Origin of the sequence: Streptomyces sp. NPDC020917 (assembly GCF_044333795.1) — a bacterium.
GTDB lineage: Bacteria > Actinomycetota > Actinomycetes > Streptomycetales > Streptomycetaceae > Actinacidiphila.
The window spans coordinates 113,444-168,821 of sequence record NZ_JBIRRR010000018.1 but is presented as its reverse complement, the minus strand read 5'-3'; the positions used below and the strand labels follow the sequence as shown (position 1 = coordinate 168,821).

Annotated in this window: 53 protein-coding genes (2 of these 53 cut by a window edge); 34 read left to right on the top strand and 19 right to left on the bottom strand. The window is 74.2% G+C overall.

All coding sequences use genetic code 11. The features are described 5' to 3' along the window. On the top strand, window positions 1-895 hold the 3' portion of the coding sequence (gene ychF / locus ACH4TG_RS30995) for a redox-regulated ATPase YchF (protein WP_398245906.1). The gene continues 194 nt to the left of window position 1, outside the view; only the last 895 of its 1,089 coding nucleotides appear in the window; its start codon lies off the left edge, out of view; the stop codon is at window positions 893-895. 232 nt (window positions 896-1,127) lie between these two features. Then, complete coding sequence (locus tag ACH4TG_RS30990; RefSeq protein WP_398245905.1) at window positions 1,128-2,546, top strand: ATP-binding protein; 1,419 nt, start codon at window positions 1,128-1,130, stop codon at window positions 2,544-2,546. A 221-nt stretch (window positions 2,547-2,767) separates the two neighbouring features. Here the strand turns inward: ACH4TG_RS30990 and ACH4TG_RS30985 are convergent, their stop codons facing one another. After that, a complete protein-coding gene (locus tag ACH4TG_RS30985; RefSeq protein WP_398245904.1) occupies window positions 2,768-3,058 on the bottom strand; it encodes a hypothetical protein in 291 nt (96 codons plus the stop codon). A gap of 222 nt (window positions 3,059-3,280) precedes the next feature. Between ACH4TG_RS30985 and ACH4TG_RS30980 the strand changes: the two genes are divergently transcribed. From ACH4TG_RS30980 to ACH4TG_RS30965, 4 genes are all read left to right on the top strand, one after another. After that, window positions 3,281-3,460, top strand: a complete 180-nt coding sequence (locus tag ACH4TG_RS30980) for a hypothetical protein (RefSeq protein ID WP_398245903.1) — start codon at window positions 3,281-3,283, stop codon at window positions 3,458-3,460. Beyond that, window positions 3,457-4,428 carry a HesA/MoeB/ThiF family protein gene (locus tag ACH4TG_RS30975; protein ID WP_398245902.1) on the top strand — a complete coding sequence of 324 codons (972 nt, stop codon included), beginning with the start codon at window positions 3,457-3,459 and terminating at the stop codon, window positions 4,426-4,428. The genes ACH4TG_RS30980 and ACH4TG_RS30975 overlap by 4 nt, the downstream gene beginning before the upstream one ends. A 165-nt stretch (window positions 4,429-4,593) precedes the next feature. Next, window positions 4,594-5,907: a hypothetical protein gene (locus tag ACH4TG_RS30970; protein ID WP_398245901.1), complete on the top strand. Its 1,314-nt coding sequence runs from the start codon at window positions 4,594-4,596 to the stop codon at window positions 5,905-5,907. A 58-nt stretch (window positions 5,908-5,965) separates the two neighbouring features. Further along, the gene (locus tag ACH4TG_RS30965) at window positions 5,966-6,928 is read left to right on the top strand and encodes a teichoic acid biosynthesis protein C (protein WP_398245900.1); all 963 of its coding nucleotides are present in this window, start codon (window positions 5,966-5,968) and stop codon (window positions 6,926-6,928) included. A gap of 38 nt (window positions 6,929-6,966) precedes the next feature. Here the strand turns inward: ACH4TG_RS30965 and ACH4TG_RS30960 are convergent, their stop codons facing one another. Then, window positions 6,967-7,497, bottom strand: coding sequence for a MarR family winged helix-turn-helix transcriptional regulator (locus ACH4TG_RS30960; RefSeq protein ID WP_398245899.1), 531 nt, complete (start codon window positions 7,495-7,497; stop codon window positions 6,967-6,969). A gap of 52 nt (window positions 7,498-7,549) precedes the next feature. Between ACH4TG_RS30960 and ACH4TG_RS30955 the strand changes: the two genes are divergently transcribed. Next, on the top strand, window positions 7,550-8,509 hold the full coding sequence (locus tag ACH4TG_RS30955) for an EamA family transporter (RefSeq protein WP_398245936.1): 960 nt from the start codon (window positions 7,550-7,552) through the stop codon (window positions 8,507-8,509). Between the two features lie 326 nt (window positions 8,510-8,835). Here the strand turns inward: ACH4TG_RS30955 and ACH4TG_RS30950 are convergent, their stop codons facing one another. Then, window positions 8,836-9,519, bottom strand: a complete 684-nt coding sequence (locus tag ACH4TG_RS30950; RefSeq protein WP_398245898.1) for a class I SAM-dependent methyltransferase — start codon at window positions 9,517-9,519, stop codon at window positions 8,836-8,838. A gap of 158 nt (window positions 9,520-9,677) precedes the next feature. On the opposite strand from ACH4TG_RS30950, the gene ACH4TG_RS30945 reads away from it, so the two are divergent. Both ACH4TG_RS30945 and ACH4TG_RS30940 read left to right on the top strand, forming a co-directional pair. Next, window positions 9,678-10,217 (top strand): hypothetical protein, encoded by a 540-nt coding sequence (locus ACH4TG_RS30945; protein ID WP_398245897.1) that lies wholly within the window; start codon window positions 9,678-9,680, stop codon window positions 10,215-10,217. A 56-nt stretch (window positions 10,218-10,273) separates the two neighbouring features. Further along, the gene (locus tag ACH4TG_RS30940; RefSeq protein WP_398245896.1) at window positions 10,274-12,592 is read left to right on the top strand and encodes a bifunctional polysaccharide deacetylase/glycosyltransferase family 2 protein; all 2,319 of its coding nucleotides are present in this window, start codon (window positions 10,274-10,276) and stop codon (window positions 12,590-12,592) included. Window positions 12,593-12,730: 138 nt separating this feature from the next. On the opposite strand, the gene ACH4TG_RS30935 is transcribed toward ACH4TG_RS30940, so the two are convergent. Further along, a complete protein-coding gene (locus ACH4TG_RS30935; protein WP_398245895.1) occupies window positions 12,731-13,927 on the bottom strand; it encodes a hypothetical protein in 1,197 nt (398 codons plus the stop codon). 353 nt (window positions 13,928-14,280) lie between these two features. Here ACH4TG_RS30935 and ACH4TG_RS30930 point away from each other — a divergent pair, with 353 nt between their 5' ends. Both ACH4TG_RS30930 and ACH4TG_RS30925 read left to right on the top strand, forming a co-directional pair. Then, complete coding sequence (locus ACH4TG_RS30930) at window positions 14,281-14,601, top strand: hypothetical protein (protein ID WP_398245935.1); 321 nt, start codon at window positions 14,281-14,283, stop codon at window positions 14,599-14,601. A 104-nt stretch (window positions 14,602-14,705) separates the two neighbouring features. Then, window positions 14,706-15,197 (top strand): hypothetical protein, encoded by a 492-nt coding sequence (locus ACH4TG_RS30925; RefSeq protein WP_398245894.1) that lies wholly within the window; start codon window positions 14,706-14,708, stop codon window positions 15,195-15,197. A 114-nt stretch (window positions 15,198-15,311) separates the two neighbouring features. Here ACH4TG_RS30925 and ACH4TG_RS30920 read toward each other — a convergent pair whose 3' ends face one another. Beyond that, window positions 15,312-16,586 carry a sialidase family protein gene (locus tag ACH4TG_RS30920; protein ID WP_398245893.1) on the bottom strand — a complete coding sequence of 425 codons (1,275 nt, stop codon included), beginning with the start codon at window positions 16,584-16,586 and terminating at the stop codon, window positions 15,312-15,314. A gap of 443 nt (window positions 16,587-17,029) precedes the next feature. Between ACH4TG_RS30920 and ACH4TG_RS30915 the strand changes: the two genes are divergently transcribed. Next, the gene (locus ACH4TG_RS30915; RefSeq protein WP_398245892.1) at window positions 17,030-17,869 is read left to right on the top strand and encodes a hypothetical protein; all 840 of its coding nucleotides are present in this window, start codon (window positions 17,030-17,032) and stop codon (window positions 17,867-17,869) included. Window positions 17,870-17,977: 108 nt separating this feature from the next. Then, the gene (locus ACH4TG_RS30910) at window positions 17,978-18,658 is read left to right on the top strand and encodes a CBS domain-containing protein (RefSeq protein WP_398245891.1); all 681 of its coding nucleotides are present in this window, start codon (window positions 17,978-17,980) and stop codon (window positions 18,656-18,658) included. 35 nt (window positions 18,659-18,693) lie between these two features. Here ACH4TG_RS30910 and ACH4TG_RS30905 read toward each other — a convergent pair whose 3' ends face one another. The 5 genes from ACH4TG_RS30905 to ACH4TG_RS30885 form a co-directional block, all read right to left on the bottom strand. Continuing rightward, entirely contained in the window at window positions 18,694-19,209 is a 516-nt protein-coding gene (locus tag ACH4TG_RS30905) for a flavodoxin domain-containing protein (RefSeq protein ID WP_398245890.1), read from the bottom strand. 133 nt (window positions 19,210-19,342) lie between these two features. Beyond that, a complete protein-coding gene (locus ACH4TG_RS30900) occupies window positions 19,343-20,044 on the bottom strand; it encodes a CBS domain-containing protein (RefSeq protein WP_398245889.1) in 702 nt (233 codons plus the stop codon). 183 nt (window positions 20,045-20,227) lie between these two features. After that, window positions 20,228-21,100: a universal stress protein gene (locus ACH4TG_RS30895; RefSeq protein WP_398245888.1), complete on the bottom strand. Its 873-nt coding sequence runs from the start codon at window positions 21,098-21,100 to the stop codon at window positions 20,228-20,230. Next, window positions 21,097-21,969, bottom strand: a complete 873-nt coding sequence (locus tag ACH4TG_RS30890) for a universal stress protein (protein WP_398245887.1) — start codon at window positions 21,967-21,969, stop codon at window positions 21,097-21,099. The genes ACH4TG_RS30895 and ACH4TG_RS30890 overlap by 4 nt, the downstream gene beginning before the upstream one ends. Window positions 21,970-22,147: 178 nt before the next feature. Next, the gene (locus tag ACH4TG_RS30885; RefSeq protein WP_398245886.1) at window positions 22,148-22,726 is read right to left on the bottom strand and encodes a hypothetical protein; all 579 of its coding nucleotides are present in this window, start codon (window positions 22,724-22,726) and stop codon (window positions 22,148-22,150) included. A gap of 298 nt (window positions 22,727-23,024) precedes the next feature. Here ACH4TG_RS30885 and ACH4TG_RS30880 point away from each other — a divergent pair, with 298 nt between their 5' ends. Beyond that, complete coding sequence (locus ACH4TG_RS30880) at window positions 23,025-24,761, top strand: GAF domain-containing protein (RefSeq protein ID WP_398245885.1); 1,737 nt, start codon at window positions 23,025-23,027, stop codon at window positions 24,759-24,761. A gap of 27 nt (window positions 24,762-24,788) precedes the next feature. Here the strand turns inward: ACH4TG_RS30880 and ACH4TG_RS30875 are convergent, their stop codons facing one another. Together ACH4TG_RS30875 and ACH4TG_RS30870 are read right to left on the bottom strand one after the other, a co-directional pair. Beyond that, a complete protein-coding gene (locus ACH4TG_RS30875; RefSeq protein WP_398245884.1) occupies window positions 24,789-25,793 on the bottom strand; it encodes an Acg family FMN-binding oxidoreductase in 1,005 nt (334 codons plus the stop codon). 320 nt (window positions 25,794-26,113) lie between these two features. Continuing rightward, on the bottom strand, window positions 26,114-26,842 hold the full coding sequence (locus ACH4TG_RS30870) for a response regulator (RefSeq protein ID WP_398245883.1): 729 nt from the start codon (window positions 26,840-26,842) through the stop codon (window positions 26,114-26,116). A gap of 309 nt (window positions 26,843-27,151) precedes the next feature. Here ACH4TG_RS30870 and ACH4TG_RS30865 point away from each other — a divergent pair, with 309 nt between their 5' ends. The 8 genes from ACH4TG_RS30865 (at window position 27,152) to ACH4TG_RS30830 (ending at window position 36,609) form a co-directional block, all read left to right on the top strand. After that, a complete protein-coding gene (locus tag ACH4TG_RS30865; protein WP_398245882.1) occupies window positions 27,152-27,826 on the top strand; it encodes a helix-turn-helix domain-containing protein in 675 nt (224 codons plus the stop codon). 116 nt (window positions 27,827-27,942) lie between these two features. Beyond that, the gene (locus ACH4TG_RS30860) at window positions 27,943-28,536 is read left to right on the top strand and encodes an ArsR family transcriptional regulator (protein WP_398245881.1); all 594 of its coding nucleotides are present in this window, start codon (window positions 27,943-27,945) and stop codon (window positions 28,534-28,536) included. Continuing rightward, window positions 28,533-29,000 carry a hypothetical protein gene (locus ACH4TG_RS30855; protein WP_398245880.1) on the top strand — a complete coding sequence of 156 codons (468 nt, stop codon included), beginning with the start codon at window positions 28,533-28,535 and terminating at the stop codon, window positions 28,998-29,000. Before ACH4TG_RS30860 ends, ACH4TG_RS30855 begins: the two co-directional genes overlap by 4 nt. 71 nt (window positions 29,001-29,071) lie before the next feature. Continuing rightward, on the top strand, window positions 29,072-29,980 hold the full coding sequence (locus tag ACH4TG_RS30850) for a GNAT family N-acetyltransferase (RefSeq protein ID WP_398245879.1): 909 nt from the start codon (window positions 29,072-29,074) through the stop codon (window positions 29,978-29,980). Window positions 29,981-30,021: 41 nt separating this feature from the next. After that, complete coding sequence (locus ACH4TG_RS30845) at window positions 30,022-30,999, top strand: class I SAM-dependent methyltransferase (RefSeq protein ID WP_398245878.1); 978 nt, start codon at window positions 30,022-30,024, stop codon at window positions 30,997-30,999. 403 nt (window positions 31,000-31,402) lie between these two features. Continuing rightward, window positions 31,403-32,485: an ABC transporter ATP-binding protein gene (locus ACH4TG_RS30840; RefSeq protein WP_398245877.1), complete on the top strand. Its 1,083-nt coding sequence runs from the start codon at window positions 31,403-31,405 to the stop codon at window positions 32,483-32,485. Then, window positions 32,482-33,852: an ABC transporter permease gene (locus tag ACH4TG_RS30835; RefSeq protein ID WP_398245876.1), complete on the top strand. Its 1,371-nt coding sequence runs from the start codon at window positions 32,482-32,484 to the stop codon at window positions 33,850-33,852. The genes ACH4TG_RS30840 and ACH4TG_RS30835 overlap by 4 nt, the downstream gene beginning before the upstream one ends. A gap of 3 nt (window positions 33,853-33,855) precedes the next feature. After that, window positions 33,856-36,609 carry a bifunctional YncE family protein/alkaline phosphatase family protein gene (locus ACH4TG_RS30830; RefSeq protein ID WP_398245875.1) on the top strand — a complete coding sequence of 918 codons (2,754 nt, stop codon included), beginning with the start codon at window positions 33,856-33,858 and terminating at the stop codon, window positions 36,607-36,609. On the opposite strand, the gene ACH4TG_RS30825 is transcribed toward ACH4TG_RS30830, so the two are convergent. Both ACH4TG_RS30825 and ACH4TG_RS30820 read right to left on the bottom strand, forming a co-directional pair. Continuing rightward, the gene (locus tag ACH4TG_RS30825; RefSeq protein ID WP_398245874.1) at window positions 36,579-37,691 is read right to left on the bottom strand and encodes a DUF3592 domain-containing protein; all 1,113 of its coding nucleotides are present in this window, start codon (window positions 37,689-37,691) and stop codon (window positions 36,579-36,581) included. The genes ACH4TG_RS30830 and ACH4TG_RS30825 overlap by 31 nt on opposite strands. 157 nt (window positions 37,692-37,848) lie before the next feature. Beyond that, on the bottom strand, window positions 37,849-38,406 hold the full coding sequence (locus ACH4TG_RS30820; RefSeq protein ID WP_398245873.1) for a hypothetical protein: 558 nt from the start codon (window positions 38,404-38,406) through the stop codon (window positions 37,849-37,851). 159 nt (window positions 38,407-38,565) lie between these two features. Between ACH4TG_RS30820 and ACH4TG_RS30815 the strand changes: the two genes are divergently transcribed. After that, window positions 38,566-39,603, top strand: coding sequence for a hypothetical protein (locus ACH4TG_RS30815; protein ID WP_398245872.1), 1,038 nt, complete (start codon window positions 38,566-38,568; stop codon window positions 39,601-39,603). A 30-nt stretch (window positions 39,604-39,633) separates the two neighbouring features. Here the strand turns inward: ACH4TG_RS30815 and ACH4TG_RS30810 are convergent, their stop codons facing one another. After that, complete coding sequence (locus ACH4TG_RS30810) at window positions 39,634-40,032, bottom strand: DUF5997 family protein (protein ID WP_398245871.1); 399 nt, start codon at window positions 40,030-40,032, stop codon at window positions 39,634-39,636. 58 nt (window positions 40,033-40,090) lie between these two features. On the opposite strand from ACH4TG_RS30810, the gene ACH4TG_RS30805 reads away from it, so the two are divergent. The 3 genes from ACH4TG_RS30805 (at window position 40,091) to ACH4TG_RS30795 (ending at window position 43,993) form a co-directional block, all read left to right on the top strand. Next, window positions 40,091-40,870 carry a LysR family substrate-binding domain-containing protein gene (locus tag ACH4TG_RS30805; RefSeq protein WP_398245870.1) on the top strand — a complete coding sequence of 260 codons (780 nt, stop codon included), beginning with the start codon at window positions 40,091-40,093 and terminating at the stop codon, window positions 40,868-40,870. Between the two features lie 214 nt (window positions 40,871-41,084). After that, window positions 41,085-43,598, top strand: a complete 2,514-nt coding sequence (locus ACH4TG_RS30800) for a DUF4132 domain-containing protein (RefSeq protein WP_398245869.1) — start codon at window positions 41,085-41,087, stop codon at window positions 43,596-43,598. Further along, complete coding sequence (locus tag ACH4TG_RS30795) at window positions 43,598-43,993, top strand: hypothetical protein (protein WP_398245868.1); 396 nt, start codon at window positions 43,598-43,600, stop codon at window positions 43,991-43,993. Before ACH4TG_RS30800 ends, ACH4TG_RS30795 begins: the two co-directional genes overlap by 1 nt. 21 nt (window positions 43,994-44,014) lie before the next feature. Here ACH4TG_RS30795 and ACH4TG_RS30790 read toward each other — a convergent pair whose 3' ends face one another. Together ACH4TG_RS30790 and ACH4TG_RS30785 are read right to left on the bottom strand one after the other, a co-directional pair. Beyond that, window positions 44,015-44,866: an alpha/beta fold hydrolase gene (locus ACH4TG_RS30790; RefSeq protein WP_398245867.1), complete on the bottom strand. Its 852-nt coding sequence runs from the start codon at window positions 44,864-44,866 to the stop codon at window positions 44,015-44,017. Between the two features lie 41 nt (window positions 44,867-44,907). After that, window positions 44,908-45,738, bottom strand: coding sequence for an oxidoreductase (locus ACH4TG_RS30785; RefSeq protein ID WP_398245866.1), 831 nt, complete (start codon window positions 45,736-45,738; stop codon window positions 44,908-44,910). Window positions 45,739-45,837: 99 nt separating this feature from the next. Between ACH4TG_RS30785 and ACH4TG_RS30780 the strand changes: the two genes are divergently transcribed. Continuing rightward, entirely contained in the window at window positions 45,838-46,770 is a 933-nt protein-coding gene (locus tag ACH4TG_RS30780) for a LysR family transcriptional regulator (RefSeq protein ID WP_398245865.1), read from the top strand. A gap of 152 nt (window positions 46,771-46,922) precedes the next feature. Here ACH4TG_RS30780 and ACH4TG_RS30775 read toward each other — a convergent pair whose 3' ends face one another. Further along, window positions 46,923-48,293, bottom strand: a complete 1,371-nt coding sequence (locus tag ACH4TG_RS30775; RefSeq protein ID WP_398245864.1) for a glycoside hydrolase family 18 protein — start codon at window positions 48,291-48,293, stop codon at window positions 46,923-46,925. A 205-nt stretch (window positions 48,294-48,498) separates the two neighbouring features. Between ACH4TG_RS30775 and ACH4TG_RS30770 the strand changes: the two genes are divergently transcribed. From ACH4TG_RS30770 to ACH4TG_RS30755, 4 genes are all read left to right on the top strand, one after another. Next, window positions 48,499-49,605, top strand: a complete 1,107-nt coding sequence (locus tag ACH4TG_RS30770) for a DUF4190 domain-containing protein (RefSeq protein WP_398245863.1) — start codon at window positions 48,499-48,501, stop codon at window positions 49,603-49,605. A gap of 144 nt (window positions 49,606-49,749) precedes the next feature. Next, window positions 49,750-50,502: a GntR family transcriptional regulator gene (locus tag ACH4TG_RS30765; protein ID WP_398245862.1), complete on the top strand. Its 753-nt coding sequence runs from the start codon at window positions 49,750-49,752 to the stop codon at window positions 50,500-50,502. Window positions 50,503-50,663: 161 nt separating this feature from the next. Then, entirely contained in the window at window positions 50,664-51,113 is a 450-nt protein-coding gene (locus ACH4TG_RS30760; protein ID WP_398245861.1) for an RpiB/LacA/LacB family sugar-phosphate isomerase, read from the top strand. After that, window positions 51,110-51,283, top strand: a complete 174-nt coding sequence (locus ACH4TG_RS30755; RefSeq protein WP_398245860.1) for an SPOR domain-containing protein — start codon at window positions 51,110-51,112, stop codon at window positions 51,281-51,283. The genes ACH4TG_RS30760 and ACH4TG_RS30755 overlap by 4 nt, the downstream gene beginning before the upstream one ends. 107 nt (window positions 51,284-51,390) lie before the next feature. Here the strand turns inward: ACH4TG_RS30755 and ACH4TG_RS30750 are convergent, their stop codons facing one another. After that, complete coding sequence (locus tag ACH4TG_RS30750; protein WP_398245859.1) at window positions 51,391-52,782, bottom strand: MATE family efflux transporter; 1,392 nt, start codon at window positions 52,780-52,782, stop codon at window positions 51,391-51,393. A gap of 112 nt (window positions 52,783-52,894) precedes the next feature. Here ACH4TG_RS30750 and ACH4TG_RS30745 point away from each other — a divergent pair, with 112 nt between their 5' ends. The 3 genes from ACH4TG_RS30745 to ACH4TG_RS30735 form a co-directional block, all read left to right on the top strand. Next, window positions 52,895-53,419: a PadR family transcriptional regulator gene (locus ACH4TG_RS30745; protein ID WP_398245858.1), complete on the top strand. Its 525-nt coding sequence runs from the start codon at window positions 52,895-52,897 to the stop codon at window positions 53,417-53,419. 69 nt (window positions 53,420-53,488) lie between these two features. After that, window positions 53,489-53,890, top strand: coding sequence for an NUDIX domain-containing protein (locus ACH4TG_RS30740; RefSeq protein WP_398245857.1), 402 nt, complete (start codon window positions 53,489-53,491; stop codon window positions 53,888-53,890). 235 nt (window positions 53,891-54,125) lie between these two features. Then, window positions 54,126-55,378, top strand: the start of a protein-coding gene (locus ACH4TG_RS30735) for a SpoIIE family protein phosphatase (protein ID WP_398245856.1). The gene runs 1,276 nt beyond the window's last position; the window shows 1,253 of its 2,529 coding nt (coding positions 1-1,253); it begins with the start codon at window positions 54,126-54,128; its stop codon lies beyond the right edge, outside the window.

The following is a 55,378-nucleotide window of genomic DNA, read 5'->3' as shown; positions in this document are numbered from 1 at the left end:
CGCCACCGTCGACTTCGTGGACATCGCCGGCATCGTCCGCGGCGCCTCCGAGGGCGAGGGCCTGGGCAACAAGTTCCTCGCGAACATCCGCGAGTCCGACGCGATCTGCCAGGTCATCCGGGCCTTCCGGGACGAGAACGTGGTCCACGTGGACGGCAAGGTGTCGCCCAAGGACGACATCGAGACGATCAACACCGAGCTGATCCTCGCCGACCTGCAGACCATCGAGAAGGTCCTGCCGCGGCTCCAGAAGGAGTCCCGGATCAAGAAGGACGTCGCCCCGAAGGTCGCGGCGGTCGAGGAGGCCCAGGCGATCCTGGAGCGCGGCGACACCCTCTTCTCGCAGGGCATCGTCCAGGGCACCGAGCGCAACGCCCTGCTGCACGACCTGCACCTGCTCACCACCAAGCCCTTCCTCTACGTCTTCAACGTGGACGAGGAGGAGCTGACCGACGAGGAGTTCAAGGCCGAGCAGCGCGCGCTGGTCGCCCCGGCCGAGGCCATCTTCCTCAACGCCAAGCTGGAGGCGGACCTCGCGGAGCTGGACGAGGCCGACGCCCTCGAACTCCTGGAGTCGGTCGGCGCCACCGAGCCGGGCCTGGCCACCCTCGCCCGCGTCGGCTTCGAGACCCTGGGCCTGCAGACCTATCTGACCGCCGGCCCCAAGGAGTCCCGCGCCTGGACCATCAAGCGCGGCGCCACCGCCCCCGAGGCCGCCGGTGTCATCCACACCGACTTCCAGAAGGGCTTCATCAAGGCCGAGGTCATCTCCTTCGACGACCTCGTCGCCACCGGCTCCGTCGCCGAGGCCCGCGCCAAGGGCAAGGCCCGCATGGAGGGCAAGGAGTACGTCATGCAGGACGGCGACGTGGTGGAGTTCCGCTTCAACGTGTGACCCTGCGCTCGGCAGCGGCCTGACCTGCACAAGAAGCGATTTGTGCTGCCCTGTGGTCCGCAGCGGTCCGCAGAATCTCGGATCCGCCTGGCGTCTTGGGTGCGGACCGTTGCGCAGTGAGGCTGCCTGCACTGCTACCGGCTGCGAGTGCGCGATGGGCGCCCTATGTTGCTAACGTGAATGTTACTGACATGTCTGTTAGTGGCATGCGCTGCGGTGCGGAGGACTGTCCATGGTGGATTTCGTCGGTCGCCGGCATGAGCTGGCCACGCTGGCGCGCGAGCTGCAGAAGGTCGCCGCGGGGGTCGGGGGTGAACGGCCGGGTCGGTGTGTGATGTTGCGCGGGCGGCGGCGAGTAGGAAAGTCGCGGCTGGTCGAGCAGTTCGTGGAGCGCTCCGGAGCGCCGTTCTTGTTCTACGCGGCGACGGGTTCGTCTCCCGGGGATGATGTGGCACGGTTGGCCCGGGACGCCCAGGCGTCGACGCTGCCCATGGCGCACCTGGTAGCCGCCGCGCGGCCTGAGAACTGGGATGCGGCGTTCGATGTGCTGGCCGCGGTGCTGCCCGCCGACCGGGCGAGCGTGCTCGTCATCGACGAGGTGCCCTACCTGATGGATGCCGACGGCGCCTTCGAGGGGATGCTGCAACGAGCATGGGACAGGGCTCTGGAGGCAAAACCGGTGCTGCTGGTCCTCATCGGCTCGGATCTGTCGATGATGGAGGCGCTGAACAGCTACGGTCGGCCCTTCCACCAGCGCGGCCGCGAGATGGTGCTCGGGCCGCTGAACCCCGCCGACGTGGGACGGATGCTGGGGCTGGATCCGGCGCAGGCCTTCGACGCGGCGTTGGTCACCGGTGGGCTGCCGCTGATCTGTGCGGAATGGCCGCGGGGCGTGGGGCTGTGGGACTTCCTCGCCGAGGAGCTGGATGATCCGGTCTCGGCGCTGCTGGTGTCAGCCGAGCGCTCGCTGGCCGCGGAGTTCCCCCCGCAGGCCCAAGCCCGTGCGGTGCTGACGGCGATCGGCAGTGGCGAGCGGACTTTCACCAACATCGCCCGCGCGGCCGGCGGAATCGGGGCCACGCCGCTGCAGCGAGCACTGGAGTCGCTTACGGACAAGCGGATCGTCGCCGCAGAGCTGCCCGTTTCGCTGAGGCCGTCGAAGGATCGCCGCTACCGGGTGACCGATCCCTACCTGCGGTTCTGGTTGTACCTGCTCGGCCCGTACATGGGGGAGATCGAGCGCGGGCGGGGCGATCTGACCTTGGCGCGGATCCGGGAGAGCTGGACGAGCTGGCGCGGCCGGGCCGTTGAGCCGCTCATCCGCGAGGCGCTTGGCCGGATCCTGCCCGACGACCGGCTGCCCGCGGCTCCAGCGATGGGGGGCTACTGGACCCGTACCAATGACGTCGAGATCGACATCGTCGGGGCGGACCGTGCCCCCATCGCCAAGGAGCTGCTCTTCGTCGGCTCCATAAAGTGGCTGGAGCAGTCGCCCTTCGACCGGCACGACCTGGCGGCTCTTCACCGACACCGGGCCGCCCTCACCGACGAACCGGTTCCGGTCGTAGCGGTCTCGCGCGGCGGAGTCGCCTGTCCGGGGCTCGATGCCGCCTACGGTCCGGAGGACTTGCTGACCGCCTGGCCGCTGTGAGCGGCGAATTGCAGGCGAGGCAAGACCGGCGGCACGGACGACCGCGATAGAGCAGTCCGCAAACTGTCCGCAGGACACTCGAACGCAACCGGCGAACGCCAACGCCTGCCAACACCGGAATGCCTGGTCAAAGCCATGATCGGCGCTCCGCCGCAGGTCAGGTCCGGCCCGGATACGTTCCGCTTCAACGTCTAGCGGTATCACCGTGTGGCGGGCGCCCGTCAGCCGGAGGGCGAGGGCGAAGGGGTGCCGCTGCCGGTGCCGGGGTCCGGGGCCGGGACGAGGTAGCGCGAGATGTCGTCCGCCTCGGTGCTCGTCGGCGTGGGGGTGGGATCCGACGGGTACGCGAACGGGCCCGCGTGGTTGTGCATGAGCAGCAGCATGACTCCCGCGAAGACGACCGTGATGACGATCAGGGCGAGGCCGATGGGGTTGCGCGGGTTGTACTCGTAGCGGTTCGTGCCCAACGGGCTCCGCTTGAACACCGGTTCGTCGTCGTCGAGGTAGGGCACCCCTCGACCCTAAGCGGCCGCGCACGGCACGGGAAGGCGGGCAGGACGCGGTGGCGTCCGCTCCCCGGATGCGGTGCGGCTACCGATGCGTAACGTGGAAGGGGAGAGCGGGCCCGCCGCTCGGGTCGGCCGGTCGTGGGCGTCCCCGGGGAGGCGGGCCGGACGCGGCGACCCTGGGGCTTTCGCGCCGGCGGCGCGGGACCCGGGAGGAGAGGTGTCCTGATGGGTGCAGCACCGCAGACCGTGCAGAAGGCGGAACTGTCGCCGCAGGAGGCACACGACGCCGAGCGCCAGTGGTTCCTCGACGCCGACACCGGGGAGCTGAAACCGGACGGGCACGACGACGTCGAACCGGAGGACCAGCCGAAGGCGGTCCGCGTGGCCCGCTGGATCTTTGATTGACCGAGCGGCGGGCCGACGCCCGGTGGCCCGAGGAGCGCGTCTGGGCGCGGCACGGCCGGCGCACCGGTTCGGCCCTCATCATCGGCGCGGGCGCGGTGGGCGGTTTCCTCGCCGAGGAACTGGCCAGGATCGGGTTCAGCCCCCTGCTGCTGGTGGACCCCGACACCCTCGCGGTGGAGAACCTGGTCCGCCACCCGCTGGGTGCCCAGGCCGTGGGGCAGCCGAAGGCCACGGGCCTGGCGGAGAAGATCCGGCGTGACTTCCCGCCCTGCCACGCCACCGGCCTGCAACGCGACTTCCTCGAGATGTCCGAGGCCGAGCAGCGGGCGCTGCTGCTGTCGGCCGACGTGGTGGTGGCCGCCACCGACTCCATCGCGTGCCAGCGGCACGTCAACCGCGTCGCGCTCGCGGTCGGCGCCCCCGCGGTGTACCCGGCGGTCTGGGTCGACCACCGGATCCGCGACGCCGAGGTCGGCGAGATCCTCTGGGTGCTGCCGGGCGGGCGCACGCCGTGCTACGAGTGCGCGGCGGCGTTCCGGCAGTCGGCGTCCGACGCCCAGGCCGCCCGCGGCGCCCGGGTGGACATCCAGCTCGTCGTGCTGGCCACGGCCCAGATCGTGTCCGCGCTGGCGCACCCCGAGGACGAGCGCTCGGTGAGCCTGGACCCGGACAGCAACGCCGTCTACCTCCACGGCCTCGCCCCCACCTCGCCCGCCGTCCGCGACGCGTTCCCCACCTCGGGCCTGAGCAGCCGCACCGTCCGGGTCTCGTTCCCCGCGCAGCCCTGCCCCGCCTGTCACGGCCAGCGCCACACGCTCTCACCCGGCGCGCTGCGGGCCCTTGAGGCGGGGCTCCCGTACGACGGCGAGCCCGAGGCCGAGCGGCCGCCGCTCACCGTGTTCGCGGTGATCGCCCTGATCGTCGTGGCGTTCTTCGTCGCGTCCATCATCCACACCGCGCACGGCTGACCGCCCGTACCGCAACCCGGCCGGCAGGCCGAGGGCGACACCGTTCCGGCCGCGACGCCCGAAGTGCGCGGTTCCCGGCTTCTGTCTATATTTCCGGTGAATCCGCCGGTCGCTGCCCGCTGGGCGCCCGCCCGGCGTGTCGGTACGAGACAGCGTGAGGGCACGGTGAGCACACCGAGCAGCGCGCCCAGCGGTGGGCGGCTGACAGAGCGCGGCCGGCCGCGGCGCCGCCAGGCGTCCGAGGGCACGGGCGGGTCCGTCCTGAGGTCGCTGCGGGCGGCCCGCCCCGCGCTGCTGCTCTTCCTCGCCTCGCGGCTCGTCATGCTGGTCACCCTGGTCGTGCTCAACGGCGGCCACCCCGTCCATGTGCTGCAGCGCCTGGCCGTCCACTGGGATGGCGGCTGGTACCTGGACGTGGCCCGCCACGGCTACGACCACACCCTCGCCGCCACGCACGCGCACGGGCACCTCCACTTCCCCAACACGGCCTTCTTCCCGCTGTATCCGGCACTGATCCGGATCACCCACGCGGTGCTGGGCGGCCTCGTCCCGTGGGGGGCGTGCGGGCTGCTGGTCGCGGGCTGCAGCGCGCTGGCCGCCGTGTGGGGCATCCATGCCGCGACGGCCCACCGGTACGGCCCCCGGATCGGGACGCTGACGGCCGTGCTGTGGGGGATCGGGCCGGCGGCCGTCGTGCAGACCGCCGGCTACAGCGAGTCCACGTTCACCGCGCTCGCGGCCTGGGCGCTGCACGCCACCTTGAGGAGGCGCTGGCTGTGGGCGGGCGCCCTGTCGGTGCTGGCGGGACTGACCCGGCCGACGGGTATCGCACTCGCCCTGGCCGTGATGGTCCCGGCCGTCCTGGAGATCCGCGACCGGCTGCGCGCGCCGCGCGCCGAGCGCCCCGACCGCGGCGAACGTCCGCCGGACCGCCGCGGCCGCACAAGAAGCGCACCACCCGCCCGGCCCGCCGGCCTGTTGCGGCCGGCGGCCGCCGTGGTCCTCGCCCCGCTCGGCTGGCTCGGATTTGTGGTCTGGACGGCCTGGCGCCTCCATCGCTGGAACGCCTACTTCCGCGTCCAGGACGAATGGCACTCGCGCTTCGACTTCGGCCACTCCACGTTTCTGCGCTTCAAGACGCTGTTCACCCGCGGTGCCCCGGTCCACCTCTACGTGCCGGTCGTCGCCGCCGTCCTGGCGGCGGCGGTGGTGCTGCTGGTCGTCGCCGTGCTGCAGCGGCAGCCGCTGCCCTTCCTGATCTTCAGCTTCGTGACGGTCGTGATCGCGCTCGGCGACGCGGCGTACTTCGCGGCGCGCGCCCGCTTCCTGCTGCCGGCCTTCCCCCTGCTGATGCCGGTCGCGACGATGCTCGCCCGCCTGCGCAACCACGCCACTCTGGTCCCGCTGCTCGCCTCGGCCGCCCTGGCCTCCGCCGCGTACGGCACCTATCTGATGCTGTACTCGTCCGCCGCGCCCTGACACACCGGGCGGACCCGGCGTCTAGCGGGGCCCCGGCGCGCGGTGCCAGGATGACAAAATGTTGAATCCACTCTCCCGTCGTGCGGCGTTAAGGATGACCGGTGCCGGCCTGCTCGGGCTCGGCGCGACCGTCGTACTGCCCGGCTCGCCGGCGTCGGCCAGCGTCCCGACCGCCCAGCGGTTCGACCTGTCGCAACCGTCGTACGAGCGGTTCCGCAGTGTCTCGCTGCACGAGACGCACCACGCGATGCAGGGCATGGCCTACGACAACGTCAACCGGCGCCTGTACATCGCGCAGATCCAGAACGGCAGCGACGGCGACGACCTGTGCATCAACCAGCTGACCATCGAGGGCGTGCTGACCGGCCACATGCACGTCAGCAACGCCGGGCACGGGGTGTCGATCGGCGTGGAGCCGGTCGGCACCTCGTCCTACATCTGGATGGAGTGCGACTCCGACGCGCACAGCGACGCCGGCCGCGGCACCGCGCTCGCCCGGTTCAAGTTCGTCAACGGGGCGGCCCCGTCGTCGGTGAAGAAGTTCCTCACCGGCAGCAGGACGATCACCTGCGCGACCGACCCGGTCAACAAGCGGCTGCTGGTCCGGCGCAGCGAGAGCGGCAGCATGCACTACAGCCTGTTCTCGCTCGCCGACGCGGCCGCCGGCCGGTTCACCAGCCCGCTGGCGCACTTCGCGCAGCCAGCCCTGGGCAGCGGCTCGGTGACCTTCCAGGGCTACACGTTCCTCGGCAACATCCTCTACACCCTGGACGGCACCGGGCACGAGGACCCCGCGGCCATCAACTCCTATGTCACGGCCATCGACATGAACACCGGAAAGGTCGTGCAGCGCTCCCTCACCAAGGCCGGCAAGACGCTGTTCTTCCGCGAGCCCGAGGGGATGATGGTCTACAAGACCGTCAACGGGAACCCGCGCCTGTGCTTCGGGTTCGCCTCCCGGCCCAGCATGTCGAGCCTGAGCCGCTACGCGAGCGTGTACTACAAGGACGTGCTGATCTGACGTCCCCGGCCCGGCGGCGCCCCGCCCGCGGGTGCGGGTCAGGCGCCGCCGCGAGCGGGCGGGCCCTCCATGCGGGAGAGCCAAGCGGTGAGCAGCGCCTCGAGTGACGCGGCCTCGGCGGGCGTCAGCGCGTCCAGCAGCCGGCGCTCGTTGCGCATGTGGTCGGTGAACGCCCGGTCGATCAGCTCGCGTCCGGGTGCGGTGAGGGCGACGATCCGGCCGCGCTGGTCGTCGTCGGACCGGCGGCGGGTGACGAGTCCGGCCCGCTCCAGGCGGTCGATCCGCTTCGTCATCGCGCCGGTGGTGACCATGGTGTGCGCGGCGAGCTCGCCGGGGGCCCGTTCGTACGGCTCGCCGGCCCGCCGCAGCGCGCACAGGACGTCGAACTCGCCCTCGCCGAGGCCGTAGTGGCCGTAGACGAGGCACAGCTCCTCGGTGAGCCGGCCGGCCAGCCGGTGCAGCCGGCCGATCACTCCTTGCGGGGCGACGTCGACGTCGGGGCGCTCGCGGCGCCAGTCGGCCTGGATGCGGGCCACGCGGTCCGGGGACTCACCATGCTCCTGTGCCATGCCCGCCAATATAACTTCTCGGGAAGCTATATTCGCTTCCATGGAAGCGAATATGCGCCTGGTGGCCCTGACCGCGGTCGCGCCGGTGGCCTGGGGGACCAACTACTACGTCACGCACGCGTTCCTGCCGGCCGACCGCCCGCTCTACGGAGCCGCCCTGCGGGCACTGCCCGCCGGCCTCGTCCTGCTCGCCCTGCGCAGGCAGCGCCCGCGCGGCGCGTGGTGGTGGCGGTCCGCGGTGCTCGGGCTGATCAACATGAGCGTGTTCTTCGTCCTCGTCTACGCCGCCTCCCAGTTGCTGCCGACGAGCGTCGCCTCGACCGTCATGGCGGTGTCACCGCTGACGATGATGCTCATCGCGTGGCCGCTGGTGTCCGAACGGCCCCGGGCCGCCCACCTGGCCGGCGCCGCGATCGGGCTCGGCGGGGTGTGCCTGATGCTGCTCACCGGGGTGGACGGGGTGAGCGCGCGGGGCGTCCTCGCCTCGGCCGCCGCCATGCTCGTGTCGTCCTTCGGGCACATCCTGGCCAAACGGTGGGGCGCCGGTGCCGACGTGCTCGCCTCGACCGCGTGGCAGCTCATGGCCGGGGGCCTGTTCCTGCTCCCGGTCGCCGCGGCCGTGGAGGGCCCGCCGCCCGCGCTCTCCGCGCCGACGCTCCTCGCCTTCGGCTACGTCAGCGTGGTCGCCACCGCGCTCGCCTTCGCCGCATGGTTCAACGGGCTGCGGCACCTGCCCGCGGGAACGGTCGGCCTGATCGGACTGCTCAACCCGGTGACCGGCGTGCTGCTCGGCCTCGTGGCCGCCGGAGAGGTGCTGACCGGCCGCCAACTGTGCGGCCTGGCAATGGTCCTGGCCGGAGTCGTCCTGGGCCGGCCCCGGCGCACGACCGGCCGCGCCGCCGACACGCCACCTCCGCACGGGAGTCCGGCGACCGTCCCCCGCGATCGCCTTCCCGGCGACACGCCCCGGAAGGACCGGCGATGCGGGCAGACCGCCGGCCCGGACCTGTAGGCGACGTGCCGAAGTCCCCCCGCCGCCAGGCGCCTTGCACCGTCAGCCGGTGAACTCGACCACCGGTCGCCCACATCGGCACTCACGGGAGGTCCCGGACGAGAGCCCGCTTCGACCGGCGGTTCGGCCTACCGTTGCGTTTCGCGCCGAGGTCGTACGTGCGCCGGCCCAGCAGCAGCGCGCCCATCCCCTCGGCCTGGTCGAAGAACTGCCCGCCGGCCTCCTCGTCCGGAACGCCTCCGGAACGTTTCCGGAGCGCCCGTGGAGCGTTCGGCGAACGCTCTCGTCCTGGAGGCGGCCCGGCGGACCCGGACTCGTCGGTGGCCTCAGCCGGCGCCGGCGGGCGGCTCCGCGACGCCGATGTAGTTCCCGCCCAGGGCGCGGATGCCGACCGACCACCCCCGCGCGGTGAGGTCGCCGGCGAGGGTCCGAGGATCGTGGAACACCTTCACGATGCGGTACCGGCTCCCGTCGTCGAGCCGGCGCAGCGCCGACGGGACCGGCTGGTCCGCGAGCACCTCCTCGTACGCGGCCGCGCCGGGACCGTCGTCGACGAAGACCGCCCGGCCGCCCGGCCGGAGTGCGGCGGCGACCGTGTCCCAGAAGGCGGGCAGCCGCGCGGGCGGCACATGGGACAGCCAGAAGGCGAAGAACACGGTGTCGTAGCGGCATGGCGGCTGCCACGCGAACAGGTCGGCCTCGACGAACCGGACGGCGTGGGGCGCGGTGCGCGCCCGGGCGAGCGCCAGCACTTCGGCCGAGGCGTCGACGGCCGTCACCGAGCGCGCCCGTCCCGCCAGCTTCGCCGTCCACTGGCCCGTTCCGCAGGCCAGCTCCAGCACGTCCCCGGCGATCGGGAGGCCGTCGGCCGCGGCCAGCAGGTCCTGCAGGTTCCGGTACCGCGCGTAGGGCCGGTCGTACTGGGCGGCGCCGTCCCGGTAGTACGCCCGCTGCTCGGCCAGGAGGGCGTCGTCGTCCCTGCGGGTGCTGCCCCTGCGAGTGCTGTCCATGCGGGTTCCCCTTATCCATGGGCCTGTTGCCGCAGAACACCCTCGTCCTTCCCCTTCGGGCAAGGTCAAGGGCCGTGCGGCGAGCCCGCGTCAGGGTGAAACGCCCGTTATCTGTGGACCGTCGCCAACGCGGCGCCGGTCTTGTAAGGTGCGCCGCTGTGCAAAACCAGACGGTGCCGCCACCCTCCGGCGCGGGTCGTGCACCCGGGGCGACCGAGCAGGGGCCGGGGCACTCCCGCGCGGCCGACCGGCCGGTCTTCGTCGACCCCTCGGGGCGGCGGCAGCGCCGGGTCAGGCGGCTCGGCCGCCTCCTGGCGATCCCCGCGGCGGCCTATGTCGCGCTGCTGCTGAGCACGGCCCTGGGCGGCCCCTCGGTGAACTCGCCGTACCTGCCGCTGCCGGCCGCGGGCGACCACCGCACCGGGCCGGCCGGGCCGGGAGCCGGCGACCGCACCCCCGCGACGTCGCCGAAGGGCTCCTCGCCGGCGGCCGGTTCGCACGCGGCACGGCCCACGGCGGGCAGCGGGACCGGGGGAGCGTCGCCGCGTCCGTCCGCTGCCGGGACCGCCTCCCCCTCGGCGCACCCGACGGCGAAGGGCTCCGCGAAGCCGTCCGCGACGGCCGTGCCGACCGTCACCCACGGCAAGAGCCAGGTGACGCACCCGGCCCCCACGCACACCGGGCGCGGCCACGGATGAGACCGCGACAGGAAGCGCCGTCCGGGCGCCGCGGCGGCCGCGGCCGCCGCGGAGTGGTGCCCAACGCACCACTGCGCACCCACTGGCTGCTGCTGACCGTCCTGGTCCTCACCCTGGCCGGGACACTCCTCATCCAGGGCTACACGCAGCACATGTTCGGCGTCGGCGACGACGCCGCGGGATCCGGCCAGGGCCCGGCGGACCGCGTGCCGGCCGCCGTCGCCCACGGCGGCCCGGTGATCGACACGGCCGTCACTCCCACCCGCACCGCCCGCCCGGGACCGCACACCATCGCCCTCACCTTCGACGACGGTCCCGATCCCCGCTGGACCCCGCAGATCCTCGCCGTGCTGCGCCGACACCACGTGCACGCCACGTTCTTCGTGGTCGGCACCGAGGTCGCCGCCCACCCCGCGCTGGCGCGGCAGATCCTCGCCGACGGCAACCAGATCGGCATCCACACCTTCACCCACGCCAACCTCGGCACGATCCCCGCCTGGCAGCGCTCGCTGGAGCTGCGCGAGGCGCAACTGGCCCTGGCCGGCGCCACCGGGCAGACCAGTTCCCTGCTGCGCCCCCCGTACTCCTCCGTCAACGACGCCCTGTCCGACCGCGACTGGGACGCCGTCGAGACGGCCGGGAAGCACGGCTACCTGACCGTGCTGACCACGCTGGACAGCGAGGACTGGCAGCGCCCGGGCGTCGGCGCGATCGTCGCGAACGCCACCCCGCACGGCAGCGCGGGCCAGATCCTCCTGATGCACGACGGCGGCGGCGACCGCGCGCAGACCGTCGCCGCCCTCGACCGGCTGCTGCCGCAGCTCACCGCGCGCGGCTACCGGTTCGCCACCGTCTCGGACGCCGTCGGCGTCGCGCGGGTCGTGCGCCCGGCCGGCGCCGCCGACCACCGGCTCGGGCTCGCCCTGATCGGCACCCTCGACGCCAGCGGATGGGTCCTGCGGATCCTGGGCGGGCTGCTGCTCGCCGCCGGCGTGCTCGCGGTGCTGCGCGCCGCCGCCGTGGTGGTCGCCGCACGCCGGCACTTCCGGCGCCGCGGCAGGGCATGGGGGCCGCCCGTCGTCGAGCCGGTCAGCGTGATCGTCCCGGCCTTCAACGAGAGCGCCGGGATCGAGGCCGCGGTCCGCTCGCTGCTGGCCTCCGACCATCCGGTCGAGGTCATCGTGGTCGACGACGGTTCCACCGACGGCACCGCCGACCTGGTCGAGTCGCTGCGCCTGCCGTACGTGCGGGTGATCCGGCAGGCCAACGCGGGCAAGCCCGCCGCGCTCAACACCGGCATCGCGGCGGCGTCGTTCGAGCTGCTGGTCATGGTCGACGGCGACACCGTCTTCGAGCCGGACGCGGTGCGCGCGCTGGTGCAGCCGTTCGCCGACCCGCGGGTCGGGGCCGTGTCCGGCAACGCCAAGGTCGCCAACCGCCGCGGGCTGCTCGGCCGCTGGCAGCACATCGAGTACGTCGTCGGCTTCAACCTCGACCGGCGGCTGTTCGACCTCGGGCAGTGCATGCCGACCGTGCCCGGCGCGGTGGGTGCCTTCCGGCGCGGCGCGCTGCTGCGGGTCGGCGGCGTCAGCGACGAGACGCTCGCCGAGGACACCGACCTGACCATGGCGCTGTGCCGGGACGGCTGGCGCGTCGTCTACGAGGGGGGCGCGGTCGCCTGGACCGAGGCCCCGGCCTCGCTCGGCGCCCTGTGGCGGCAGCGCTACCGCTGGTGCTACGGCACGCTGCAGGCGATGTGGAAGCACCGCCGCGCGGTGGCCGCCACCGGGCAGGCCGGCAAACTGGGCCGCCGCGGCCTGCTGTACCTGCTGCTCTTCCAGGTCCTGCTACCGCTGGTCGCCCCGGTCGTCGACGTCTTCGCGGTGTACGGCCTGGTCTTCCTCGACCCGGTGCGGATCGTCGGCCTCTGGCTGGGCTTCCTGCTGCTCCAGGCGGTGATCAGCGCCTACGCCTTCCGGCTGGACGGCGAGCGCACCGGGCCGCTGTGGACGCTGCCGCTCCAGCAGTTCCTCTACCGGCAGTTGATGTACCTGGTCGTCATCCAGTCCGTGGCGACCGCGCTGGCCGGCACCCGGCTCCGCTGGCAGCGCATGGAGCGCTACGGCAGCCTCACCGTGCCGCCGGGGCCCGCCGGGCCCGCACCGTATGTCCCGTCGAACGGTCCCGCGCCGTACGTCCCGCCCGCCGGGCCGGCCCCCCACCAGGACCTGTCGGACAGCTGGCTGGACGAGGTGCGGGGCGCGGCGGGCACCGGCGACGTCACGTATCTGCGCAGCGGCCACACCCCGGGCCTGTACGGGGGCGACCACGAGGGACCGGGCCCGTACGGGCCCGGTCCCGGCGGCGGGGTCTGACCGCGCCGCAGGCCGGCGCGCCGGAGCCCGGCCACGCCCCCGGCCGGTGGGCCGGAGGCGGAGCCGGTGGCCGTGTCCGGTGCGTCGCGCCCCGGACGCGGGTGGTGTCGGGGCGCGCGCCCGGCCGGGCGGGGCGTGTCACGGACGGGTGAGCACGTTCAGCGTGTTGGAGGCGTCGTCCACGAAGTAGACCCGGTCGGGGCAGGTGGCCACGGCGAGTCCGAACAGGGCGCCGGCTCCGGGCGGGGTGCCGCTGGAGTCGAGGGTGCGTACGGCGACCTGGGCCCCGCGGGGCGTGGTCTCCACGATGTTCCCGTCGCCGCTGTTGACGGTGAGGATGTTCCCGTTGGGGGCGATGGCCAGGCCGAGCGGCCCGTTGAGGTTGTCGTCCGTCGTCACGACCTTGCCGGTGCCGGCGCTGGTGCGCCGGTCCAGCGCGTTCGGGATCGCGGTGATCCGGTTCTCCACGGTGTCGGCCACGTACAGCGTCCGGCCCCGCAGCCCCACGCCCGTCGGCCCGATGACCAGGGCGGCCGGGTCGGTCTTCTGGGCGAAGCCCGAGCCGATCGTGGTGGTGGCGACCCTGACCGGCGGCTTGTCGCCGCGCAGTTTGAGGCTGATGCGCAGGACCGTGCCCTGGTTCACGACGGCGCCGCCGCCGGCGACGGTGCCGTTGAGGACGTTGGTGACGAACAGGTCGGAGCGGTTGCCGCGGCTCGTCGCGGTCATGTCCCAGGGGCCGTTGATCCCCTTGCCGCTGAACGTCTCACGGACCTTGCCGCGGTTGTCCAGGACGATCAGGCAGCCGGCCTTCGCCGTGGCGGAGGTGCCGTCGGCGGTGGGGAGGCTGCCCACCACCACCCAGCCGCCCGGCAGGACGGACAGCGCGGTGGTCAGCCCGACGCCGCCAGGGCACGCCCCGGGCAGGCGCCGCGGGTTGATCTTCGCGAAGAGGCTGGCTTTCCCCTTGGGGCTGACCTGCACCAGGGTGGTCCCGGTGCCCTGCAGGTTCTTGCGGTTGTTGAAGTTGCTCACCAGCACGTTGCCCTGGTGCAGCCGGCCCTCGCTCTTGTCGATCACGAAGGTGCCGTACGGGTTCACGTCCTTGTTGCGGGGAACGGTCGAGGCGACGGTGCTGACGGTGTGCAGGGGCCCGAGGAACGGCTTGCCGCTCTTTTCGCCCTTGTCGCCCTTGTCGCTCTTGCTGTTCCCGCCGTGCCCGCCGTGCCCGCCGGGCCCGCCGGCGGGCATGGCGGAAGCGGCCTGGCCTGCCACCAGCAGCGCGGCGGCCGCGGTGACCGCCACGACTGCCGTACGTGGGACTTGAAGCCTCATGGGTTCTCTTTCTCTGCTCGGCGCCGGCGGGCCGCCGCGGCCTCACCGGCACCTGACGGGGTGACAGGCAGTTGCCAGCCATCGACCACGTAAGCCCGGCCCGCAAGACGACGCCCGCCGGGCAGGGCCACCAGCGCGACCGTTGTCGGCCGTCAGCGTGTGAACGCGATCCGCCCCGCGTGTCGAACGCCTTCCGCCGCCCGCGGCTGTCCTCGACCGGGGCACCGGTCCGCCGGGTGGCGGAGGCCGCTCCACTGAGCTGCGGGAATAGCGCTTTGAGGTCCCCGGGGCGCCGCCGTAGGGTCGGTGGCATGTCTCTCCGCGCCCACATGCGCCAGGCCCTGCGGGACGCGATGCGCGCCCGCGACAAGGTCGCGGTCAGCGCCCTGCGCTCGGCCCTCGCCACGCTGGACAACGCCGAGGCCGTGCCCGTGGACGAGTCCGCGCTGCGCGGCGTGGCCCTCGAGCAGTCCCCGGTCGGAGCCGGTGCCACCGAAGCGGCAAGGCGCGAGCTGGGCGAGGACGAGGTGACGGCGGTCGTACGCGCCGAGGCCGACGAACGCCTGGACGCCGCAGCCCAGTTGACGGCCCCCGCGCACGCCGACCACGCCACCCGCCTCCGCGCCGAGGCCGCCGTCCTCCTGTCCCTCCTCGACGCTCCCGGCCCCGCCTAGGGACGTGCGGATGTTCCGCCGTCCGGGCAGGTTCTTCCCGCATGTTCCCTTCGGCGGCCTCCGCCCCCTAGCGTCTGCTCCGACGACGACTCAGGGGAGGGACGATGCGCGCCGCGTACACGACCGCGTGGGGCCTGGCGGTCCTCGCCGGCGCCGTGGGCTGCACCTCGGCCGGGCATCCGGCTCCGGCGGCCGCTGCCACCACCGCCACCGCACCGGCGGCCGCGGCGCGGCCCGCGGCCTCGGCCGCGCCGGTTGAGGCGGACCCCGGGCGGCCGCTGTCGCTGCCCGAGCGCCAGAAGGCCCTCGTCCGGGTCCAGGGCGGGCGCGGGTCCGAGCGGGTGGCCGACGTCACGCGGATCCGGCGCGGGACGCTGGGCGTTGCGGTGGCGTGCGACGGCCCGGGTGCCGTGGTCGTGCATCTGGGCGCCGTCGCCGACGTCACCGCCGAGTGCGGGGCCGGCCCCGGCGTCTACGACGAGATCGCCCTCGACGGCGCCAAGGCGCGGGTCGCCGTCTCGGTGACGGCTGCCGTGGCGAACGAGTGGGCCCTCACGGTCGGGTGGACCCCGGCCGTCGCCAAGCCCCGCAGCTGAGGGGCGCGTTGAGGACGCCCGTACCCCAGACACCCGCGTTCCGCGCAGGGCGTGCGTGTGGCCGGGGGCGAACGGCTACGCCCCCGGCCACACATGGGATAACTAAGCCTTACCTTACCTGAGTGCGGGCGGGCTGGCGACGCCCGGGAGGCGGGCGGTGAAGAGGTGGGGGCGGCCGGTGCGGGTGTCGGTCCACGCCGGATGGAAGGCATGGTCGGGGGAGGCGGCGAGGCCCTGGTAGTTGCCGAGCCAGCGGGTGTCGCCGGTGCCGACGGCCCGGCGCGGGTCGAAGGCGTGCGTGGTGACGCGCAACGGCGGCCCGAAGGACGGGGGTTCGCAGCAGCCGGCCGGCACGGGGGCGGAGACGTGCAGCAGGACGTCCATGCGCAGGGTGGCGACGGAGAGGGCGTAGACGCAGATCGCGATGCGGCGGTCCGCGGCGACGGCCACCTGGGGCTGCAGGTGGACGGCGTCGCTGCCCGCGGCCACGGTGAGCGGTGAACTCCACGCCGGGGTACGGCTCGTGGGGCCGCCGGAGGTGGCGAGCAGCAGCCGGGAGACGCCGGTCGCCTCGTCGAACGCGGTGAGTGCCGCGCAGACCAGGCCGCCGCCTGGGGCCGCGGCGAGCGCCGGGCCGCTCTTGGCGGTGACGTCTCCCAGACCCGGCGCCATCGCGGGCACCTCGGCCACCGTGCCGGGCGCGGTGAACGTCTCGCCGCCGTCGGCCGACGCGACGGCCCGCAGGGCCACGCCGCCGCCTGGGGAGCGGGTCAGGTAGGCGACGGTGAGCGAGCCGTCCGGCCCCGCGGCCGCGACGGGCGCGATGGCCCGCGCTCCGGCGTCCGCGTCGAGCCTGCGCGGCGGTTCGAAGCTGCGGCCGCCGTCGAAGGAGCGGGTGAGGACCACCCCGTCGTCACCGGTGCCGTACCGGCCCGCGGCCAGGTGGAGGCAGGCGTGCGACGCGCCGCAGCCCGCGCCGATCGCGAGGCTCGGGTGGTCGGCCAGGCCGGGGCCGCCGGCGACCGCGGTGACGGGCGGGTGGAAGCGGCGCCCGCCGTCGTCGGTGCGCCACAGCAGGACGTCACCGCGGCGCGGCCGCCCCCGGCCGGCCACCACGCAGCACACGTAGCCGCGGCCGCGGCCGTCGAAGGCCACCGTCGGGTTGCCGTCGAAGTCCGGTACCAGGCCCGGCAGCAGGCCGTGTCCCCGCCAGGTGGTCCCGCCGTCGAACGACGCGTAGGCCGCCACCCCGACGGTCCGCCCGGCGTCCGGCCCCGGGAACACCCGGCACGCGGCCAGGAGGTTGCGCGGGTCCGCCGGGTTGACGGCGATCGCCGGTTCGATGTGGGCGGCGAACGTGCCGTCCGTGATCCGCACGTTGCTCGGCATGCCGCCTCCCGCGCCGGGCCGTCCGGCTCGCGCGCCGGGTCCACCTCCGATGGTGCGCGCGGCGTGGCGCCGTGTCGTCAGCCTGGGGTATGCCGTTCGCCTCCGGACCGCCCTCCGTCCGCGTCGGGTTCGAGCGGGGCCGCGCCGACCGAACGGTCCTGCCCGTCGCCGGACTTGGCCAGGGATCAGGCGGTGAGCCAGCCCTTGAGGGGTCGCCTGGACGCCGGCCTGGAAGCGGGTCTCCACGTTCAGCATCCGCATCGGGCGGGTGATGCGCCGGCGGACCGTGTGGACGTGCACGCCCAGGCGGCGGGCGATCGCCTCGTCCTTCAGGCCGGACACGAGCATGGTCGGCAACTCCCGTTCCTTCCTCCCACCTACGATGAGGGGCGCGGAGCGCGAGGCTGCGGGGGTGCGAGGCCCCAGGGCGTGGAGGGGGCGGCGTGATCACGGAGCCGGAGATCGACCCGGGGGAGCCCGGGACCGGAGCGGGCGAGGGCGGCGCGGGCGACGGTGGCGTGGGCGACCGGACCCAGGACGCGCGGGAACTGCTGAGCGGAGGCGAACGGGCCTGGCGCGAGGCCGCGAGCGGACCCGGCGCGGGCCGGCGGGCGCCGTGGATCTGGGCGCTCGGCGGGTTCGCGGCGGCGGCCGCCCTGGCCGCGGGCGCGCTCCAGGTCACCGGGTACGGCCGGACGCCGGCACCCGACCTGCACGGCTACCGCCTCGCCTCCGACCTGTGCACCTCGCTGCACCTTCAGCCGCTCGTCGACGCGATCGGCGCCCCGGGCATGACGGCGGTCCCGCAGCCCACCCGCCGCGGAGCCACCATCGACCACACCTCGTGCCAGTTGGCCGGCTCGGTCTCGCACGGGGACGGCTGGTCGACGGACTACACGGTCGAGGTCACGGTCGACCTGCACAAGAAGCACGACCCGCGGCCGGAGTTCGAGGACGCGGTACGCGACGAGGCCGCCTCCCCGGCGCCCGGCGCGTCCCTCCTCCCCGTCCCCCCGCCCGGCGAGGCCACGGTCGTCACCGCCTACCCCGGCCTCGGCGACCGCGCCTACCTCGCCGGCAGCCGCACCCGCCAGGCCCTCGGTGTCGTCCACGGCGGCGCCGTCCTCTCGCTCAGCGTCCAGGCCGCCAACACCTTCACCGTCGCGGGCAGCGCCCCCCTCGCCTCGGCCACCACGACCCTCCCCGGGCCCACCGACACCACCTCCCTCCGCCCGGCCCTTCCCGCCTCCATGCGCCTCCTGATGACCGCCCTCACCCACTGACGGCCCTCTCACCGAGGCCCGGCGGCCCGGCGGCCCCGCGGCCGACGGGCGGGGAGATGGCGGGTGGGGGAGGCTGGACGAGGGGGTGGGTGAGAGGAGTGGCGTGAGATGACGGGTGGTCCGCATGTCGTCGACGACGTGATGACGGCGGCGGTGGTGTCGGTGGGCAGGGACACCCCGTTCAAGGAGATCGTGCGGGTGCTCCAGGAGCACCGGGTCACCGCGGTGCCGGTGGTCGCGGCGGACGGGACGGTGCTCGGGATGGTCTCGGAGGCCGACCTGCTGCCCAAGGAGGAGTTCCGCGACGCCGATCCGAGCCGGATCGCGCAGCTGCGCCGCCTGGACGACCTGGTCAAGGCCGGTTCCGTGGACGCCGACGAGCTGATGACGACGCCCGCGGTCACGGTGGAGAGCGGCGCCACCCTGTCGCGGGCGGCACGCATCATGGCCGAGACGAAGGTCAAGCGGCTCCCGGTCGTGGACGCCGCACGGCACCTGCGCGGCATCGTCAGCCGCGGCGACCTGCTGAAGGTGTTCCTGCGGGACGACGAGGAGATCGCCGAGGAGGTGCGGCGGGAGGTCGTGGCCTACCTGTTCCCCGGCGAACCGCCGCCCGTCCGCGTCGAGGTCACCGGCGGCGAGGTCACCCTCAGCGGCCGGGTCGCCGACACCTCCCGCGTCCCGGTGGCGGCCCGCCTCGTCCGCGCGGTCGAGGGCGTCGTCGACGTGCACTGGGACGTTCCCGGCGACACCGGCGACACCGGCGACACCGGCGCGCCGCACGCGTAGCCGGGCAGCACCCCCGGCGACGGCCCCCGCCGGCGTCAGATGCGCTGCGGCCGGACCACGGCCGCCGTCGCCGCGATCCGCCGGGCCCACGCCGTGACCTGGTCGCGGTCGCGGAAGTCCCCGCCCTTGCCCTGGCTGAGGATCATCCGCGCGACCAGCCCGCGCGCGCCCGGCTCCAGCCGCCCGCCGAACGTCTCGTGCTCCACGGCGTCGATCCCGTCGGCGATCCTGCGCACGCCGGGCTGGGGAGGCAGCTCGCGCTCCGCGGCCGAGGCGTCCAGCGGCCCGCTGCTGAACAGCCAGACCGGGATCGACCCCAGCGCCTTGCGGTGGCGGCGCGCGAAGCGGACCGCCTCGCGCAGCCAGTGGCCCGCGTACAGGCCCGAGCCCAGCACCACGGCGGTGTAGCCGTGCAGGTCCCGGACGCCGGCGGCCGGCAGCACGTCCACGCCGGCGCCCTCCTGCTCGAGGGCGTCGCCGATCCACCGGGCGATCTCGGCGGTGCCGCCGTTCCTCGACGCGTAGGCGACCAGCACCACGGGCGCGGTCATCGTCGCTCACCTCATCCCTGGCGGTCCTTCGCGGTCCTTCTCGGTCTTTCGCGAGGGCTCACGTTCCCGTCGCGGTCCCTCGCGTTCCGGGCGCGCCTCGCACGGCCGCGACCGGCTGCCCTGCCGCGCCGCCTCAGGGCAGCACCCTGGAGCGGTCCGGTGCCGGGGCGACCGCCGCCGCCTCGTCCGTGCGGTAGTCGAGGGTCCCGGTGACCTCGACGACCCCGTCGACGGCCTCGCACAGCCTCACCACGACGGGGATCAGGCTGCGCCGATCGACGGTGCCGTGCAGGGTCACCCGGCCGTCGGTGACGTCCACGCCCACCTCGTCGGCGCTGATGCCGAGCGTGCGGTCGAGGACGTCGCCGCTGATCTCCTCGCGGATGAGGTGGTCGCGGCGCAGGAACACCCGCAGCAGGTCGGCGCGGCTGGCGATGCCGACGAGCCGGCCGGTGCCGTCCACGACGGGCAGCCGCTTGACCCGGTGCGCGTCCATCACGCGGGCGGCCTGCACCACCGTCCACTCAGGACGGGCCACGACCGCGGGCGAGGACATCAGCTCGGCAGCGGTCGTCGCCGAGCGGCCGGGCTCGGGCGGCTTCGGCTGCTCGTCCAGGAGCGCGAGGAGCCCGGAGGAGTCCGGCTGGGCGGCCTCCCTGCGCAGCAGGTCCGCCTCGGACACGACGCCCAGCGGGCGGTCGTCCGCGTCCACGACGGGGACCGCTGTGATGTCGTGGTCGGCGAGCAGCTTGGCGATCTCCTTGAACGGGGTGTCCGCCTGCACGCGGTGGACCGAGTGGGTCATCAGATCGCCGACGGTCCTGTGCTTCGTCATCGCTTCCGCCTCCCGGCAGGTGTGGGGTGGTTGCCCATGTCCACTGTGGCCGGGCGTCCGGGCCACGGGTCAGGGCCGGTCGGGGCCGGGGGAGGGGGCCGACCGTCCCTGCCGCGCCGTCACGCCCCCCGGCCGGACGGCACCGGACCTCGGACGGCGGTCGCGCCGCCGCCCTGCCCGCCCTCAACGGCCGTGCAGCGGCGCGATGATCAGCGGGCACTCCGTGTGGTGGATCAGCGCCCTGCTGGTCGACCCGAGCAGCATCCCGCGGAAGCCGCCGAGCCCGCGGCTGCCGACCACCAGGCACCGGGCCCGCCCGGTCACGGAGGCCAGCACCACGGCCGGCCGGCCGGACAGGATCTCCTGGCTCACCGCGATGTCCGGATAGCGCTCGCTGTACCCGGACAGCACCTCGGCAAGGTTCAGCTCGGTGTCCTCCGGCAGTTCCGCCCACGTGTAGTCCCGCGGTCGGCGCACCTCCACCGCGACCAGGTCGACCTTCGCCGCGGCCGCCTCGGCGTACGCGAGGTCGAGTGCCACGTGCGACGAGGACGAGCCGTCCACGCCGACGACGACCGGGGCGTAGTCCGGGACGCCGGCGGCCGGTTGGGGCACCAGCGCCATCGGGCACGGCAGATGGCCGGCCAGCGAGTGCGCCGTGCTGCCGCCGGCGAACGCGCCCTCGACGCCGGTCAGCCGCCGGCCGCCGAGCACCAGCAGGTCGGCCGACTCGGCGGCCGCGCGCAGCACCCGCGCGGCCCGGCCGTCGGCCAGTTCGGTCGTCACGGCCAGCGCGGGCCGGTCCGCCGACGCCACGCGCCGGGCGTCGGTCAGCAGCGACTCCCCGTTGGCACGGAAGTGCTTCGACCACACGTGCGCGGGGTGGTCGGGGCCCGCGTCGGGAGAGGTGCCGCGCGGCCAGTCCTGCGCGTGCACGATGCGCAGCGGCAGCCCGCGCGCGACCGCCTCGTCCGCCGCCCAGCCGACCACATGGGCGCTCACCTCGGGATGGGCGCCGGAGACGCCCGCCACGACGCCGTCCCGGGGGCCGGTCACGGCTGCGGTACGACGGCCACGGGGCACGCCGCATGGTGGAGGACGGTGTGGTTGACCAGGCCCAGCTGCATCCCGACGCCGCCGCGCGGCCGCCGCGCGCCCACCACGATCAGGTCGCTGGCCGTCGCGGCGTCCAGCAGCGCGGTGTGCGCCCGCCCCTCGGGCAGCCGCGACTGCACGGTGACCTTCGGGTACGCCTGCGCGGTGGCGAGCAGGGCGGCGCCCAGGGACCGCTCGGCCTCGTGCGCCTCGGGATCGGATCCGTCGCCCGACAGGTGCCCGGTGTCGGGCAGTTCACGGGCCGGCCGGTGCCAGGCGTGCACGGCCAGCAGGTCGGCCTCGCGCGCCTGCGCCGCCCCGAACGCGAACTCCACGGCGGCCGACGACTCCCCGGGCGCCCCGACTCCGACCAACACCCGGCCGAACTCGCCGCGGACGTTGGGGGGTTCGCCCCGCACCACGACGACCGGGCAGGTCGCGTACGCGGCGACCTCCAGGCTCGTCGACCCCAGCAGCATCCCGGTGATCGCGCCGCGGCCGCGGGTGCCCACGACGATGGCGGTGGCCGCCTCGCCCTCCCGCAGCAGCGCCATGCCCGGGTCGGACGCGGCCAGGGTGGTGGCCACGTCGAGTTCGGGGGCGATCTTCGCCACCCGCTCGGCCGCGGACGCCACGATGTGCTCGGCCATGACGTGCCCGGACGACACCGCGGTCCCGAAGCCCGGCCTGACCGCCTCGTAGCGCTCCCACAGCGAGCCGTGCACCAGCTTGACCGGCAGGTCGCGACGGGTGGCCTCGGCGACCGCCCAGTCGATGGCACGCAGGCTGGAGTCCGATCCGTCGATACCGACGATCAGGGGCTTGTTCATGGTGGCACCGCCTTCCGGTGGGCACGTCGCCCAGGTTGTCGTGGTGGCGTTCTTGCCGTTGTCCGCGGTTCCTGCCGTCCTCTTCACCGTCGCACGGCGGCCCGGTGCCCGCTCAGAGCCGGTCCGGCCTCCGCCCGGGGCCGTCCGGCCCCCGTCCGGCCACAGGGTGGAGCGGCGGTCAGCCGCGGGCGGCCGTCCCCCACTGCGGGCCGATGCGGGCCCACTCGCGGTCCAGGTCGGCGGCCCGGCGCCGGTCCAGGTAGCGGCGCGTGCCCGCCCAGGCACCGCCGGCCAGCAGCGCGGTCGCGGTCGCCGCGCAGGTGCCGTAGGCGACGCCCCGGGCCCGGACGAGGGTGGGGTCGACGGGGTTGTCGCGGAGCGAGCCGGTGCGGTCCAGCCAGACGGTGACGCGGCTGCCGGCCGGGCTGCCGGGGCTCACCAGCGCCTGCCCGGTGTGCGTGTGGCCGTCGGAGGTCGTCCAGCGCACCGGGGAGCGGACGCCCGGCAGGCCGTCGGCGTAGCCGAAGCCGGTGGGGGCCGGGGGCGCCTTCTGCGTCTGGACCGCCGCGGTGGTGTGCCAGCCGGCGGGCGGGTCGGAGGCGGCCGCGGCGACGCCGAGCCCGGTGGCCACGCCGGCCGCGGGGGCCCCGGCGAAGAGCATCACCGACAGGAGCGCCGCGCTCCACGCCTCGGCGCGGTCGGTGCCGCGCTTGAGCGGATTGCGGCGCCAGCGCCAGAACCTCACGGTCGTACGCATCGGCGGGCCCCCTTTCGGCGAGGCCGTTCTCCTGCGACCGTCTCTCCCGCGGCGGTCCGCCGTCCGAACGTCCCTCTGGTGACCGTCCGGGCGGCGAGCGTCGTTCACCTGCCACCTTCCGACCGTCGCACAGCACCGCGGGCGCCGGCAGGGGCCGCGCAGACCCCGGGGAGGGCCGAACGGCCCTCGGCCCGGGGACCAGGGGCCCGATCGCCGCGGGCAGGGGTGCCGCCCGGCGGCTAGCGTGGACGGGAGGGCACATCCCGGTCGCGGCGCGCGGCCGCGAGTGGAGGCAGCGGTGGGCGAGGCCGGCGGCAACGGGCGGGACGGCAGCGAGGGCGGCGGCGCCGGCCCGCTCCCGCGCCTCGAACTCGACCAGCTCCTCGATGAGCTCCAGGTGCGGATCGACGCGGCGCGCGGCACCCAGAACCGCATCCACAGCCTCCTGGAGGCGGTGCTGTCCGTCGGCCGCGAACTGGACCTGCCGCACGTGCTGCGCCGGATCGTGGAGTCCGCGGTGGTGCTGGTCGACGCCGAGTACGGCGCACTGGGCGTCGTCGAGGGCGACCGGCTGACGGAGTTCCTGACCGTCGGCGTCTCCGAGGACGAGGTCGCGGCGATCGGGCACCTGCCGTCGGGCCACGGCATCCTCGGCGAGCTGATCCGGCACCCCGAGCCGCTGCGGCTGACCGAGATCGCGGACCACGCGGAGTCGTACGGCTTCCCGGCGCACCACCCGCCGATGCACACCTTCCTGGGGGTGCCGATCCGGGTGCGCGACGAGGTGTTCGGCAACCTCTACCTCACGCAGAAGCGCGGCGGCGAGACCTTCGACGCGGAGGACGAGACGGTGCTGAACACGCTCGCGGTCGCCGCGGGCGTGGCCATCGAGAACGCCCGCCTCTACCAGGCGGCCCGCGACCGGCAGCGGTGGGTGGAGGCCAACACCGACATCATCGCCGCCCTGCTGTCCGGCGCCGGCGAGATGGACGTGCTGGAGCGCATCGTCCGGCACGCGCGGTCCATCGTCGGCGCGGACCTCGCGGCCGTCGGCCTGCCCGCCGACGACGGCACCGACCTGCGGGTGATGATCGCCGTCGGCACCGACGCCGACACCCACCGCGGGCTGGTGCTCCCGCGCGAGGGCTCCTTCATGGGCGCGGCCATGATGGCGGGCGAGCCGATCACCACCGCCGAGGTGCAGAAGGACCCGCGGGTGGCGGCGGGGCCCCCGCGGTTCGGCGGCCTGGGGCCGACGGTCGCGGTGCCGATGGTCACGGACGAGGGCGTGCGGGGCGCGGTGCTGCTGTCCCGCGCGGAGCAGGCCGCGCCCTTCAGCGAGGCCGAGACGACGCCGCTGCAGACCTTCGCCGGCCAGGCGGCGCTCGCGCTGCAGCTGGCCGAGCGGCGGCGGGCCGCCGAGCAGCTCACCGTGCTGGAGGAGCGCGACCGCATCGCCAGGGACCTGCACGACCTGGCCATCCAGCGGCTGTTCGCCACCGGCATGACGCTGCAGAGCACCCTGCGGTTCGTCGACCACCCGGAGGCCAACGAGCGGCTGCTGCGGGCCGTCGACGACCTCGACGAGACCATCAAGATCATCCGGTCCACGATCTTCGGGCTGCGGGTCGCCGACGGCGAGCGCCGGCCGCAGGGCCTGCGCGCCCGGGCCGCGGCCGGCGTGGAGGAGGCCGCGCAGAACCTGGGGTTCACCCCGGTCCTGCACATGGAGGGACTCCTCGACACCGACGTGCCGCCGGCCACGGCCGACGACGCCGTCGCCGTCCTCACCGAGGCCCTGTCCAACACCGCCCGCCACGCCCGGGCGAGCGCCGCCGACGTCACCCTCGTGGCCTCGGACGGGCTGCTCACCGTCACCGTCACCGACAACGGCCGCGGCATCCCCGAGGGGGCGCCGCGCAGCGGCCTGGACAACCTGGCCGCCCGCGCGGAGCGCCTCGGCGGCCGCTTCGAGGCCGCCGCCGCACCCCAGGGCGGCTCCCGGCTGACGTGGTGCGTGCCGCTCGCGGGGTGAGGAAGGTCCCGGGGCGGGCACCGGGGCTCAGAGGCCGGTGTCGATGACGTCGCTGACCGGGCGGCGGGGGGTGGCCGGGCCCTCCGGGCCGTAGCCGAAGCGGACCAGCATCTGCACGTTGGCGGTGCCGCCGCGGGGATCGCGCAGCGCCCAGTGGGCCTCGGGCCACTCGACGCCCTGGCTGAACAGGGACGCCTGCACGCCGTGCGCGGTGGCGACCAGCAGCGCGTGCTCCAGGCCCTGCCCGGCGCGCAGCCAGTCCGCGCGGGTGTCGCGGGCGGTGCCCAGCACGGCCAGGACCGGGTGCTCCTCGAACGGCACGGGCGGCTGGACGTGCGCGGCGTGACCGGTGGTGAAGTCGCGGACCGGCAGGCGCCCGGTGGCGTCCCGCGGCCCGAGCGCGACGGACGGGATGCCGTCGTGCGCGCCGTCCCGGACCCATGCGCGGCTCTCGTCGCTGCGGCCGCGGTCGGCGGCGGCGAGCCGTTCGGCCTCGGCGGTGACGTGGAGGATGCGCGCGGTCTCCGCGGGCGTGGGGAACACCAGGATCGCGCCCTCGGCCGTCGCCGCCGCGGTGATCTCCGCGCGGACGTCCGCGCCGACCGGCGGTCCGGTGAACGGGAAGCGGCTGCTGTGCCGGCGCCACACCGCGTCGTACAGCCCCGCACCGTACGGGGCGGTGCCGTACAGCTGCGTGCCGCTGGGCAGGCCGGGGCCCGGGCCCGCAAGCCGGACCGAGGCCAGCAGGCCGGGATCGGCGGGCCGCGGCAGCAGTCGCACGATCGGGTCCCAGCCGAAGTGCGCCACCGCGACCCGCAGGTTGAACACGGCCGCGCCGGCGGAGAGGTGCAGGGACTGGCCGTCGGGGTCGGTGTGCCGCAGCGCCCGCTCGTGTGCGGCGTGCACCTCGATGGTCGAGGTGACCGGGTCGAGGCGGAACCGCCACGGCTGCGTGTTGTGGATCGAGGGCGCGGCCACGGCCGCGGAGACCAGCTTCTCCAGGGTCGCCCCGTCGAGTGCGGTGGTGGTCATGGCCGTCTCCTCCGGTCTTCCGGGCCCGGGACCCGGTCGGGGCGGGACCGGTCCGGCTGGCCGGGTCCCTCCTCCCGGCTCCAGCGTGGGGGGCGCGGCGCCCGGCGGGGAGAGCCGGAGGTCACCCCCGGGAGGGCCGAACGGCCTTGCCGTCCGGAGCACCCGTCCGGGAGCACCTCTCCGGGAGCCGCGGACGGGGTGGGGCACGGGCGCGCCCCGCGGCCGTGGGCGCGGGTCGGACGGCCCGCGGTGCCTTCTCACCTGGCGGGCCGGCGGGCGTCGTCCTGCCGGCCGTCGTCCCGGCGGCGGTCGACCGGCCTCTACCGGTCGTGCCCCGGGCCCTCGCGGTCGCCGTGGCCGTGGACGTGGACGCCGTGGGGGCCGCCCTGGGTGGCGATGACCGCGGCCTGCACCCGGCGCTCGACGCCGAGTTTGGCCAGCAGCCGCGAGACGTTGTTCTTGACCGTCTTCTCCGACAGGTACAGCCGCTTGCCGATCTGGCGGTTGGTGAGCCCGTCGCCGACCAGTTCGAGGATCTCCCGCTCCCGCGGGGACAGCCCGGACAGGGCCTGCTCGTTCGGATCGGCCGGTGCGCCGTCGGCGCGCAGGCTGCTCATCAGCCGCGCGGTGGTGGCCGGGTCGAGCATCGACTGGCCGGACGCGACGGTGCGCACCGCGGAGACCAGGTCGGAGCCCTTGATCTGCTTGAGGACGTAGCCGGCCGCGCCCGCCATGATCGCGTCCAGCAGCGCGTCGTCGTCGTCGAACGACGTCAGCATCAGGCACGCCAGCCCCGGCATCGTTGACCGCAGTTCGCGGCAGACGGTGATGCCGTCGCCGTCCGGCAGCCGCACGTCCAGCACGGCGACGTCGGGGCGCAGCGCCGGGCCCCGGGCCAGCGCGTGGTCGGCGGTGCCCGCCTCGCCGACGACCTCGATGTCGGGTTCGGCGTCGAGCAGGTCGTGCACGCCGCGGCGGACGACCTCGTGGTCGTCCAGCAGGAAGACCCGGATCGGCGAACGCGGTGAGAACTGCCGTGGCTCGCTCATGTCGGCCCCTCACCTGTCGTCTCACCTGTGCCGTCGCCGGTGCCCTCGCGCACCCGGCCCGCGGCGGGCCGGGCCGTCCCGGACCGCTCCCGGCTTCGATCATCACCCGGCCCCCCGGACGGCGCCAGGGCCGAACGGGCCCGGCCTCACCGATCCGCCGGGGCCGATCGGCCTCCCCGCGACCCACCGCCGCGCCCCCGGGAACAGGGGCTCGGGACGCGGTCCTGCCTGGCGTCGCCGCCCGCGGTGGGGGAGGGTGGAGGGATAGGACCGGCCCCCCGGGGGCCCGCCCTCGGAAGGAGGCGCGCCGTGGACCGCGCCGGGCGCCATGCACCCACCACCATCACGTCACCGGACCTTGCGAGCCGCGTCGCCGGAAGACTCGCCCAGCTGGGCATGAGCCGCGAAGAGCTGGCCCGCGAGGCCGGCATGTCCCCCTGCTACCTCGACCAGGTCCTGGCCGCCGAGCCCGACTTCGACCAGGAGGGCCTGCACCGCATCGCCGCGGCGCTCGGCGTGACGTACCGCGAGATGTTCGAGGGCCGCCGCGACCCGCCGCCCGGGCAGGCCGCGGCCGCACCCCGCCCGGTCCTCGTCCGGCTCACCGAGGCGGAGTGCTGGGACCGGCTGGGCACCCACGGGCTGGGGCGCGTGGCGCTGCCGAAGGACCCGGGGCCGCCGGCGGTCTTCCCGGTCAACTACGCGGTCGACGCCCGGTCGGTCCTCTACCGGACGGTTCCCGACGGCCCGGCCGCCCCGGAGACCGGCCAGCCGGTCACCTTCGAGATCGACCGCATGGACGACGCCCTGAGCCGGGGCTGGAGCGTGCTGATCACCGGCACCGCCGTGCGGATCGACGACCCGGCGACGGCGGAGCGCCTGGCGGCCGAGCACCGGGTCGAGCCCTGGGCCGGCGGGGACCGGCCGCTGTGGGTGCGGATCAGTCCCGACCACGTCTCCGGGCGGCACATCACCTCCCTGTGACGCCTCCGGCCGCGTCCCGGTGAGGGGTCCCGGGACCGTCCGCGGGCCCCGGAAGGCACGGCGATCATCCGACTGCGGAGGGTTACTTTCATTGGACGCTTGATATCCTGCGTCCAATGAAAGTGTCACCGAGCCTGCTCCCGCTGCTCCGGTCCCGTATGCAGGGTGAACTCCTCGCGCTCGTGCTCCTGCACCCGGACCGGGAGTACAGCATCACCGAGTTGTCCACCGACCTCGGGGTGACGCCCACGGCCGTGCTGCGCGAGGTCGACCGGCTCGCCGGGGGCGGCATCCTCGCGGACCGGCGGGTGGGACGCAGCCGTCTCGTCCGGGCCCGCACGGACACCGCGCTCTACCGCCCGCTGAGCGACCTGATGGCGGCCTCGTTCGGGCCGCTGCCGCTGCTCTCCGAGGAACTGGCGCGGCTCGACGGGGTGCGGCGCGCCTACATCTACGGCTCGTGGGCCGCCCGCTACGACGGCGAGCCGGGGCCGCCGCCCGCCGACGTCGACGTGCTCGTCGTGGGCGATCCGGACGCCGACGCCCTGTTCGACCTCGCCGAGGACGCGTCCCGCCGGCTCGGCCGGGAGGTCAACGTCCACCGCGTCTCCGTCCGGGCGTGGGAGCAGGCGGACGCGGACGACCCCTTCCTGACCAGCGTCCGCGAGCGCCCGCTGGTCGAACTCCACCTTGACCGGGAGGCGCCGTGACGACGTGGAACCAGGGGCGGGCGACCGTCGACGCCCTGATGGCCCGGGGCCGGCTGGAGCGGGTGCCCGCCTCCCGGCAGGCCGCCCTGGCCGAGCTGGTCCGGGCCCGCACGCATGTCGGGTCCGCGCGGAACCTGCTGGCCACCGACCCGGAAGGCGCCTACACCCTCGCCTACGACGCGGCGCGCCGCTCGCTGGCCGCCGTGCTGCAGAACCAGGGGCTGCGCGCCACCAGCCGCGGCGGCCACACCGTCCTCTACGAGGCGGTGCTCGCGCAGCTCGACCCGCCGCTCGGGCACGTGCTGCGGCCCTTCAACCGCATGCGGGCCCGGCGCAACGAGGTGGAGTACCGGTCCTCGGAGGCGCCGGCCGTGACGGCCGAGGAGGTCGAGGCCGACCTGGCCAAGGTCGAGGCCCTCGTCGAGCTGGCGGAGAAGACGATTCCCACCATGCCGCGCTACTGAGTCCCGACTACTGAGTCCCGCGATCCGGGACGTGCTGGCCTCGGGAGCAGATCTCTGACTAGAGTCAGAGAATGGATGCGGCGCAGATCGCACAGGTGCGGCGGTTCAACCGGACCGTCACCGAACGCGTGGGTGTGCTCCACGACCACTACCTCGGCCGCGAGCGGGCGATCGGGGAGGCCCGGCTGCTGTGGGAGATCGGGGAGCAGGGGCAGGACGTGCGGCGGCTGCGGGAGCGGCTCGGACTGGACTCGGGGTACGTCAGCCGGCTGCTGCGGTCCCTGGAGGCCGGCGGGCTGGTGACGGTCGAGCCGCAGCCGGGGGACCGGCGGGTGCGCACCGTGCGGCTCACCGCCGAGGGCCGGGCCGAACGGGCGCTGCTGGACCGGCGCAGCGACGAGCTCGCCGGCTCCCTGCTCGGGCCGCTCAACGCGGCGCAGCGCGCACGGCTGGTCGCGGCCATGGCCGAGGTGGACCGGCTGCTCACCGCGGCTACCGTCACCCTCGATGTCGTCGACCCCGACCACCCCGACGCCAGGAGCTGCCTGCTGGCGTACTTCACCGAACTGCAGGAGCGCTTCGAGACCGGCTTCGACCCCGCCCGCAGCCTGCTGCCCGACGCAGGCGAACTCCGGCCGCCGCGCGGCCTGTTCCTGGTAGCCCGGCTGCACGGCGACCCGGTCGGCTGCGCCGGCCTCAAGCTCCCGCAGGGCGCCCCGGCGGAGATCAAGCGGATGTGGGTCGCCCCCCGGGCCCGCCGGCTCGGCCTCGGCCGCCGCTTCCTGACCGAGCTGGAGGCCAGGGCCGCCGCCCACGGCCGCGACGTCCTCCGCCTGGACACCAACAAGTCCCTCGGCGAGGCGGTCGGCCTCTACCACTCCTTCGGCTTCACCGAGGTCCCCGCCTTCAACAACGAGCCCTACGCCCACCACTGGTTCGAAAAGCCCATCCCCACCCCCGCCGCGAGGGCCGGGGATTAATCGGTCGCGCGGAGGGACGGGGGTGGTTAGCCTCGCGGGCCGTGGCTTACGAGAATCCGCTGGCATACGTCCTGGGCCTCGAAGGGCTCGCGCTGCTCCGGTCGTTCACCGGGGAGTACGACAGGGAGTACGTCGAGGCGCGCATCGCGGAGGTGCGCGGGCTGCTCGACGGCGGGTACGCCCATCTGGCCGGCGGCGCGGTCGAGGTCGCGCGGGTGGGAGCGGACGACGGCTACCGGCTGTGGTCCCGCACCTACGACGGGCCCAACTCGGCGTTCGACCTGGACACCCCGGTGATCGGCGAGATCCTCGACGGGATGCCGGCGGGCCTGGCGCTGGACGCCGCCTGCGGCACCGGCCGGATCTCCGCGCTCCTCGCGGGCCGCGGCCACCGCGTCCTCGGCGTCGACGGCTCGCCCGAGATGCTCGACCACGCCCGCGCCCGCGTGCCCGGCGGCGAGTTCCGCCTCGGCGACCTGCACCGGCTGCCGGTGGCCGACGACGAGGTGGACCTGGTCGTCTGCTCCCTCGCGCTGACCCATGTGCCCGATCTGCGGCCGGTCTTCGCGGAGTTCGCCCGGGTGCTGCGCCCCGGCGGGCACCTGGTGACCTCGGACATCCACGGCGAGTACGTGCTGCGCGGGTCGATGCCGAGGCTGCGCCTGGCCGACGGGTCGCCGGGGCGCATCGCGAGCCACCGCCACTCGCCCGGCGACTACCTGCGCGCCGCGCTCCCCACCGGGCTCCAGGTGCGGCGCTGCGAGGAGCCGGGCATCGCACCCGCCGAGCCCGCAGAGCCCGCCGAGCCCGCGGCACCTGCCGAGCCCACCGCACCCGCGGCGTCACCCGTTCTCCCCGAGTTCACCGAGTCCGCCGGGCCGCCGCAGGCGCCGGAGGCGGCCGAGCTGGGGCCCTGGGAGGTCTGGCCCTGGTGGCTGGCCGACCTGGTGCCCGAGGCCGCCCGCGTGGCCAACGCGGGGACGCCCGCGGAGATCATCTGGCACTTCCAGCTGGCGTGACCGCCCAGCGGGCGGAGTTCCCCTTGCCTCCCCCAACTCAGCATGTCCCAGCGGGACTTGACCCGTACGACGTGCACGGAAGCGCGAGCTGGCCCGAGGCCCGTTCCGGAGCCCGGCCCCGGAGCCGGACCCGGCCCGTCCCGTCCCGGCCCCGCCGCGGCAGGCGCCGCCGGGACCGCTCCGCGCGCCGCCGCGCACCCGCGCCCCGGCGCCGCTCGCGCATGCCCGTCCGCGGCCCCGGACCGTCACCACACGACGACGCTGCGCGCAACTCCCTTCGCAACAACGGGACTTGACCGAGTCCACTCCGTCGCCTGTCGTTCGCCAACCGTTCAACTGACAGGCCGTGCAGGGGCTTTCTGCGGCCCCTAGCGTCCCTTGAGGTTTTGGAAGGGAGGGACCGATGGACACCAAGGAGGCGGTCCTGGCAGTCCGGGCTCGCGGAATCACGAAGTGTTTCGGCGAGGTCGTCGCACTGGACGGGGTCGATCTGGACCTGGCCCGTGGCCAGATCCACGGACTGGTAGGGCCGAACGGGGCGGGCAAGACCACCCTGCTGGGCCTGCTGCTCGGCCTGTCCGCGGCCGACAGCGGCACGCTGGAGATCCTGGGCACGCCGGTCGGACGCGCGCTCGCCGCACCCGACGGCGTCGCGGGCTTCGTGGACGGGCCGGGCCTCTACCCCTCGCTCACCGCGCGGCAGAACCTCGCGGCGCTGGCCGCACTGCGCGGCAACGACGCGAAGGGCGCGGGGATCGACGACGTGCTCGCCGAGGTCGGCCTCACCGATGTCGCCGACGACCGGGCCCGCGGCTTCTCCCTGGGCATGCGCCAGCGCCTGGGGCTGGCCGCCGCGCTGCTCACCAGGCCGCGGCTGCTGGTGCTGGACGAGCCGGCCAACGGCCTCGACCCGTCGGGCAAGAAGCACGTCCACGGCGTCCTGACCCGGCTCGCCGCCGAGGGCACCGCCGTGGTGCTCTCCAGCCACCGGATGGACGACCTGGAGGCGCTGTGCGCCGAGGTCACCATCCTGTCCACCGGGCGGATCGTCTTCTCCGGGCCGCTGAGCAAGCTGGCCGCCGAGAACCGCGAACTCGACTACCGGCTGCTCACCTCCGACCCGAAGGCCGCCCTCGCGCTGGCCGAGGCGGCGGACGGCGTCCGGGTCGTCGAGCCCCGCGTGGAATGGCGCGGCGCCGACGCGGTCGTGGTGCGCACCCTGGTGCCCGCCCTCGACGCGCTCGTGTCCCGCCTGGTCGGCGACGGCGTCGCGGTCCGCGAACTCGCGCCCGTGGTCTCGCCGCTGGAAGCCGCCTTCCTCGCCCTCACCGAATCCGACGACGACCCGGCCGAGCCCGTACGCCCCGCACGGCCGGCCGCGGCAGCCGCGCCCGCACAGCACGACGAGCCCGCCGCCGGCGGGCCGGCCGCGGCGGACGAGACCGCACCCCAGGACCCGCAGGCGCAGCAGGAGGCCGCCCGATGACCGCCACCGCCCTGACGCTGGAGGACGACAACGTTGCCATCCGCGTCCATCCCGTCTCGGTGGCCCGCAGCTACCGCTTCGAACTCGTCAAGCTGATCTCGCAGTGGCGGATCCGGCTGCTGGTGCTGGCCTGCTGGATCGCGCCCGCGCTGTTCGTCGCCGCGGTCAGCCAGCAGAGCACGCTGCCCAGCGACACCCTGTTCGGCCGCTGGATGCACGCCACCGGCTGGGCCGGCCCGCTGGTGATCCTCGGCTTCTCCGGGACGTGGGCGCTGCCGCTGCTCACCTCGGTGGTGGCCGGCGACGTGTTCGCCTCGGAGGACCGGCTCGGCACCTGGCGCCACCTGCTGGTGGCGGTCCGCTCGCCGCGGCGGATCTTCGCGGCGAAGGCGCTGGCCGCGCTCACCGTGATCCTGCTGATGGTCGTCGGGCTGGCCGTCTCCGGCGTGGCCGGCGGCCTGCTGTCGGTCGGCAACCACCCGCTGGTCGGGCTCGACGGCCACCTGCTGGCGCCCTCGGACGCGGCCGGCCAGGTGTTCCTCGCCTGGGCCTGCGCGCTGGCGCCCACGCTGGCGCTGGCCGGCATCGGCCTGATCGGCTCGGTCGCGCTGGGCCGCTCCCCGATGGGGCTGCTGCTGCCCGCGCTCGTCGCCCTCGCGATGCAGCTGGCGCAGATGCTGCCGCTGCCGGTGGCCGTGCGCGTGTCGCTGCCCGGCTACGCCTTCATCTCCTGGAACGGGCTGTTCGCCGGCCCGCAGCAACTCGCCCCGCTGCTGATCGGCATCGCGGTCAGCCTGGTGTGGGCCGTGCTGGCCACCGTGCTGGCCTATCTGCTGTTCCTGCGGCGCGACTTCACCAACCTCGTCAGCGCCACCTCCGGCCGGCGCGCGTTCGCCGCCGGGTTCCTGCCCCTGGCCGCCCTGGTCGGCGCCACCATCGCCGTCGTCGGCGTCTCGACCCCCTCCATGGGGTCGGGGATCACGAAGGCGAAGGTCGACCGGTCGCTCGCCGTCGAGTTCGCGCACCTGTACCGGATGCAGACCCGCGAACTGAACCGCCCCGCCGTCACCGAGGCCCAGCTCCGGGTCTCCGCGGCGTGCGCCAAGGGCGACGACAACGTCCCCGACGAGGGCTCGGGCAACGACTGGCGCTGCGTGGTCTCGTGGCACCTCCCCGGCGTCCAGGTCACCGGCCAGGCCATCTACCAGCTCGACATCACCGCGGACGGGCGGTTCGTCGCCGACGGCGACGGGCCGAAGGAAGTCAACGGCTACTTCCTGGTGCGCACTCCGCAGGGGGACGCACCCAACCCGTTGTGGCAGTTCGACGGCAACGTCGAGCTGCTTCACTCCACCCCGAAGGGATAACCCATGCAGGTAATACGGCAGCGTCGCACCAGCGAGAAGGCGCAGTTCAGCCTTCTCGGCCGACGCGTCGGCCGCCGGACGACGCTGGTGACCGCGTGCATCACGGTCGCGCTCGGAGTGACGGGCACCGCCGTCGCCTCGACCCAGCAGTTCGGCACCCAGCAGGTCGGCCAGGTCACCGACAAGGGCCAGGTCGTCTCCGCTGACCAGTACATCAAGCCCTACGGCGACCGCACGGTCATCAACGACGGCAAGATCATGTCGTCCACGGTGAGCCCCGACGGCACCACGGTCGCGGCCGCGGTGACCGACGGTGACGCCGCTCTGGTCATCATCGACCTCAAGACCGGGGCGGTGAAGCAGAAGATCGGCACGAACGCCGCCGACACCCTGAAGATCAAGAGCTCGTCGGTCGGCCAGGAGGGCCCGACGTACTCGCCCGACGGCAAGCAGCTGTGGCTCGGCCAGAGCGACGGCTACACCAAGTTCACCGTCAACGCGGACGGCACGCTCGCCAACCCGGTCGTCGTCACCATCCCGGCGGACGGCAGCAAGCACGCGCTGGTCGGCGCGGCGGTCTTCTCCGCCGACGGCGCCACGGTGTACTCCGCGGTCAACGGCCAGAACAAGGTCGCGGCGATCGACGCGGCCACCGGCACCGTCAAGCAGACCTGGGCCGTGGGCAACGCGCCGCGCGGCCTGGCCCTGGTCGGCGGCAAGCTGTACGTGAGCAACGAGGGCGGCCGCCCGGCCAAGGCCGGCGACACCACCATCAACTCGTACGGCACCGACGTGGTGGCCAACCCCGACACGGGCGCCGCCACCACCGGCACCGTCAGCGTCATCAACCTGGGGGACGCGTCCGCCGCGGTCGGCACCATCAAAGTCGGCCTGCACCCGACCGCCGTGTACGCCAAGAACGGCACGGTGTTCGTCACCAACACCGCGGACAACAACGTGTCGGTGATCGACTCCGCCCGCGACAAGGTCGTGCAGACCGTCGCCACCCAGCCGTGGCCGGAGGCGTCGGTCGGCTACGAGCCCAACGCCGTGACGCTCACCGACGACGGCCACCTGCTGGTGACGCTCGGCCGGGCCAACGCGGTCGCGGTCTACAAGTACGCCGGTGCGCACGAGCCCGCCTCCTACGTCGGCCTGCTGCCCACCGACTACTTCCCGTCCGAGATCACCACGGTCGGGGACAAGGTCGTGGTCTCCAACACCCGTGGCATCGACGCCCTGCGGCCCACCACCGCCGCCGGGCACGGCACCCACGACACCACGTCGAGCCTGACGCAGTTCACGCTGCCCAGCGACAAGGTGATCCGGTCGTACACCTCCAAGGTGTTCGAGCAGAACGGCTGGAGCAACAACGACGTCAAGATCGCGCAGGGCAAGAAGGCCGCGGCCGTTCCGGTCCCGACCCGGATCGGCGACCCGTCGACGATCAAGCACGTCTTCCTGCTGGTCAAGGAGAACCGCACCTACGACCAGGTGTTCGGTGACATGCCGCAGGGCAACGGCGACCCGTCGGTGACGCAGTTCGGCGAGAACGTGACGCCGAACCAGCACGCGCTGGCCTCGCAGTTCGGGCTGTACGACAACTTCTACGACGTCGGCACGAACTCCGCCGAGGGCCACAACTGGCTGACGCAGTCGGACAACCCGGAGTACACCGAGTCGTCCGCGGGTGAGTACACCCGCAGCTACGACACCGAGAACGACGCCCTCGGCCACCAGAAGACCGGCTTCATCTGGACCGGTGCCGAGGCCGCCGGCAAGTCCGTCAAGGACTACGGCGAGTTCCAGTCGCTGGAGAGCAAGCCGGCCGGCGCGACCTGGCAGAACCTGTACTGCGACGCCAAGACCATGCAGTCCACCGGCGCGCAGACGCAGTACCCGATCCAGACCGGTTCGGCGATCCCGTCGCTGAACAAGGTGTCGGTGCCCGGCTTCCCGCTGTTCGACACCAGCGTGCCGGACGTCTACAAGGAGCAGGTCTGGCAGCAGGACTTCGAGAAGAACGGTCCTGCGAACCTGAACATGTTCTGGTACTCCAACGACCACACCGGCGGCCCGGCCAACTCGGCCGCCCAGGTCGCGGACAACGACCTCGCGGTCGGCCGCACCGTCGACGCGATCACGCACAGCAAGTACTGGAAGGACTCGGCGATCTTCATCGTCGAGGACGACTCCCAGGCCGGTCTCGACCACGTCGACGGCCACCGTGCGCCGATCCAGATCATCAGCCCGTACGCGCAGCACGGCACGGTCGACAGCCACTACTACTCGCAGATCACGATGATGCGCACCATCGAGCAGATCCTCGGCATCCAGCCGATGAACCAGCGCGACAGTGCCGCCACGCCGATGTACGGCGCGTTCACCAGCAAGCCCGACTACACGCCGTTCAACGCCGTGCAGAACAAGACCTCGCTGACCCTCGGCGTGTCGCCCGCGCCGACCTGCGGTGTCGACACCCCGGCGGCGCAGAACCCGAACGCGGCGCCCGCCCCGACCTCGGCCGCCGTCCCGGCCGCCGAGAAGACGGTCGCGGCCGAGTGGACCGCCTGGAAGTCGCACCAGCGGCTGACCGGCAACAAGGCCGTGCCCGACTTCGCCAACCCCGAGCAGATGAACCGCTTCACGTGGTACGACAGCCACAACTGGTCCACCCCGTACCCGGGTGACAGCAAGATCCTCGCCCCGAACGAGGTGCCCGGCGCCTACATCCCGTCGTCGGAGAACGACGGCTGATCACCGCTGACCGCATCCTGAGGGCCCCCGGCCGGCGGCAACGCCGGCCGGGGGCCCTCGCGTTCGGCGCCGCCCGGTTCGAGGGAGGCGACCAGTTCGTCGGCCAGCGCCTCCAGTTGCTCGCGGGTCGCGGGTGCGGGCGGGGTCAGCGACAGCGGACCGGCATGGTCGAGGGTGCGCAGCAGCAGGCGGCCGCGGGCGATCTCCACCGCGGTGACGCGGTCCGCCCGGACGCGGACACCGTCGGCGCGGATCCAGCCGGGAAGGCGGGCCGGTTCCGCGGGCACGTCCGGGAGTTCCTCCTTCTCCGCGGGCGGCAGGACCGTGAAGACCGACGGGTCGGCGGGGGCGTAGCGCACCGCCACCTCGTCGCCCCGACGGGCGTGCTTCGTCGCGGCCTTGTACGAGCAGGTGGCGGTGACCTGCACGCCCTCGTCGGTCGTGAAGGACAGCACAGGGGTCATCAGGGCCTCCTTCCTGACGCCCTTCGCGGGATCCCAGGTCTCCGTGAAGTCGATCACGACCGCCGTCGCGGTCTGGGCGGAGGCGAGCAGCCGGCGGCGGTGCCGCCCTTCCGCGGTCCCGTGGACGACGGCGATGGCGATGTCGACCAGCAGCCAGACGCCCACCGACACCGGCAGGGACACCACCAGGCTGTGCCGGCCGAACAGCGCGCGGGCGGCAAGCGGCACGGCGGCCAGCGCCAGGAACGACCACAGGCCGAAGAGATACGCGTCCACGAAGCGCAGGAGCCGCGTCCGGACGCGGAACTCGTCCGGACGCCGGAGCCGGACGAACGCCGCGAGCTCGCGCCCCGGCCAGGCGGCCGCCAGCTCGCCGGCCGAGCCCTCGCCGCCGCGGGTGGTGCCCACCAACTCCCTGCCGCCGACCGGGTCCACACAGGCGACCTCGGCCGGCACCCCGTGCCGCCATCCCTTGCCCAGCTCGCGCTCCCACACCCGCAGCACCCGGGCCGTGCCCGCCTGCCGCCACGGCCCGCGCGCCAGGAACCGGCCGCCGCACCAGGCCGCCAGCCCGCCGAACACCGCGCACCAGACGCCGAGCACCACGTCGTACGCCATCCCCGCCCCTCCGAACGGCACCACCGCCGGCCGCGGCCACGACCGGCCACCGCCGTGGAGGACGACCCGGCCGCGACGCGCGGTTGCGGTCGCCGGGACCGGGTTCGTCCGTCGTGGCGGCTCCGGCCCGGAACCCCTGGCCGTGCGCCCGCGCCGGTCAGGCCCCGCAGTGGCCCGGGGGCGCGTGCGCGCCGCAGAACTCCCCGAGCGCGCCCAACTTCAGGCTGTCGTAGTCCGGTTGATAGGTCACGCTCACGGACTTCGGGTACCGGGCGCCGGGGTCGCTGGACCCGGTGACCGTGGCCGTCGCGTGGCCGCGGGCCCCCGGCGTCAGCGTCCCGTGGAGCGTCGGCCCGGGACGCTTGGCGCACGTCTCGGTCTTGGAGCAGTAGACGTCGGTCTTCAGCACGAAGTCCAGGTGGGCGTCGACGTGGAGACCGCCGGTGTGGTTGTACCAGTCCCCGGTGAAGCCGGTGAACGGCCGCGGGGGCGCCAGGCGCTCCTGCGGGAGCGACCAGGTGTCGGCAGGGGTGGTGTAGGGGTCCGGGAGGGCCACGGGCCTGGCCTTCCCGTGGCCGACCGCGGGCATGAACAGGGCCACCGCGAGGAACGCGGCCGCGCAGGTCGCCACCGACAGCAGCACCACGACGAGCCGTTCGCCGGGGCGCAGGCGCCGGTCGGCGGGAGCGGGGTCGCGGGTGTCCTCCCCGGTCATGGACAGCGCACCCCCGATGGTTGCCTTCTTTGGCGAAATACCGGTGGAACAAAGGCAGTTGGTGCCGCGATTGTGTCATGCACCGGCGTCAGCGGAAGGCTGCTCAGCAGCCACCGGGCCATGGGGCCACCACGCGGGGCGCGTCGACAGGGGGAGCGGATGGTCCAGCAGCAGCCGGAGCGTACGGACGAGGGGGAGGGTCTTCCACCGCGCCAGCGGCCGGCGGAGCCGGAATCCGCGACCACGTCCACCGACCCGTCACCCGAGGCCGGAGGACCCGCTGCCGCGGACGGTGCCGCCGCGCCCGAGCCGGCCCCTGCGCCCGAGCCGGCCCCTGCGCCCGAGCCGGCCGCGGCGCGGCCCGAGACCCCTGCTGCGACCGTGTCGCGGTGGCGGCGGCTGGGCAGGGCGGGGCAGGCCATGGTGGTCGTGCCGCTGGTCACCGCGATGATCGGGGCGCTGGTGGCGCTGTTCACCGATGTCTACGGCCCCGGCCTCGCGGACCGGCTGCACGGCGGCCCGCCGCTGGACGTCACCATGGACCTGGAGACCGACGGCCAGATGGGCGGCACGTGGTGGCTGCCCGGCCGCCCTGACCTGCCGGCCGGCGGGCTGCCCCTGCCGCAGCTACCGCAGGCCCTGGTGGAGTGGCACGCCGTGGACGCCGGCGAGACCGGGATGGAGCTGACGCTGCGGGGCGGGCGCAGCGAGAAGGTGGTCGTCACCGACCTGAGGGCGAAGATCCTCACCCGGTCGAAGCCCCGGCGCGGCGGCACGCTGATCGACGCCCCCTCACAGGGCGGCGAGGGCATCATCTCGCTCGGCATCGACCTCGACGAGCCGTTCCCGCGGGCCCGCGTCTGGGCGGAGGTGCCCCACCGCGAGGCCGTGGGCGCCCCCTACTTCGACAAGAACGCCGTGACCCTGGCGAAGGACGAGGTGGTGACCTTCGGCCTGCGGGCGATCGCCGGCGCGGTCGACGTGACGTACGACCTGGTCCTCGACGTCATCGTGGGCGGGCGGCGCCAGGAGATCACCCTCACCCACGACGGCAGACCGTTCCACACCACCGGCTTCACCTCGGGCTACGACGAGGAACTCGGCTACAACCCGAAGGACATGCGCACGCTGACCCCCGTGTCCCGCATCCACTCCTGCCGGAACATCGACTGCAGGCCCGTGCTGATCGTCAAGTGAACGCGGGCGCGGGCCCGTGGGCGCCGTGGCTCAGCTGTCGTGGTCGGTGGCGGCGCGGTCGGCGTGCTTGTTCTTGATGCGGGCGGCTTCCTTGCGGACCTCGGCCTGGGTGGCGCGCTCGCGCACCAGCCACTCGGGGCCCTCCTGCTTGAGGGCCTCGATCTGCTCGGTGGTGAGCGGCTCGGTCACCCCGCCGCGGGCCAGGCCGGCGATGGACACGCCCAGCTTGGCGGCGACCACCGGGCGCGGGTGCGGCCCGTTGTGGCGCAGGTCCTGCAGCCACTGCGGCGGGTCGGCCTGCAGGGCGTTCAGCTCGGCGCGGGAGACGGTGCCCTCCTGGAACGCGGCGGGTGTGGCCTGGAGGTACACGCCCAGCTTCTTCGCCGCCGTGGCGGGCTTCATGGTCTGGGCGGTCTTCTGCGACGTCATGCCGTCCAGGGTAACCAGCGCGCGTGCCGCCGTTGACCGGCACCGATAGCCTGGCGTCGTGACAGGCTCGGCATCAGCACCCACCGCGTTCCGGCTCGCCTACGTTCCGGGCGTGACGCCCGGCAAGTGGGTGCGGATCTGGGACGAGCGCCGCCCCGGCGTCCCGCTCACCCTCGTACCGGTGGCCGCCGCCGGGGCCGAGGCGCTGCTCCGGGAGCGCGGCGCCGACGCGGGCCTGCTGCGGCTGCCCGTCGACCGCACCGGCCTCAGCGCGATCCCGCTCTACACCGAGACGACCGTCGTGGTGGTCCCCAAGGACCACTACGTGGCGGCGGCCGACGAGGTCGCGCTGGCCGAGTTGGCGGAGGAGGTCGTGCAGCACCCGCTCGACGACACCCTGGACTGGGCGGACGGGGCCCCGCCCGGCCGGCCGGCGTTCGAGCGGCCGGCCACCACCGCGGACGCGGTGGAACTGGTTGCCGCCGGGGTGGGGCTGCTGCTGGTCCCGCAGTCCCTGGCGCGCCTGCACCACCGCAGGGACGTCACCTACCGGCCGGTCACCGACGCCCCGCAGTCCCAGGTCGCCCTGTCCTGGCCGGAGGACGCCACCACCGACCTCGTCGACGACTTCATCGGCATCGTCCGCGGCCGCACCGCCAACAGCACCCGCGGCCGCGCGGGCCAGGCCCGCGCCGCCGAGAAGTCCCCGCAGCAGAAGGCCGGGCCGAAGCCGGGCGCGGCCAAGGCCGCGAAGTCCGCGAAATCGGCCAAGGCCGCGAAATCGGCGAGGTCCGCCACCTCTTCCTCTCGCCGAGGCAAGCCGCGACGCCGCGGCTAGCTCCACCGCCGGGGCTGGCCCAGCCCGTCTTCCCCCCCGCCTGCCCCCCAGCCCGCCGCCGGACCACCGGCCGGTGGATGGCTGGTCGCGCAGTTCCCCGCGCCCCTGAGGGCTGCCCCAGCCCGTCGAGCGACCCCATGACGCCGCCCCGCAGGGGCGCGGGGAACTGCGCTGACAGGCGAGGGGTGTCGGACCCCGCTGCCATGATCCGGGCATGCCCCTTCATCTGCTGGCGTCCCGCCTGCTTCGGACCGACTCCGTCGCCGCCATGCGGCGGGACGCGAGGGAACGTGCCCGCGGATTCCTCGACCTCGCCGGGAGGCGGGAGGCGCTTCCTCCCTCGTACGAGGTCGCGGGCCAGGGGCGGCAGGCGCTCGACGCGCTCCGGGACCGGGAGGCGGAGGCGGACGCGGCCGTCGAGCGCTGGCTCGCGCGGTGCTCGGACGACGAGGGCCGGGCCGCCGTGCTCTGCTTCGTGCTGGCCACCGGCAGCGGGCACCGGAGGCCGTGGAGCCCCCGGTCCGGCATCGGGCAGCTGGCGGCGCGGCTGGACGGCTGGACGCGGGACGAGGTCGCCGCGATGCTGTCGGCGGCGGTGGACCACGACCTCGACCTGTGGTTCCGCGACGCGGCGAAGGCCGCGCTGAGCGCCGCCGAGCGGCTGGACGACGAGGGCCGCCGTGCGGTCGCCCCCGGGCTGCGGGGACTCCACGCGAAACTCATGGGCCCCGACGTGGACGCCTACCACCGCACCCCGCTCGTCACGCGCCTGCGCGCCCTGCTCGCCGGTGTCGACGCGCTCGACCTGCCCGAGGGCCTGGTGCCCGCGTCCGCCCCCTGGGCGGCTGCGCTGCGGGACCGGCTGGCGGCCGCACCCTCGCCCGAACTGAACAATTTCATACGGCACTTGGCCACCCTGTCCGGGCCGCGACCGGCGCAGCGCTGGCAGCGGGCGTGCCGGGAGCTGGCCGAGGCGGCCTCGGCGGACGGCACGGTGGCAGAAACGCTGCGCCTGCTGGCCGAGGGCGAGGCGCTCTGCTCCCGGACGGAGGGCCCGCACATGCCGTGGGTCGGCAACGGCTTCCACTACCACTACCTCGTCCACCAGCGTGACGCCGACCTGGCGCGCGGCGTGGTGTGGGCGGCCGCGCTCGGCGGGGGCCCCGGCACGGCACGGCACTTCGGCGCCCTCGCGCTGCGCACCGGCGGCAGCGGGAGCGGGGTGAGCGAGGACCTCAAGCTCGCGGGCGCGGCGGTCAACGCGCTCGCCGCGACGGACGATCCGGCCGCCCTGGAGGAGCTGTGGTGGCTGCAGCGGCGCATCACCCACCGGTCCCTGGTCAAGCAGCTGGACACCGCGCTGGTCGCGGCCGCGGGCCGGCAGGGGATCACACCGGCGCAGCTGGTCGAGCGCAGCGTGCCGTCCCACGGGCTGGGACCCGGCGCCGCGCTGGAGCGCGACCTGGGCGGCGGGCACCGGGCGCGGCTGGCCGTCGAGGAGGACGGGACGGTCCGGCTGGGCTTCGTCCGCCCGGACGGGCAGCAGACGCGCACCGCGCCCGCGGCCGTCAAGGACGGCTTCCCGGACGAGCTCAAGCAGGCCAAGGCCCTGGCCAAGGAGGTCCGCGGCACGGTGTCCGGCGAGCGGGCGCGGCTGGAGGGGCTGATGTCGGCCGACCGGGAGTGGCCGTACGACGAGTGGTGCCGCCACTACCGCGACCACCCGGTCACCGGGGTGCTCGTCCGCCGGCTGATCTGGGACTTCCAGGACGCCGACGGGCGCTGGCACGCGCACGCCCCCGGGGCGGAACCGCCGTTCGCCGCCGGCCGCGTCCGGCTGTGGCACCCGATCAGGGCGTCCGTGGACGACATCAGGCAGTGGAGGGCGCTGCTGGTCGCCGAGCAGCTGCGGCAGCCGTTCAAGCAGGCGTTCCGGGAGATCTACCTGCTGACCCCGGCGGAGGAGGGGACCGGCGGGTACTCCAACCGCTTCGCCGCCCACATCGTCCGCTACGGCACGCTGTACGCCCTGTTCAAGGAGCGCCGGTGGCAGGCCAACCACCTCGGCCCGTACGACGGCGGCTACGAGGGCGAGGCCCGGGGCGAGTTCGGCGACGGCGGGTGGCGCGCGTGCTTCCACCACGAGCCGGCCGCCGGCGACGACCGCGGCGGCTACGCACCCACCTACGCGGCGACCGACCAGGTGCGGTTCGAGCGCAGGGAGGGCCGGCGCTGGCTGCCCGCGCCGCTGGCGGAGGTGCCGCCGCTGGTCTTCAGCGAGGCGATGCGGGACGTCGACCTGTTCGTGGGTGTCACCTCGATCGCCGCGGACCCGGACTGGGCGGACCGCGGCGAGGACCGCTACACCGCCTACTGGCACCGGACCACCTTCGGGGAGCTGACCGAGGGGGCGCAGGTGCGCCGGGCGGCGCTGGAACGGATCCTGCCCCGGCTGAAGATCGCCGGCCGGTGCTCGCTGGACGGCAGGTTCCTGGTCGTCCGCGGGGACCTGGCCACCTACCGGATCCACCTCGGCTCGGCCAACATCCTGATGGAGCCCGGCGGTTCCTATCTGTGCATCGTCCCGGCGCGCCGGGAGGGCGGCACGGTGTTCCTGCCGTTCGAGGACGACCGGCTGTCGCTGATCATCAGCAAGGCGCTGCTGCTCGCCGCCGACGCGAGGATCACCGACGAGAGCGTGCTCCGCCAGATCAGGAGGGGTGCCTGATGGCCGCCGTGACGTTCCGGGACGAGACGGCGACGGGCCGGCCGGTGGCCGACCCCTGGGGAGTGGAGGGGCTGCCGGACCGGATGACGGTCAGGGAACTGATCCGGCTGCGGGTGCGCGAGGAGGTCGCACGGTACAACGCCGGTACGGGCGGCGGCCGTTACCACGGCCTGGTCCGCCCGGGCGCCACCGAGACCGAGCTGAACGGCCGCCGCCGGGAGCGGCAGCCCGTCGTGTGGGAGCGACAGGCCGACATCGCCGAGCGGGCGTTCGCGGCCAACGGCTTCTTCGTGCTGTCCGGGGACCGCCAGGTCGAGGACCTCGACGAGGTGCTGGACCTGACGGCCGGGCCGGAGCTGGTGTTCATCGAACTGGTTCCCCTGGCAGGGGGTTGACCGGCCGGCGTGCGGCGGGCGTCAGCGCCGGGCGTCGGCGAGGAACGCGGTCACCGCGGCGGTGAAGTGCTCCGGGTCGTCGAGCCAGGGGAAGTGGCCGCCGCCGGGCTGGACGACGAGCCGGGAGACGGGCAGCAGCGCGGCGATCTCCGCGGCCACCCGCGGCCGCGGCCCCCCGTCGAGCTCGCCCGCGTACAGCAGCACCGGCGCGGTCATGGCGCTGATCGCGGCGCGGGCCGCCGACGGGTCGAAGGCGCCGTGCGCGGCGTACCGCTCGCCGGCCTCGTCGTTGGACTGCTCGACCTCCGCCGCGCTGTGCGCCCGGGCGGCGGCGTCCCAGCGCCCGTAGAACAGCGGCGTCACCGCGTCCCAGTCGGCGTCGCTCGCGGTGCCCGCCAGCGCCCGCTCCAGGGCGTTCGCGGCGGCCGGGTACCAGGGCTCGCCCGCCCGCAGGGCCGCCGCCTCCCGGCGGTGCTCCGGGGTGAAGTCGATGCCCAGGACGCGGCCCCGGGCGGCCACCAGGGTCAGCGAGGAGACCCGGTCGGGGTACGCCGCCGCGTAGCCGAGGGCCAGGTCGCCGGCCGCGGAGTGGGCGAGCAGGTCGAGCCGCTCCAGGCCGAGGTGGACGCGCAGCGCCTCCACGTCCGGCACCTGCCGGTCGCACCGGTAGGAGCCGGCGTCCTGCGGGACCGCGGACGCCCCGGTGCCGCGCAGGTCCAGCAGGACCAGCGCGCGGTGGGCGGCCAGGCCGCCGAGGTCGCCCAGGTACGCCGAGGCGCGCATCGGCCCGCCGGGCAGGCAGACGAGCGGGTCGCCGGTGCCGGTCGTCCGGTAGGCGAGGACGGTGCCGTCGGGCGCGGTGAACGTGGTCATACCCCGATGATCACAAGGCCCGCCGGCCCGGACAACCCCGATCAGGAGGCGAACGCGGTGTCGACGGCGCGGGAGATCCAGGGGGCGATCTCCGCGCGCGCCCGGTCCAGGGCGCCGGTGAAGGCCTCGACGCCGTCGGCACCGAGCGGCAGGTGCAGCGGGGCGTCCTCGGCGTCGAGGGCCGCGATGATCACGGCCGCCGCCCTGGCGGGGTCGCCGGGGGTGTCCCCGTCGCCGGCGGCGACCATCGCGCGGGTGGCGCCGACGGTGTCCTTGTAGTCCGGCAACTCCTCGCCGCTGGCGGTGGTGTTGGACATCAGCGAGGTGCGGAACGCGCCCGGCTCGACGATCAGCGTCCTGATGCCCAGCGGCCCCACCTCGGCGGCCAGCGCCTCGGTCATGCCCTCCAGCGCGAACTTGGTGCCGCTGTACGCCGAGAACCCGGCGAACGACATCCGCCCGCCCATGCTGCTCATCTGCACGATCGCGCCCGACCGCCGCTCGCGCATGTGCGGCAGCACCGCCCGCACCAGGGCGGCCGGGCCGAAGACGTGCACGTCGAACAGCGACCGCAGCTCCTCGTCGGTGGTCTCCTCCAGCGCCCCGACGTGGCCGCGGCCCGCGTTGTTGACCAGGACGTCGATGCGGCCGTGCCGGGTCACCACGTCCCGTACCGCCTCGTCGATCCGGGCCGGGTCGGTGACGTCCAGCCGCAGCGCCTCGACCTGGTCGGGGTGGGCGGCGACGACGTCGTCGAGGGTGCCGACCCGGCGGGCCGCGGCGACCACCACGTCGCCCGCGGCGACCGCTGCCTCGGTGATCGCCCGGCCGAAGCCGCTGTTCGCGCCCGTGACCAGCCAGACCTTGTTCATCGTCACTCCCGTGGTGTGGGTGCGGGCGCCGCGCGCCCGCCGTTGTCCCCACCCTCGCGCCGGGGCTGCTTGCCCGTCCAAGACCTGTCGTGATAGCCGATGGTTATGGACGTTCACGGGCGGGACCTGCGGTACTTCACCGTCGTCGCCGAGGAGCTGCACTTCACCAGGGCGGCCGAGCGGCTGTATGTCTCGCAGCCCGCGCTGAGCAAGCAGATCCGTTCCCTGGAACGGCAGTTGGGCACCGCGCTGTTCGTACGCGACCGGCAGGGCGTGGCGCTGACGGCGGCCGGTACGGCGCTGCTGCCGCACGCGCTGCGGGTCCTGGAGGAATGGGAGGCGGCCCGGCGGGCGGTCGAGGAGGCCAAGGCGGAGCAGCGCAGCACCCTGGTGGTCGGGATGAGCACCAGCCCCGGCCGCGGCGGCCTGCTGCCCGCGGTCCGCTCCCGGTTCACCGCGGCCTGCCCGGACGCCGTGCTGCGGCTGCGCCAGGTCGGCTGGGAGGACCCGTCGGCGGGGCTGGCGGACGGCGCCAGCGACCTCGCGTTCGTCTGGCTGCCCCTGCCGGACCAGGACCGCTACGACCACCTGGTGGTCGCCGAGGAACCGCGACTGGTGGCTCTGCCCGAGGACCACCGGCTGGCCGGCCGGGACCTCGTCGACTTCGCCGACCTGCTGGACGAGCCCTTCCTGGCGCTGCCCGCTTCCGCGGGACCGCTGCGGGACTACTGGCTGGCGCTGGACGCCCGCGGCGGCCGCCCGCCGCGGATCGGCGCGGAGGTGGCCAGCACCGAGGAGACGTACGAGGCGCTGACCGCGGGCCTGGGCGTGGTGCTGCTGGCCGCGGGCAACGCGCCGCTGGTGACCCTGGGCGGTGTCGTCACCCGCCCGGTGCGCGGGATCAGCCCCAGCCGTTTCGCGCTGGCCTGGCGGCGGGACGCGGCCGGACCGCTGGTCCCGGCGTACGCGGCGGCGTGCCGCCAGGTGGTGGCGGGTGGTGGCTCGGCGGGTGGTGGCTCGGAGGGTGATTGAAGGGAGGGCGGCCGAACGGCCGAACGGCCGAACGGCGGTACGCCGGGCGGGCGTTCGGCGGGCGGCGGGTCCGTGGCGTAGGGCCGCGGACGTGGCGGAGCCCGGGCTCCCCGGCAGGGTGGGGAGCCCGGGCACCGTGCGGTGACCCGCCGTCAGTGGTGGGCGTGCGGGGTCAGGCCGTTGTGGATGGCGGTCATCAGCTCGCCGTCCGAGGTGTCGCCGTCCAGCGACCAGACCATCGCCCCGCCCAGGTGGGCGGCCCGGATGAACGCCGTCTTCTGGGCGATGACCTGCGGGTCGTCGTAGGTCCAGAAGTTGGTGCCGTCGTACAGCCAGGCGAAGCCGTCCTTGGTGTCGCGGTGGACGGTGTACGTGCCGGACTGAGCGAGGGCCTTCAGCGCGTGGTAGTCCTCGTTGCCCGCCTGCCAGGTGGCCGGCGCGGGCCCGGTGGACGGCTGGAAGAGGCCGGCCGTGCCGCCGTCGGGCACGCCGGTCCAGCCCTGCCCGTAGAAGGGCACGCCGAGCACGAGTTGCCGTGCCGGGGCGCCGCGGCGCAGCCAGTCGCCGATCGCCTGGGTGTCGCTGAAGTCGTGCGCGACCGGGGTGTCGCGCGGTGCGCGCAGCGCCGACTGCTGGTTGGTGGTCGCCTCGTAGGGGCCGTGGAAGTCGTAGCCCTGGACGGTGCCGAAGTCCAGGTACTGGAAGATCTTCCGCGCCTCGAAGCCCGCGTCGATCTTCGCCGGGGCGGCCGGCAGGAACGCGGACAGGTCGTAGTGCCGGTGCGTGGTGCGGCCGTACGCGTCGAGCTGGCGGCGGAACTCGGCGGCCAGCGCGGTGAAGTTCTGCTTGTCCTCGGGGCGGTAGACCGTGGCGGTGTCGCCGGCGGAGCCCGGCCACTCCCAGTCGATGTCCACGCCGTCGAACAGGCCGGCCGCGGAGCCCGGACCGCCCTTGCCGTCGAGCAGCGGCAGGTTGCCCTTGACGAACAGGTCCACGCAGGAGGCGACGAGCGCCTTGCGGGAGGCGGCGGTCCTGGCCGCGTCGGAGAAGTGGGTGGACCAGCTCCAGCCGCCGATCGAGATCATCACCTTCAGGCCGGGGTTGGCGGCCTTCAGTTCCCGCAGCTGGTTGAAGTTGCCGGCCAGGGCCTGGCCGGCGGTGTCCGCGGTGCCGTCGACCGACGTGGCGGCGTCCACCGGGTGCTGGTAGTCGGCCCACGCGTCCGCCTGGCCGGCGACGTTGCCCTCGAAGCAGGTCCCGTCGGCGCCGATGTTGGCGAACGCGTAGTTGAGGTGGGTGAGCTTGGCGGCGGTGCCGGACGTCTCGACGTTCTTCACCTGGTAGTTGCGTCCGTAGATGCCCCACTGGGTGAAGTAACCGACGCTCTTGTACGACGAGCCGGCGTGCGAGCCGGAACCGTCGTGGGCTTGCGCGGAGCTGCCGCCCGCGAGGGCGGGCAGGACGGCGACCACCGAGAGGGTGGCGGCCGTCGCGGCCATACGGCCGAGGATTCGACGACGCATGGCGGGACGCTATTGGCCTAGACCAATAGGGGTCAAGGGGAACGGCGCAACCCGTGCGGCCGACTGCGCGGGAGCGCCCCGCGATCCGGCGCGCCGGGGCCTGGGGCGGTGGTGCGGGGTGGGGCTCATGGGGCCGGCGGTGGGCGCGGGACGGCTGCGTCCGGGGCCTGGCACCCCGTGCGAGCGGGGCCTCTACACTCCCCGGGTGGACATACCGCCGCCGCCCCAGCCCTCGCCGTCCCCCGAGGACACGCCGCCGCCCGCGCCCGCCCCCACCCAGGCCGACGGCTTCTCCTACGCCGACGCCGTGCCCGCCCCGGCACCCCCGCCCTTCGACTCCGCGACGACGCTCGCCGCCGACACCCCGCCGCCCGCGCCGGGCGGGCAGGCCGGCCCGCCGCCGGTCCCGCCCGCACCGGGCGCCCCGACCCCGCCGCCCTACCCGCAGCAGCCCTACGGCCAGGCCCCCGGCCAGCCGCCGTACGGCCAGCAGATGCCGGGTCAGCAGCCCTACGAGCAGCAGGCCGCGGGCCAGTCCGGCCAGCCGCCGTACGGCCAGCAGATCCCCGGCCAGTACCCGTACGGCTACGGCGGGCCCTACCCGGCCGGCGGTCCCTACGGCCCGGTGCCCGGTCCCTACGGCTATCCGGCGCCGGCCGGCTGGTACCCCGTCGACCAGGGCACCAACGGCATGGCCATCGCGTCGCTCGTGGTGTCGCTGGCGGCCGGCTGCGTGCCGTTCCTCGGCGGGATCTTCGGCATCGTCAGCCTGCGCCAGATCCGGCGCAACGGGCAGCGCGGCCGCGGCATGGCCATCGCCGGCATCGTGATCAACAGCGTCGGCACGGCCCTGATGGCGCTCTTCATCACCCTCGGGGTGCTGGGCGCCTTCGACGAGGGCAACACCAACGTGCAGGACCTGAAGGTCGGCCAGTGCTTCAACACGGTCGACAGCTCGCTGTCCGACTACGGGAACGACGGCGCCCGCTCGACCACCGTCGACGTGGTGTCCTGCGACGATAAGCACGACGCGGAGGCCTACGCCGTCTTCACCCTCGACCCGAGCCTGGGGGAGGGCTACCCCGGGGTGGACCGGATCTCCGAGGTGTCCGACGACAAGTGCGCCAAGTACGCCGACGACTACCTCGGCGACGCGTCGCTGTCCGACGGCCTGGACATCTACTACTACCTGCCGCCCGAGGAGGGCTGGAGGCAGGGCGACCGCGCGGTGACCTGCTTCTTCGGCAGCCTGGACGGGAAGGTGAGCGGTTCGGTGAAGTCGGGCGGCAGCCAGTCGGGGGTCGGCGTCTGACGGGCGGGCCGGGGGCGGCCGTTCGCGGCGGCGGGAGCCCGGTACCACCGTCCCTTTGCGGAAGGTGACGTTCAGGGGAAGGCTTGCGGACGAGTACCGACGGTTGCCAAGCTGTTGCGGACAGTCAACCCCTGGGAGGGGCACGTGGCCTTCGGTGAGCAGCCCGCCTACCTCCGCGTCGCCGAGGACCTGCGCCGCAAGATCCTCGACGGCACGCTCCCGCCGCACGCCCGGCTGCCCTCGCAGGCCCGGATCAGAACCGAGTACGGCGTCTCGGACACCGTGGCGCTGGAGGCCCGCAAGGTGCTGATGGCCGAGGGCTTCGTCGAGGGCCGCTCGGGCTCCGGCACCTACGTGCGCGAGCGGCCCCGGCCGCGACGGATCGTCCGCAGCGGATTCCGGCAGGCCGGTACCCCCACGACTTACCGGCAGGAACAGGCGGACGAGGGCAGCAAGGGCACCTGGGAGTCGCACAGCGTCCAGGACGTGGCGGGCCCCGACATCGCCGAGCGGCTGGCCATCGCGCCGGGCGAGCGGGTGATGCGCACCGCGTACGTCTTCCGCACCGAGGGCGAGCCGTCGATGCTCTCCACCTCCTGGGAGCCGCTCGCGCTCACCGCCCGCACCCCCGTGCTGCTCCCCGAGGAGGGGCCGGTCGGCGGGCAGGGCGTGGTGCCGCGGATGGCGGCGATCGACGTGCTGGTCGACCACATGGCCGAGGAGGTGGGCGCCCGGCCCGGCCTCGCCGAGGAGACCGCGGCGCTCGGCGGGGTGCCGGGGCACCTCGTCATCGAGATCCGCCGCACCTACTTCGCGTCCGGCCGCCCGGTGGAGACCGCGGACGTCGTCATCCCCGCCGAGCGCTACCGGGCCGTCTACCACCTCCCGGTGAGATGAGGCGGAACCCGCCGGCACGGTGATGCCGCCCTTCCCGTTCGGATGACGCGGGTCGCCCCTGGTTGACGGAACGTCAACACACCGGACATCCCTGGCCGGATCGGTACCTCTTCGTGGTATTCCGTGCCCACGGTGTGAAGCTCGGGCGTAGGGTCGGGCATATGCGCATCGCCGTTTCCTCGGACATGGATGAGCCGGTGGCCCGCCAGCTCCTCGACGAGCTCCGGCGCCGCGGGCACACCGTGACGGCCTACGGAGCCCTGCGGGCGGACGACCGGGCCGACTGGGCCTGGAGTGCCGGGGCGGCGGCGCGCGCGGTCGCGGACGACGGAGCTGACCAAGCCGTCGTCTGCTGCTGGACCGGGACGGGTGCGTCCATCGCGGCCAACAAGGTGCCCGGCGTCCGAGCCGCCCTGTGCGGGGACGCCTACACCGCGGAGGGCGCGCGCAAGTGGAACGACGCGAACGCGCTGGCGCTGAGCCTGCGCACGCTGTCGGGACCGGTGCTCGTGGAGATCCTCGACGCCTGGTTCTGCGGCGCACCCAGCCAGGAACCGGAGGACAAGGACAACGTCGCGCATCTCGGCGCGCTCGAGGGGGGACCGTCGTGACGGCGGAACTGGTGTGGGTCCTGATACGGCAGGACGAGAGCGGCAACCGCTACCGGGTGGGCCGGTACGCCACCCGGGCGGAGGCCGAGCGGACGGCCGCGCAACTGAGCGCCGGCGACCGGCAGGTGTACGTGATCGAGCGCATCACGCCGAAAGCGGCCCAGGCGTGAACGCACCGCGGGTGGTGGTCGGCGGCGCCGTGCTCGACCGCGGCCGCCTCCTCGCCGCGCGCCGCACCGCGCCCCGCACTTGCCGGCCAGGGGGAGCTGCCCGGCGTTCATTGGACACGTCGGTGGTCGGGTGCGGAGTCGTCGGATGCGGCGGCCGGGATTGTCGGTCGACCGCTGTCGCGGTCGGTGGTCGTCGGGGGTGCCGTGCGCCGGTACATCCTGGCAACGGCCGCGCACTGCAGGGCCATGGATGCCGCCATCGCTGCGCAGATGCCGGGCAGCCCTGACTCCGACAGGCCGTACGCGAGCGCCAGTTGAAGCATCACTCCGCACGTGGTGATCCGTGCAAGGGCAGGACTGCCACCACTGCCTTCGAACACCCCGCCCAGCGCGATGAAACAGGCGAGCAGTACCAGGTACGGCCCCAGGCACCGCAGGTAGAGCGTGCCGGCCTCGGCCACCGCGCCTTCAGTGCCGAACGCCCGCATGGTCCACGGCCCGGCGGCGAGCAGTGCCAGCGCGGCAGCGAGCCCCAGCGCTCCGGCGAGAAGCAGCGCCTGCCGCCCGATGGCCCGTCGCTCGTCGTGTCCGGTGCCGAGCAGGTGGGAGGTGCGGATGGCGGCGGCTTGACGTACGGAGTAGAAGGCCATGGTCGCGACGTACATGGCCTTGGTCGCGACTCCGTAGGCGGCGACTTCGGTGACACCGATCCGGGCGACGATGGCTACGAGGGCAAGCGCACCCGTCATCCGCACGACGAAATCGGCTGACATGGGCAACCCCGTGGCGGCGACCCTACGGGCATCGGAGCCGAGTGCCCCCGTCCGGTCCAGGGGCGTCCTGGCTGCCTGCCGTAGGACGGCGTTGCGCCGTAGCGCGAGGAATCCGCAGGCAAGCGCAACCGTCCGGCCCAGTACGGTGGCGATGGCGGCCCCGCGGACCCCGAGCCCGAACCCGAGGATGAGCAGGGGGTCCAGCGCGAGGATCAGTCCGTTGGCGAGCATGGCGAGTCTCATCGGGGTACGGGTGTCGCCCGTGCCTTTGAGGATGCCGTCGATGACGTTGGTCGCGAAGAACACCGTGATTCCCGGCAGCGCGATCGAGAAGTAGCCGGTGGCGAGGGGCAGCGAGCTGTCTTCGCCGCCCCCGAGCACGAGTCGGGCGAGTGGCTCGCGGCACAGGAACCCTCCTACGGCGACGACGGGCGTGACGATCGCCCACAGTGTCCAGCCGCCGCGCACGGCGGAGCGCATCGCTGCCGGATCCGCCGCGCCTCTGGCCCGTGCGACCAGCACGGTCATGCCTGAGCCGGCGACGAGGATGACGCCGAGCAGCAGGTTCTCCACGTTGGTGGCGACGGCCACCGCGGCGACGGCCCTTCCGCCGAGCCTCGCCACCCAGACCATGTTGATGATCCCGGCGGTGACGCCCGCGAGTAGTTCGACGTAGACCGGATACGCCAGCGACACCAGCTTGCGCCGGTGCTCTGCTGCCCTCATGTGTGCGCCCCCTCTTTTCGCTGTACCTCGAATCGAGGTACAGCGAAAAGAGGTAGCATGACCGCACGGGACGGGCAAGTGTCCGGATAGGGGCAGGAAGGGGTTCGGCCGCGTGCTGGAGCTGTCGATTCTGGGTTTCCTCTGCGAGGAGCCCTTGCACGGATACGAGTTGAAGGCCCGCATCCAGGGCCTCAGCGGCCACATTCGCCCCGTCAGTGACGGCGCGCTCTACCCGGCCATCACCCGGCTGGTGAAGGCGGGTCTGGTCGAGCAGCGCACCGAGCCGGGAAGCGGTGCGGCACCCCGGCGGATCCTTTCCCTCACCGAGGCGGGCCGCCTTGACCTGCAGGCCCGGCTCCGGGACCCCAAGGACGCCGACATCACCGATGGGCAGCGCTTTTTCACGCTGCTGGCGTTTCTGCGTCACCTCCCCGGCCGGGCGGAGCAGGCCGCCGTCCTCCGCCGTCGGCAGGTCTTTCTCGACACTCCGGCGAGCTTCTTCTACCGCGACGGCGTGCCGGTACGCGCCGAGGAGGCGCCGGATCTCTTCCGGCAGGGCATGCTGCGCATCGCCCGAGCGACGGGTGCCGAGGAGAAGCAGTGGCTGGCCGAGGCGATTGCGGCCCTGGAGGGCTGACACCGGCCCGGCGTGCCGGTCTCGTTAAGGTCCTGCCTGACGCGGGTTCCGGACGGTGAAGGCGAAGTGATGACGGTCCTGATCGACACGGTGGCGTGGGTGCGGGTGGAGAACGGCAGGATTCTCTGCGCCAGGCCCCGGGGGAAGGGCGTCTTCTACATCCCCGGTGGCAAGCGGGAGGGCGCGGAGAACGACCTGGAGACCCTGCTCCGTGAGATCAAGGAGGAGCTGACCGTGCTACTCGATCCGGACAGTGCGCGGCACGTGGGCACGTACGAGGCCGAGGTGCCCGACCTGCCGGGCGGTGCTGTGGTGCGGATGAGCTGCTACACCGCGGACTACCAGGGGAGGCTGGCGGTGAGCAGTGAGATCGAGGAGATGGCCTGGTTCTCGTACGCGGACCGCCCGTTGGTGCCACCGGTCGACCAACTGCTCTTCGACGACCTCAAGGCCGTCGGCGAATTGAGGTGAGACGGCGCTGACTCTGCATCGCGCGGCTCGGCCGCTGCAAAAACGGGTGAGGCCGCACGCTTCGAAAACTGCCCGGTCCCACCCCCGGTGCCCTACCCCCACCCGGCCCCCCTCCCGAGGTCGGTCAGGACAAAAAGCGGGCATAACGGGTAAAAGGGGATAAGCCCTATAGGGGGTAACCCTTCGTGGCCGGGCGGGTGCGTCCGGCGTGGACCCGGTCGGGGGTGGCAGCGGCATGAGCGACAGCGGCGACGCGTCGCCGGAGTACGTGCCCCCGCCCCCGGAGGAGCGGTCGCGGGGGACGCTGCTCGACACCCTGCGGGTCGCCGTCGTGATGCTGGACACCAGCGGCCGCGTCCTGCTGTGGAGCCCCCTGGCCGAGGAGGTGCTGGGGTGGGCCGGCGAGCACATCGTGGGGCGGCGGGTCGGCGGGCTGTTCGGCCCGGCCGAGGCCGCGGAGCCCGCGCCCGGCCCGGTGGCGGTCGGGCAGCCGCGGCTGCGCAGCATCCCGCAGCCGGGCCGGCCCGAGGAGATCCTCGCCGACCTGCTGCGCACCGGCCGCTGGGACGGCATCCTGTCGCTGCGGCATCGCGACGGCCACAACGTCCAGGTGGAGACCAGGGCCAGCCTGCTGGTGGACGGGGACGGCCGGCCGTTCGTGCTGGCCTCGATGGTGGAGACCAGCCGCCTGCGCACGCTGGAGCAGGACCTGGCCGCGCTGGACGCGCTGTTCGACTCCTCGCCGCTGGGCGTCGCGATCTTCGACCGCAACCTGCGCTACGTCCGCGTCAACCAGGCCCTCGCCGACATGAACGGGCTGCCGGCCACCGCCCACCTCGGGCGGACCGTCGCCGACGTGCTGGACGCGGGAGTCGCGGTCGAGCTGACCGCGCTGCAGCGCGAGGTGCTGGCCACCGGACGGCCGGTGATCGACCTGGTGGCGATCGCCCCGCGCGGCGCCGGGCACCGTTCGATGTCGTACCACCGCCTGGTGGACCGGGCCGGCCGGGTGCTGGGCGTCAGCGCCACCGTCATGGACGTCACCGAGCGGATGCAGGCCGCCGCCAAGGCCGAGCGGGTCAGGGAGCGGCTGGCGCTGCTCAACGACGTGGGCTCGCGGATCGCCGGGGTGCTGGACGTGCGCCGGGCGGCCGAGACCCTCGCCGAGGCGCTGGTGCCCTCGTTCTCCGACTACGCGGGCGTGATCCTGCACGCCGAGGCGGCCGACGGCGGGCGGCTGCCCAGCGTGCCGTACAGCGAGAACACCCCGATGCGGCAGATGGGCGTGGCCGCGGTGGACTGGAGCCCGGCGGTGTCGCGGATGCTGCGCCGCGACCAGCTGATCGGCTTCACCACCGATTCGCTGTTCGGCACGGCGCTGCTGACCGGCGAGCCGCGGCTGGTCTCCACGGTCGAGGAGCTGCGGCGCACCACGTTCCCCGACGACCCGAAGGTGGAGGCCGCGGTCGAGCTGGGCGTCAACTCCCT

Excerpts from the sequence above, each read along its gene's own strand:
- ACH4TG_RS30905 (WP_398245890.1), bottom strand. The coding sequence starts at position 19,209 with ATGACCGCGCCCGTGGTGCTGGTCGCCTACGCGTCGAGGAACGGCGGC.
- ACH4TG_RS30890 (WP_398245887.1), bottom strand. The coding sequence starts at position 21,969 with ATGAACAAGCCCCTGATCGTCGGTATCGACGGATCGGACTCCAGCCTG.
- ACH4TG_RS30835 (WP_398245876.1), top strand. The coding sequence starts at position 32,482 with ATGACCGCCACCGCCCTGACGCTGGAGGACGACAACGTTGCCATCCGC.
- ACH4TG_RS30800 (WP_398245869.1), top strand. The coding sequence starts at position 41,085 with ATGCCCCTTCATCTGCTGGCGTCCCGCCTGCTTCGGACCGACTCCGTC.
- ACH4TG_RS30990 (WP_398245905.1), top strand. The coding sequence starts at position 1,128 with ATGGTGGATTTCGTCGGTCGCCGGCATGAGCTGGCCACGCTGGCGCGC.
- ACH4TG_RS30875 (WP_398245884.1), bottom strand. The coding sequence starts at position 25,793 with ATGACCACCACCGCACTCGACGGGGCGACCCTGGAGAAGCTGGTCTCC.
- ACH4TG_RS30980 (WP_398245903.1), top strand. The coding sequence starts at position 3,281 with ATGGGTGCAGCACCGCAGACCGTGCAGAAGGCGGAACTGTCGCCGCAG.
- ACH4TG_RS30900 (WP_398245889.1), bottom strand. The coding sequence starts at position 20,044 with ATGACGAAGCACAGGACCGTCGGCGATCTGATGACCCACTCGGTCCAC.
- ACH4TG_RS30950 (WP_398245898.1), bottom strand. The coding sequence starts at position 9,519 with ATGGACAGCACTCGCAGGGGCAGCACCCGCAGGGACGACGACGCCCTC.
- ACH4TG_RS30910 (WP_398245891.1), top strand. The coding sequence starts at position 17,978 with ATGACGGGTGGTCCGCATGTCGTCGACGACGTGATGACGGCGGCGGTG.
- ACH4TG_RS30810 (WP_398245871.1), bottom strand. The coding sequence starts at position 40,032 with ATGACGTCGCAGAAGACCGCCCAGACCATGAAGCCCGCCACGGCGGCG.
- ACH4TG_RS30935 (WP_398245895.1), bottom strand. The coding sequence starts at position 13,927 with ATGAGGCTTCAAGTCCCACGTACGGCAGTCGTGGCGGTCACCGCGGCC.
- ACH4TG_RS30825 (WP_398245874.1), bottom strand. The coding sequence starts at position 37,691 with ATGGCGTACGACGTGGTGCTCGGCGTCTGGTGCGCGGTGTTCGGCGGG.
- ACH4TG_RS30965 (WP_398245900.1), top strand. The coding sequence starts at position 5,966 with ATGTTGAATCCACTCTCCCGTCGTGCGGCGTTAAGGATGACCGGTGCC.
- ACH4TG_RS30960 (WP_398245899.1), bottom strand. The coding sequence starts at position 7,497 with ATGGCACAGGAGCATGGTGAGTCCCCGGACCGCGTGGCCCGCATCCAG.
- ACH4TG_RS30790 (WP_398245867.1), bottom strand. The coding sequence starts at position 44,866 with ATGACCACGTTCACCGCGCCCGACGGCACCGTCCTCGCCTACCGGACG.
- ACH4TG_RS30860 (WP_398245881.1), top strand. The coding sequence starts at position 27,943 with ATGAAAGTGTCACCGAGCCTGCTCCCGCTGCTCCGGTCCCGTATGCAG.
- ACH4TG_RS30820 (WP_398245873.1), bottom strand. The coding sequence starts at position 38,406 with ATGACCGGGGAGGACACCCGCGACCCCGCTCCCGCCGACCGGCGCCTG.
- ACH4TG_RS30760 (WP_398245861.1), top strand. The coding sequence starts at position 50,664 with ATGCGCATCGCCGTTTCCTCGGACATGGATGAGCCGGTGGCCCGCCAG.
- ACH4TG_RS30775 (WP_398245864.1), bottom strand. The coding sequence starts at position 48,293 with ATGCGTCGTCGAATCCTCGGCCGTATGGCCGCGACGGCCGCCACCCTC.
- ACH4TG_RS30750 (WP_398245859.1), bottom strand. The coding sequence starts at position 52,782 with ATGAGGGCAGCAGAGCACCGGCGCAAGCTGGTGTCGCTGGCGTATCCG.
- ACH4TG_RS30870 (WP_398245883.1), bottom strand. The coding sequence starts at position 26,842 with ATGAGCGAGCCACGGCAGTTCTCACCGCGTTCGCCGATCCGGGTCTTC.
- ACH4TG_RS30830 (WP_398245875.1), top strand. The coding sequence starts at position 33,856 with ATGCAGGTAATACGGCAGCGTCGCACCAGCGAGAAGGCGCAGTTCAGC.
- ACH4TG_RS30850 (WP_398245879.1), top strand. The coding sequence starts at position 29,072 with ATGGATGCGGCGCAGATCGCACAGGTGCGGCGGTTCAACCGGACCGTC.
- ACH4TG_RS30840 (WP_398245877.1), top strand. The coding sequence starts at position 31,403 with ATGGACACCAAGGAGGCGGTCCTGGCAGTCCGGGCTCGCGGAATCACG.
- ACH4TG_RS30815 (WP_398245872.1), top strand. The coding sequence starts at position 38,566 with ATGGTCCAGCAGCAGCCGGAGCGTACGGACGAGGGGGAGGGTCTTCCA.
- ACH4TG_RS30925 (WP_398245894.1), top strand. The coding sequence starts at position 14,706 with ATGCGCGCCGCGTACACGACCGCGTGGGGCCTGGCGGTCCTCGCCGGC.
- ACH4TG_RS30930 (WP_398245935.1), top strand. The coding sequence starts at position 14,281 with ATGCGCGCCCGCGACAAGGTCGCGGTCAGCGCCCTGCGCTCGGCCCTC.
- ACH4TG_RS30780 (WP_398245865.1), top strand. The coding sequence starts at position 45,838 with ATGGTTATGGACGTTCACGGGCGGGACCTGCGGTACTTCACCGTCGTC.
- ACH4TG_RS30885 (WP_398245886.1), bottom strand. The coding sequence starts at position 22,726 with ATGCGTACGACCGTGAGGTTCTGGCGCTGGCGCCGCAATCCGCTCAAG.
- ACH4TG_RS30795 (WP_398245868.1), top strand. The coding sequence starts at position 43,598 with ATGGCCGCCGTGACGTTCCGGGACGAGACGGCGACGGGCCGGCCGGTG.
- ACH4TG_RS30955 (WP_398245936.1), top strand. The coding sequence starts at position 7,550 with ATGCGCCTGGTGGCCCTGACCGCGGTCGCGCCGGTGGCCTGGGGGACC.
- ACH4TG_RS30785 (WP_398245866.1), bottom strand. The coding sequence starts at position 45,738 with ATGAACAAGGTCTGGCTGGTCACGGGCGCGAACAGCGGCTTCGGCCGG.
- ACH4TG_RS30920 (WP_398245893.1), bottom strand. The coding sequence starts at position 16,586 with ATGCCGAGCAACGTGCGGATCACGGACGGCACGTTCGCCGCCCACATC.
- ACH4TG_RS30740 (WP_398245857.1), top strand. The coding sequence starts at position 53,489 with ATGACGGTCCTGATCGACACGGTGGCGTGGGTGCGGGTGGAGAACGGC.